This is a genomic window from Amycolatopsis acidicola, from assembly GCF_007713735.2.
GTDB lineage: Bacteria > Actinomycetota > Actinomycetes > Mycobacteriales > Pseudonocardiaceae > Amycolatopsis_E > Amycolatopsis_E acidicola.
The window spans coordinates 1-55787 of sequence record NZ_VMNW02000047.1 but is presented as its reverse complement, the minus strand read 5'-3'; the positions used below and the strand labels follow the sequence as shown (position 1 = coordinate 55787).

The window sequence follows — 55787 nt, the reverse complement described above, 5'->3', positions numbered from 1 at the left end:
TGGTGGCCTTGGGCTTGATCTTGTCGTTGTAGTTGTCCGAGGCGGCGTCCGCGCCCGAACCGGTCCACGTGCCGAACAGCGTGTTCAGCGCGGACCCGGTGTCCGAAATGGACTGATCAAGGGTGGTGGACCCGGTCTTCATGTGGTCGGCGTCGGCGAGGAAGTTCTCGAAGCTGATCCCGCGCTGCTCGTCGAACCGGGAGCGCACGTCCTTGTCGAGGTCGAGCGCGCGCGTGTTGCCGCGGCAGTCGTCCGGGATCTTCGCGAGCAGGGAACCGAAGGTCTCGAACACCTTCAGCGCGGGCGCGGCCGCGTCGAACAGCTCGTCGGAGGTCTTGGTGCCCCCGCCGCCCGACGCCGGCTCCTTCTGGTCCTCCAGCTTGTCCTTGCCGTCGTTGACGGCCTTCGTCTGCTGGTCCTCGTTGTAGCTGTCCTGGTCGCCGGCTTCCTTGGCGTCCTTGAGGGTGTCGGCGACGGAGCCGCCGGAGAACGGGTCGGAGTTGTAGGCGGAGGCGTACTTGTCGACCTCGTCCTGGTCGACGTCCTCGTCGGAGGCGCCGGTGCCGTACTGCCAGGCGCTGATCAGGTCGGTCTTCTTGTCGTGCGGGACGGCGGGGTCGTCGAGGACCTTCTTGACGTCGGCCCAGGTGGTGGTGTCGTCGGCCATTACTCGGTCCCCGCATCCGTGATCGCGGCGGACTGGTCGTCCTCGTTCTGGCCGTAGGCGGCACCACTGCTGCCGATGTTGGTGCCGTAGGTGTTCAGCGTGGTGCAGTACCCCTGCAGCGAATCCCACAGCGCCTTCATGCCCTTGGTGTAGGCGTCGGCGTGGGAGCCGTGGGCGCGCCCGAAGCCCTCCGCCTTGACCGGGGTGCTCGACAGATCGGGATTCTGGTCCGGCAGGTCTTCGGCCAGCCCGGTGATCTTCTTCGACGCGGTCTGCATCGCGTCGGTGCTCGCGGTGTACCCGCCGCTGCTCATGCTTCGAGGCCCCCTTGGTCGGTTCCTTCGGACACTTGTGAGACGTTCCTCGCCCGCCCCCGGTGCCGTTGCTAGTGCAACGGAGTTGATCAGGCGTCGCCGGGCGCGGGTCTCCGCGCCTCGGCCACGAGCTTCGCGACCGCGCCGACGTCGGTCAGCTGGTCACGCCGGTCGAGATCGAGGGAGATCTTGTAGTGCACCTCGAGCATCGCGAGCAGCCGGATCCGGCCCTTGGAGTCGATCCCGAGCTCCTCGAGCGGGGTGTCCTCGCCGATGGCCGCCGGGTCCAGGAAGAAGGTGTCGCTCACGATCTTGCGCACCTCGGCGATGTACTCAGGCACGGGCGTCACCATACTGCTCCTTCGCCGCCGCGCGGGCGATCTTGCCACTGGAAGTCCTCGGAAGTTCACCCGCCGTCACCAGGCGCACCGCGCGCAGGCTCACGTCGTGCGCCGCCGCGACGGCACGGAAGACCGCCCGCGTGACGTCTTTCCGCTCGGCGCTCGCGTCCCATTCCGCGGCCACCACGACACCTTCGCCGCGCGAATCGGCGATCCCGAACGCGGCGACCCTGTCGCGCCGGATCGCCGGGTGCGCCTGGGCGACGCTCGCCTCGATGTCCTGCGGGTAGTGGTTGCGGCCGTCGAGGACGATGAGGTCCTTGAGGCGGCCGGTGAGGTACAACTGGCCGCGGTGCCACACCCCGAGGTCGCCGGTGCGGAGCCAGCCGGGTATCCCGTCGAGCGTCGCGCCGAACGAATCGTTGCCGCGCCGCCAGTACCCGGTCGCGAGGTGCGGGCCGTGCACCCAGACTTCGCCGAGCAGGCCCTCGGGTTGCGACACTCCGTTGTGGACGACGCGCACGAGCTGCCCCACCGGCGTGCCGACGGAGACCAGCTCGTGGCCTCCCCCGGCCTCGACCGCGCGCCCTTCCGCGAGCGCCGCGCGATCGAACGCCGTGATGGTCGGACCCTCCGGCCCGGCGCTCGACACGTACACGGTGGCCTCGGCGAGCCCGTACGACGGGCGGTGCGCCCCCGCGCGGAACCCCAAGGGACCAAAGGCTTTCCGGAAGTTCTCGACCGTTCGCGGCCGGACCGGCTCGCTGCCGTTGAGCGCGACCCGCACCCCGGAGAGGTCCAGACCTTCGCGGGGCGCGGCCTCGACGGCGAGGTCGAAGGCGAAGTTGGGGGCGGCGGTGAAGACCTGCGGGTAGTCGGAGAGCTGCCGCAGCCAGCGCTCGGGCTTGCGCACGAATTCCGCGGGCGCCATGAACACGGAGCGGGCGCCGGCGTAGACGGGCAGGCACAGCAGCTGGATGAGACCCATGTCGTGGAAGAACGGGATCCAGCCCGCGCAGGTGGTGCGTTCGTCCACTTCGTACGCCAGCGAGGCCTGCCAGCAGCTGGCGGCCACCGCGCGATGCGGGATCACCGCGCCCGCGGGCTCGCGCGTGGAGCCCGACGTGTACTGCAGGTATGCCGGGCTTTCCGGCTCCACCGCGACGGGATCCGCGCCGGGGCCGGACAGTTCGTCGACGACCACCAGGTGCTCCGGCGCCCCGAACTCGCGCACCCGCTCCGCCGCGCGCGACGACGTGAGCCAGACGGACGCGGCGCAGTCGGCGAGCGCGCTCGTCAGGCGGACGCGGTGCGCGCGGCTCGCGGGGTCCATCAGCGGGACGGCGATCATGCCCGCCGCGAGTGCCCCGAAGAACGCGACCGGGTACGCCAGCTCCTGCCCGGCGACGATCGCGACCCGGTCGCCGGGGGCGGCGATCTCCCGCAGCCGCCCCGCCACGACGCGGACCTTCGCGACGAGCTCGGCCCAGGTGAGCGTGTGCTCGGCGGACGCGGGGAAATCCTGGTGCGTCAGCACCGGGCGATCGTCGTCCGCGCGGGCGAACAGCCGCTCGACGATCGACGTGCGCAGCACCTCGTCGGGGACGGTGTCGGGGTGGCGCATGAGGTCAACTTATCGGGGCGGCGGGGTGGCGGCACGAGGGCGTCGTCCTTTGCTTGTGCAACAAGGGAAATCGGCCGCTGCTTGGCAGTGGGGCGGCTTTTTTGGGGCGCGGATCCACAGGGAACTTTCAGGCTTTGCACGGGTGACTGTCAGACTCGGTGCGCACGCTCGGACGTGACCGGATTCTTCCCAGGAGCTCAAGTGCCCGAAAACGAACCCCCCTCCGGCGAGGCCGACCAGCCCACCGAGCAGTCGGCGGCGCATCAGCCGACGGAACAGACCCCCGCCCCGCAACCGGGCGCGGCGCCGGGCGAGGCGACTGGCGCGCCCCAGGTGGCTGCGGGGCAGCAGGCGGGCGCGGAGCAGGCGGGCGCAGCTCGGCAACCAGGCGCGGCTCCGCAGGCGGGCGGGGCGCAGCAGGCGGGCGCGGCACAGCAAGCGGGCGCGGAGCAGGCAGGCGGGCGCGGGGCCGGGTGAGGAAACCGCCGCGCATCAGGCGGATGCGGGGCAGCAGCCTGGCGGCGCACAACAGCCAGAAGCGGCGCAGCAGGCGGGCGGGGCTCAGCAACAGCAAGCCGCGGGACAGCAGGCAGGCGCGGCTCCGCAACCCGGAGCGGCTCAGCAGCAAGGCGCGCCGCAGGCGTTCTTTCAGCCGGGGGCGCCGGGCGGGTATTACCCGGCGCCCCCGGCCGATCCGGGGCGGGCGGGCCGCAGGCGGCGGGGGATCGTCGTGGCGGCTGTCGTGTTCGCCGCGTTCGTTGTCGGCGGGGCCGGTGGCTGGGCGATCGGGCACGCGACCGCGGACGGCAGGCCCGGCCAGCACCAGTTCCAGAACCGCGGCCCGGGCCCCAACGGCGGCGACGGCTACGGCCACCACCGGAGCGGCACCGGCCAGCGGCCGAACGGCTGAGACTCACGGGCCACGCTCGCTGAGCCCGAGCGGCCAGTCACCCGGCGATCAGCTACCCCCGACGGTCAGCTGTTCGCCGAAGTCCGGCAACGCCACTACAACGCCACTACTCAGCCGCGCGCATGTCCGCCCGCGCCGATATCGATCCCCGCCGCTACCGAGCCGCGCCGCCGCCCAGCCGCATGGATATCCAGCCGCGCAAAGCACCCGCGCCTGGGCAGCCTCGCTCAAAACGCCCGCGCCAAGGCAGCCACGCGCACGTCCGGCCCCGCGCTGATACCCGGCCAGAACCCGATATCCGCCCTCGCCGAGCAGGCAGCCGCGCGCCGATACCTACCCGCACCGGGCAGTCATCCGCGCCCGGGCAGTAAGCCGTGCGCCAAGCACCGCCCTGCACCGGGCAATCAGCCGCACCCGGGCAGACAGCCGCGCCGAAGCCCAGCCACGCAGGGCCGGGTCAGCAGCGCCGACAACCACGCAGCGCCCAGCCAATCACCCGCGCCGAAACCCAGCGGTCCCCGACAACCGCCTGCGCCCGACAACCGCCCGCGCCCGGGCGGATCAGCCGTGGCGGGCCGGTGGGATCTCGGCGGCCGTCGACGCCGTGGCGCCTACCGCCGTGGCCGCCACGGTCTCCGCGGGCGCACTACCGCGGTGCTGGCCACCGCGGTGCCGGCCGGACGGACGGCCGGTGTCGGCCGTGACCAACTCGGGTCCTCCCCATCTCCCTCTGTTCGACTCGTCATCGATGCGATGCTTCGCCATGGCGGTCTCCCCTCCGCGTTCGCGATGAAGCTCCTGGCATCGTGACAACACGCCGAAGCGGAAAACAACCCCGGATTACGCAGCGGTTCGTCGCTCTGTGTGAACTCGCCCGGAAAACCGGCGGAATCGCGGCTCCGATTGTGGCGCCAGGTCACAGCTTGGCCTGGGGCTGGACACCCGTATGGGTTACCCCCGAAGATGCAGCTCTCGTGATCTGGTTCACCGGGAACGGCACGTAAGGCGGCCGGCCCCGGAGAGTCCCGGTACTGCCAGCAGAGAGTACCGGGGAACGGAGGGAGCATGGCCGATGCGGAGCAGCAGCCGGCCGACGCGGCACTGATCGCCGCGATCCGCCGCGGCGACCAGCGCGCCACCGAGCTCCTCTTCGAGCGGCACGTCGCGTTCGCGCGCTCGGCCGCGAGCCGCTGGGCGGCCGACGCGGCCGAGCGCGACGACCTGGTGTCCGAGGGGTTCGCCCGCGTACTGGACGCCATCCGCCGCGGCGCCGGGCCGAGCGAGAACTTCCGCCCGTACCTGCTGGTCACGATGCGGAACCTGGCCAGCGCCTGGACAGTGCGCAGCCGCCGGATCGAGCTGCACGAAGAGCTCCCGGAACGCCCCGACGGGCCACAGGGGCTCGACGAACTCGCGGTGCGCCGCTGGGAATCCCGCACGGTGTGGTCGGCCTACAGCGAACTGCCCGAACGCTGGCGGACCGTCCTCTGGTACACCGAGATCGAAGGCATCCCGCCCGCGAAAGTGGCCCCCCTCATGGGAATCACGCCGCGCGCGGTGGCCGCGCTCGGGCTGCGCGCGCGGGAGGGGCTGCGTCAGGCGTACCTGCAGAACCAGGTCCCCGCCACCACGGCGCCGGCCTGCGCCGCGGCAAGGCGGCATCTGGGCGCGTGGCTGCGGAATGCGTTGCCACGCCGCAAATCCAGGCTCCTCGAACGGCATCTGCAGGACTGCGCGCACTGCCAGGAACTCACCACCTCTCTCAGCGGCGACAACGGCCGCCTGCGCAAGGTCACCGGCCTGCCCGCGGCCGCGGTGCTGGGCCAGGGCACACAGTTGGTGACGTCCGGCACCGGCGTCTCGAAGGTGGCGGCCTTCGCGATCGCGACCGCGCTGACGGTCGCGGCCCCCGCCGCCGTGCCGTTCACCGCCGCCGCTCCCCCGCCGAAGTCGACCACCACGGAGCCCTCCGCGCCGACCACCACCCCGGCGCCGACGCCGATCGCCGAATCAGTGCCCATCGCGCCGAAGACCACCGGAACGCCCGCTCCCGCACCGACTTCCGCCAAGCGGCCGACCCCGGTCAAGAAGGGCCAGACGAAGAACCCGCCGCCGAAGGGCCGCGGGAACTCGAACGGCAAGCACCTCGCGAAGGGCCACAACTGAGCCGCGGTATCCGCCCAACTGCTGCCTTTCGGCCCTAGCTCCCGCACGAGGACACGCGAAATGCTTGTGCACCAAGCTTTTCGCGGGCAACGCCGCCCGGGAACCGGGGGTGGACGGTGAGTTACGAACCTGGGGGCCACCGCCGCTCCCCCATCGTCGGGGACCTGAACCTCCCGCCCGGCGCCGACACCCCGGCCGACCCGCGCGAAAAAGTGCCGATGCTGGTCGAGCTCAACGTCAACTACCCGGGTGGCCTCGCGGCCGTGCGGCGCGAGTTCTACGCGCTGTGGGAAGGATTCGCCGAACAGGCCGACGGCTGGTGGCCGCCCGAGCGCGAACCGGCGAACCTCGTGGAGCCGCGCGTGCCGGACGGGCTCGCGCTGATCGCCCCGAAGCTCTACCAATGCGTACTGTCCCGTGAAGCACTGCGCGAGATGGTGCTCGCCGACCAGCGCCACGACGGGCGCCCGCCGACGATTTTCCGGGTGTGGCCCGATTATCCGCTGAGCCCGCAGATCGACCGGTCCGCGCCGACAGTGAAGGCCGACGCTGCCTGGCAGTCCTACGGCGCCCGCGGCAAGGGCATCGTCTGGGCCGTCATCGACACCGGGATCGACGCCACCCATCCGCATTTCTCCGCACTCGAACTGGCGCACGACAGCGCGGCCGCACCCGACGGCAAGACCAGCCGCCTGCACCGCGACTTCAGCTACTACGTCGACCCCGCCACGAACAGCCCCGCTCCCGGCGGCGCGGACGACCCCGCCCGCGCGCTGGTGGACGAGGCCGGGCACGGCACGCACGTCGCCGGGATCATCGCCGGATGCACCCCGGCCGGCGTGCACCCGCAGGTCGCCGAGTCGAACGACCCGGGCGACGGAGGCTACGTGCCGCGCGCGCATGTCAACGTCCTGTCCGGGATGGCGCCCGAGTGCGAACTGCTCAGCATCAAGGTCATGCGGCGCAAGGGCGGCGTGTGGGTCTCCTCCTCCAGCGCGGTCATCCGCGCGCTGACCTATCTGCGCACCGAGGTCAACATCGATCCGGGCGTGCCGCGCGTGCACGGGGTCAACATGAGCCTCGGCGTCGAATGGGAGCCAGGGCAGTACGCGGCCGGGCAGTCCCCGTTGTGCCAGGCGGTGAACCAGCTCGTCGCGGCCGGGGTGGTCGTGGTCGTCTCGGCGGGCAACAACGGGGCCAGCGCGCCCGGGGACAGCTCGACCACGTCGGCGGTGCTCGGCTCGATCACCGAACCGGCGCACGCCGAGGACTGCATCGCCGTCGGGTCCACGCATCGCGACGCGCCGCACGCGTTCGGCGTGACGTGGACCTCCGGCAAGGGGCCCACGCTCGACGGGCGGCGGAAACCGGACGTGGTCGCTCCCGGGGAGTGGATCTCCTCGGCGGCGACCGGCGAAATCCGCGCGCGGGCCGGGTTCGCCGTCCCGCCCGGCGGGCCGGACTGCGCGCCGACCTACGCGGAGCAGTCCGGCACCTCGATGGCCGCCCCGCACGTCTCCGGGGTCGTCGCGGCGTTCCTGTCCGCGCGGCCGGAGTTCATCGGCAGGCCGCGCCTGATCAAGGACCTGCTCACCGCGAGCGCCGTCGATCTCGGGCGCGAGCGGTACGCGCAGGGCGCCGGCCTCGTCGACCTGATGCGCATGCTCGCCGGCGTCTGACGGAAGGACATACAGCCATGGAACGCATGCCCAGCGGCGAACCGCGATGGGAGCTGAACTTCGACGAACGGGGCGGGATGTCCACTCCGGACAGAGACCGTTTCCTGGACGAGGTGGCCGCCGAAAACCCCGCCACGCTTTTCTTCTTCAGCCACGGATGGGGCACCGCGCACGACGCCGCCAAGAGCCTCTACGACGCGATGTTCCCGATGCTCCGCGACGCGGCCGTCGCCGCCGGATTGCCGAAACCGGGCTTCGCCGGGATCTTCTGGCCCTCGCTGTGGTTCCCTCCCACTCCGGCCGTCGCGCCCGCGATGGCCGGGGTGGCCAAACCGCAGTCCCGCACGGCCGAGGTTTCGGGAGCCGACATCGCCGCCTCGCTCGCGCCGGGGTTCAGCGACCCGGATCAGCAGAAGGCCTTGGCCGAGCTGGGCGAACTCCTCGACGCGCCAGGCGATCCCGCCGTGTCCACGGAAACCGAGGCGGAGCGGGAACGCGTCGTGGGCAGGATCCAGGAGCTGATCTCCTCGATCGCAGCTCCGGCCGGCGACGCCGAACCGGAGGACTCGGGTGAGCTTTCCTTGCTGCTGAACGAAAACCCGAAGGACGCCTTCCAGCGCACCGCGAAGGTGTTCGGCAGCGAGGGCGCCGGTGCCGGGGCTCAGGGCATCGGCGACTGGTTCGGCCGCGCCGTCAACGGGGCGAAGGACGCCGTGCGCGTGCTCTCCTACAACGTCATGAAGACGCGCGCCGGGGACATCGGCCGCACCGGGCTCGGCCCGTTGCTGGCGGACCTGCACACGCGGGCGCCGGCTGTGCGGGCGCAGCTGCTGGGGCACAGTTTCGGCGCGCGGCTGGTCTCGTTCGCGCTCGCCGGGGTCGGCGCCCCGGACCGGAGCCCGGTCACGTCGCTGCTGCTCATCCAGGGAGCGTTCTCGCACCTGTCCTTCGCCCCGGCACAGGGGAATCCGTTCGGCAGGCCGGGCGCGTTGAACGGCTTCGGTGACCGCGTGCACGGTCCCTTGCTGGCGACATTCAGCCCGTTCGACTGGGCCGTCGGCGTCTGGTACCCGAGGGCGTCGTTTCTCACCGGCGCGGGCCCGGAGGCCGAGGCGGACGGCCGGTGGGACGCGATGGGCAAGGACGGCTACCAGCACGTCGATCCGGCCGCGGACATCCGGATCCCGTTGGGGGCGTTCGACTTCCGGCCGGGGACCTACTACCGCGTCGACGCCGGGGACGTCATCAACAACGTGAAGGACAGCTCGTTCGGGGGCGCGCATTCGGACATCCGCAAGCCCGAGGTCGCCGCGCTGGCGGCCGCGGCGGCGCGGCCCGTGTGAGAGCAGCCTTCACGCGGGGGCGCAAGGGAAACCGGTGCAACGTTACGTTGCGCCGGTGGCCCTTACCCCGGCCCGCTGATCGTCATTACGTTCGTCGCAGACCCGGCGGGACGCGCCGGACCGGCGGACAGGGTGGTCGCAGTGGAGCGAGGCAGGGTGCTCGTGGTCGGCGGCGGGATCGGCGGGCTCTCCACCGCCATCGCGCTCGCGGACGCGGGGTTCGGCGTGCGTGTGGTGGAGCTGCGGGAAAACCTGCACTCTTCGGTGTACGGGGTGGGCATCATCCAGCCCGCGAACGCGCTGCGGGCGCTGGACGCGATCGGCTGCGCCGAGGCGTGTCTCGCGGCCGGCTACGCGACCACGGCGTGGGGCCGGATGCTCGACGTGGACGGCAACCCGGTCCGTGACATGCCCGGGGCCAGGATCCCCGGCTTCCCGCCGATGAACGGGCTGACCAGGCCGAGCCTGCACGGGATCCTCACCGACCGCGCCCTCGCTGCCGGCGTTTCCCTTTGCTACAACACAACTTTCACGGAACTCGACAACGGGCGCGACGGCGTCGGTGTGGTCTTCGACGACGGTACCGAGGACGTGTTCGACTTGGTGGTCGGCGCTGACGGCGTGCGCTCGCAGGTGCGCCGGTATGTGCTGCGGGAGGATCTGCGGCCGGTTTATCTCGGCCAGTCGGCGTTCCGCGTGAACATCCCGCGCGAGCCGGAGATCGACCGGATCATCCTGCAGCACGGCCCCGGGGGCATCGTCGGTTTCGTGCCGATCGGGCCGGAGCTGGCGTACCTGTTCTACAACACGACCTGGCCGGAAGGCCGTCGGCTCGGCCGGGATGAGCTGGCGGGTGAGCTGCGCCGCCACCTCGCCCCGTTCGGCGGCTTGACCGCGCGTGTGCGGGAGAACCTTGCCGACGACGCCGAGATCGTGTTCCGGCCGGAGGAATGGCTGATCGCCCCCGCGCCGTGGCACCGCGGCCGGATCGTGCTGATCGGGGACGCCGTGCACGCGATCACCCCGCACCTCGGCCAGGGCGCGGCGCAGGCCATCGAGGACGGCGTGGTCCTCGCGGACTGCCTGCGCCGCGCCACGGATCTGGACGAAGCGTTCACGGAATACACCGGACGCCGGTACGAGCGTTGCAAGCTCATCGTGGAATCCTCCAAGGCCATCGGCGAGTTCGAAATGGACCCCGCCGCCCACCCCCGGTTCGACCACGCCGGACTCACGCAACACGTGTTGCAGGAAATGGCACTCCCGGTTTGACGAATGGCACCCACTCCCCAACCGCCACCCGGCAACGAAAGCCGGGCACACCACCGATCGTGAACACTCGCCGCTCGGGGCGGTGGAGGGGTATCCCCCAGCTACCGACTGAATGTCCAGCTCGCCCGCGCCCCAGGCCCGACCACCAGCGTCGATGTCCCCAGCTGTTCCACGTGCCGCGAAACGGGGTGGTTGAGCGACATCTCCACCTGACGCAACCCGACCTCCGCCAAGGGCACCGCGTCGAAGCGGATCGTGGTGCCGCCGCGGGTCGCGACGACGCCGCCGGGCTGCGAGTGGACGGCGAAGCCCCCGGCGCGCAGCAGCGGCACCGTAGCGTCAAGATCCCGCGACGTGACCGCGATGCGGATCGCCGTCACGTCGCGCATCAGGTGGTCCTGGTACGCGTCGGCGAGGTACCGCTCGCGGCTGACGTCCCCGGGGTAGCTCGCGGGCTCGACGCCGGCGCGCGGGTCGGCGAGGTACTCGGGCCGGTATTCCATCGCCCACGCGCCGAAGGAGTCGTACGCGGCCGTGGTCAGGATGCCGTCGAACCACGGGACCGGCACCCCGTCGCCGAAGTCCCTGGTCTGCAGGAAGTCGATCGGCTCGGGCACGCCCAAACCGGGCAGGCGGTCGCGCACCGTGGCGAGGTCGCCCGCGTGCTCGGTGGACACCCCCAGCCCGGCCGAGCCGAGCGTGCCATCCTGGCCCGGCAGGTCGCCGACCCCGAACAACTCGAGGTAGGTCTCGCGGCCCAGCAGGTACCGGCCGGTCCAGACCTTGCCGTCCGCGCCGGTGGTGGTCCGGACCTGGAAGTTCGCGAACTCGCGCAGGTACGGGGAGTTCTCGATGGCGTCCGCGGTTTCGCGGTCCAGCACGCCGTAGGAGTGGTTGAAGAACAGGACTTGCGGCGCACCGGTTTCGGCCGCGGCCGCGGTGCCCGCCGTGGCGGCCGTCGTGAGGACCGCCGCCACGGCCAGGACCATTCGCAGGATCAAGCGTCTTCGCATGGAGGCGAGCCTAGAACGGGACACCGGGGAGGAAGACGGTTTTTCCGGCATTCCCCTCAGGAACCGTAGCGGGCGTAGCTTTCCGCGCCGACCCAGCGGCTGTAGGTCGGCGACTGCGGCCACCCTTCGGGCACGTCCTGCCACTCTTCCTGACGCCCGTACGGAAGCAGGTCGAGCAACGGGAAGGTGTGGCTCAGCTGCTCGCACCCACGGCCGTCGGTGTGCCACGTGCGGTACACGGTGTCCCCGTCGCGCAGGAAGACGTTCACCGCGAACCCGCCCCCGGGCGGTGCCCCGACGTCGGCGCCGAACGGGCTGCCGGACGTGGAGTACCAGTCCATCGCGTTGCCGACCTTCTTCTTGTACGCCAGCGCTTCCCCGATCTCGCCCTGGGTCACGACGACGAACCGGGCGTCGTAGGGCTCGAGGAACTCCAGCTTCCAGAACTGGGAGGTGAACCCCGTGCAGCCGGGGCACTGCCACTCGGCGCCCGGGTTCCACATGTGGTGGTAGGTGATCAGCTGGGAGCGCCCTGCGAAGACGTCGACGAGCCGGACCGGGCCGTCCGGGCCTTCCAGGGTGTAGTCCGGCAGCCGCACCATCGGCAGCCTCCGGCGTTCCGCGGCGATGGCGTCGAGCTCCCTCGTCGCGGCCTTCTCCCGCGCGCGCAGCTCGTCGAGCTGCTTGCGCCAGCTGATTTCGTCGGTGACCGGGGGCAGTGGTCTGGTGGTCACGCCGGCATCACTCCTCGCTCCGTGTAGGCCTCTCGTTATAGACCCGGGGAGCGACGAAAACTCATCGGTTCACTGCGCGGCGATGTAGCGCTCCTCGGGCAGGCTGAGCCGTTCGTCCACCGAATCCTTGAGCAGCCCGCGGTGAGCCAGCTCGGGCAGCACACCCTCACCGAACCAGTACGCCTCCTCCAGATGCGGGTACCCGCTGAGCACGAACTCCTCGATCCCCAGCGCGTGGTACTCCTCGATGACGTCGGCGACCTCGCTGTGGCTGCCGACCAGCGCGGTCCCGGCACCACCCCGCACCAGGCCGATTCCCGCCCAGAGCCCGGGGTGGATCTCCAGCCCGCGCACGCCGCGATCGAGCCCGCCGCCGTGCAGCGCGACCATCCGCCGTTGCCCGTCGGACTCGCTGGCGGCCAGCTGCGCCTGCGCCTTCGCCACCTGCTTCGGGCTGAGCGCGTCGAGCAGCTTGGCCGCTTCGCCCCATGCCTCGGCCGAGGTGTCCCGGGTGATCGTGTGCAGCCGGATACCGAAGCGGACCTGCCTGCCTTCACGCTCGGCCAGCTCACGCACACGGCCGATCTTCTCCGCGACCTGCTTCGGCGGCTCGCCCCAGGTCAGGTAGACGTCGGCGTGCCGTGCCGCGACCGGGAGCGCGGCGGCCGACGAACCCCCGAAGTACAAGGGCGGCAAGGGATCCGGCTTGGCGAGCACCGTGGCGCCCGAGACGGACAGGTGCTCGCCGGTGAAGTCGAACGGCTCGCCGCTCCACACGCCGCGGACGATGGACAGGAACTCGTCGGTCCGGGCGTAGCGCTGGTCGTGGTCGTGCCAGTCGCCGAACCGGCGCTGCTCCACCGAGTCCCCGCCGGTGACGATGTTCAGCAGCAGCCGCCCCTCGGAGATCCGCTGGTAGGTGGCGGCCATCTGCGCGGCCAGCGTCGGCGAGATCACCCCGGGCCGGAAGGCGACGAGGTACTTCAGGCGCCGCGTCTCGCGGATCAGCGCGGCGGTGACCAGCCACGCGTCCTCGCACCAGGTTCCGGTCGGGGTGAGCACGCCCTCGAAGCCGAGCTTTTCGGCGGCGCGCGCGACCTGCGCGAGGTAGTCGATGTCGGCCTCGCGTTTCGCCGCGGGTCCTTGGGACCGGTTGGCGTGGAAGCGTTCGACGATGGTGCGCCCGTCGCCGGACGTCGGCAGGAACCAGTGCGGTGTGACGGTCATGGTGTCCTCATCCCCTCGCGGCGGTCAGGTCGGCGGCGTACCGGTTGTCCACGAACTTCGCGAAATCGACCTTGCCCGGCAGCACTTTCTCGTCGCTGAACGCGTCGGCGAGCTCCTGCTCCGAGGCGATCACCTGGTCGTCCAGCGACACCGGCAGATCCGGACCGTTGGCCACGGCCGCCTGCGTCACCTGCGGGGACAGCCCCGTGTCGGCCGCCCACGCCTGTGCCCACTGGTCGTGGTGCGTGTCCGCCCAGCGCTCCGCCTTCGCGATCCGCACCACGTAGTCCTTGATCGCGGCGTTCTTCCCGGCGTCGGAGAGCGCGGAGTTCCCGGCCACTTCGAAGGTGTAGCCGTTGGCGGTGCCTTCGCCGGTGGCGATGGGCTTCGCCCCGGCTTCGAGCTCGGCCTGCGCGGTGTAGGGGTCCCACACCGCCCACGCGTCGATCTGGTGCTGGGTGAACGCGCTGTAGGCGTCGGCTGGCTGCAGGTACGAGAGTTTGACGTCCTTTGTGGACAGCCCGATCTTGCGCAGGTTCAGCAGGACCTGGCCGTGCGCCGAGCTTCCCTTCGCCACGCCGATGGTCTTGCCCTTGAGGTCGGCCACCGAGCGCAGCGGGGAATCGTGCGGCACCAGCAGCGCGTCCCCGGCGACACCGCCGTGCGCGGCGCTGACGAGGGAGATCTTCGCGTTGGCCGCGGCGGAGAAGATCGGTGGCGTGTTGCCGACCCCGCCGATGTCGATCGCGCCCGCCGACGCGGCCTCCAGCAGGGGCGGGCCCGAGGTGAACGTGGACCATTCGATCTTGTAGGGCGTGTCGTCCAGCAGGCCGGCCGCCTTGAGCAGGGCGTGCGAACCGCCCTTCTGGTCGCCCACCTTCAGCGTCACCTTCGCCAGGTCGGCCGCGCTCACCGGCCCCGGCACCGAGGCGCCGGTGCCGCCGCCCGCCCCGCCGCCGCACGCGGTCAGGCCGAGCGAGAGCACGGCGAGGGCCGTGAAAGCCTTACGTAGTCGCATATTCGCTTACTCCCAGGTCGGCCAGCACGTCGGTGCGGACTTCGAGATGGTCGGACAGCGCCCGCGGACGGGGGCGCCGCAGTACGTGCTCGGAAACGATCCGGCCGTTCCCCAGCACGAGCACGCGGTCGGCCAGCAGCAGCGCCTCATCCACGTCGTGGGTCACCAGCAGCACGCCCGGCCGGTGCCCGGACCACAGGTCCTCGACGAGCCGGTGCATCGCCAGCCGGGTCAGCGCGTCGAGCGCGCCGAAGGGTTCGTCGAGCAACAGCAGATCCGGCTCGCGCACGAGCGCGCGGGCCAGCGAAACCCGTTGCGCTTCACCGCCGGAGAGGGTGCGGGGCCAGGCGTCCGCGTGCCCTTCGAGGTGGACTTCGGAAAGCGCTTTCTCCGCGAGCGCCCGGTCGCGCCCCCTACCGAGTTTGCCCCTCCCGTCGACGACTTGGCCCCTCCCGTCGACGTGTTGGCCCGTCCCGTCGACGTGTTGGCCCCTCCCGTCGACGTGTTGGCCCCGCCCGTTCACGGGTCGGCCGCCGCCGTCCGCTTCGGTTCCCGCTACCGTGTCTTGGCCCCGCGCGGCGCCAACTCGCGCGCCCGAGGCGCCAACACGCGCGCCGGAAGGGCCAACACGCGCGCCGGAGGCGCCAACACGCTGGTCGTGGAGGCCGAGGACGACGTTGCGCCAGACCCGCCGCCACGGCAGCAGGCGCGGTTGCTGGAACGCCACCGACACCGTGCCGTCCACGCTCGCCTCGCCCTCGACGGCCGGGTCGAGGCCGGCGAGGATCCGCAGCAGCGTGGACTTGCCCGAGCCGCTCCGGCCCAGCAGGGCCACGAACTCGCCGCGCCCGATTTCGAGGTCCAAAGAGGACAGCACGGCGCGGTCGCCGAATCGCTTGTCCAGCCCGCGGACCCGCGCGATCAGTTCCCCCGCCACCGCAACGCCCTCCGTTCGAGCAGCCGGACCAGCGCGTCGGTCGCGAGACCGAGCGCCGCGTACACGACAAGGCCGACGACGATCACGTCGGTGCGCAGGAAGTCCCGCGCGTTGTTGATGAGGTAGCCCAGGCCCGCGTCGGCGTTGACCGTTTCGCCGACGATCAGCGCGAGCCAGGCGACGCCGAGCGACTGCCGCAGGCCGACGAGGGTCTGCGGGACCGCGGCGGGCAGCACCACGTGCACGAGCCGTTCCCAGCGGGTGAACCCGAGCGCGGCCGCCGCCTCCACGAGGTCCTCGTCGACGTTGCGGATCCCCGAATAGATGTTGAGGTACAAGGGGAACAGCACACCGAGCGCGACCAGCACGATCTTCGGTTCCTCGCCGATCCCGAACCACAGGATGAACAACGGGATCAGCCCGAAGAAAGGCAGCGTGCGCAGCATCTGCACGGGCGGGTCGATGAGCACCCCGCCCCAGCGCGACAAGCCGGCCACCACGCCCAGCACCAGCGCGATCCCGCCGCCCAGCAGGAAACCCAGCGCGACGCGCACGATCGAAACGGCGAACGCCTCACCCAGTTCGCCCGACTGCGCGGTCTCGACGCCCGCCTGCAGCACGGTCCACGGGGAGCTCAGCTTGTCCGGCGGCAGCAGGCCCGTGGAACTGGCCACCTGCCAGAGAACCAGCAGCGCGACCGGGCTGATCCACCGGCGCAGATCGGGCAGGCGGCGCCGGCGTGGTTCCCGTGGCCGCGCACCTGCGGCTTCCTCCGGGCGCGCCACGACGCCCGGCGCGGACAGCGACACTGTTTTCTCCCACGGTCGTCCAACGGCTTCGACCGCAGATGCAACCGCGCGCTTCCCGGAGGGTCAACGCCGTCCCGGATGGCGGACGCCCCCTTGCCAGAACGGCGCGGGGATGCCACTGACCACTGTGGACGGTCAGCCGAGCCCGGCCGCGGTGGCCCTGATCTCCTCGAGGGTTTCGCGCGCGAGCTCACCGTATTTCGGCTCGCCGGGGGCGTCGAGCCAGCGCCGGAACGCCATCCCGAAGGCGAGGGCGCCGAGCTCCGCGGCCACGCTGGCGGCCGGGTCCGGGACGCCGCGCTCGCGCAGGGCGTCGCCCATCGTGTCGGTCAGGATGACGCGCTTGAACATCTCGCGCTCGCGCAGGCTCGCGTTGGCGGCCACGATTTCTTGCCGCCGTGCGGCCAGGCCGCGGCGCTCGGGCTGGAACGCCGCCTCGCTGGCTTCGAGCGCGGCGGTGATCGCCTGCAATGGCGTGGCGGACTCGGGCGCCACGGCGATCGACCGGGCGAAGAGCTGCACGAGCAGTTCCTGCCCGTAGAACAGCACTTCCCGTTTGTCGGTGAAGTACCGGAAGAACGTGCGTTTGGTCAGCCCGGCGCGCTCGGCTATCCCGGCCACCGTCGTGTTGTCGTATCCGTGCTCGGCGAAGAGCTCGAGCGCGGCCCGCTCGAGCCGCTCGCGCGCGTTCGGCTCCCACCGGCTCATCCCCCCAGTCTAGTGATGGCACCCGGTGTCGTCACCTGCTATCGTGATGACACCAGGTGCCATCAGGCTCTGGAGCTCTCCACGGGAGGATTTCTCATGCGTGTCTTGATCACCGGCGCCTCCGGGCACCTGGGTTCGGCGATCGTCCCCGGGCTGGTCTCGGCCGGGCACGAGGTCATCGGCCTGGTCCGGTCGGACTCCTCGGCGGGGAAGGTGACCGCGCTCGGCGCCACCGCCCGCCGCGGCGACCTGCACGACCCGGACGGGCTGCGCGAGGCGGCCACCGGCGTCGACGGCGTGATCCACCTGGCTTTCAACCACGAAGCCATGACCACCGGCGACTACGAGGGCGCGGTCGCCACCGACCTCGCCGCGGTGCGGGCTCTCGCCGACGGCCTCGGCGAGGGTGAAGGCAAGTCCTTCGTCGGCACCTCGGGCACGATGATGCTGCTCAGCGCGGGCCTGGACCGCCCCGGCACGGAGGACGACGTGGTCGCGTCCGGCCCGCGGATCGACGCGGAGAACCTCGTCGCCGGGCTGGCGGAGCGGGGCATCCGGTCGTCGGTCGTGCGGCTGCCGCCGGTGGTGCACAGCGACCTCGACAAGCACGGGTTCGTCCCGTCGCTCATCCGGATAGCCCGCGAGCAGGGCGTTTCGGCGTACGTCGGTGACGGCGCCAACCGCTGGCCCGCCGGGCACACGCTGGACGCGGCGCGCGTCTACCAGCTCGCGCTCGAGAAGGCGCCTGCCGGTTCGCGGCTGCACCCCGTCGGGGACGAGGGCATCCCGCTCAAGCAGATCGCGGAGATCATCGGCCAGCGCCTCGACCTTCCGGTGAAGAGCATCCCGGCCGAGGAAGCCGCGGCCCACTTCGGTTTCCTCGGCGGAGCCGTCCTGGCCGACAACCCGGTGACGACCGCGCGCACGCGCGAAGTCCTGGGCTGGGAGCCGACGCACCCCGGGTTGTTGGAGGACCTCGCGCAGGCGCACTACTTCGAGAACTGAGGAAACTGTCGTACCCCGCGTCTAGCTTGGCGGGCGTGAATCGCACCGATCGCCTGTACGCCCTCGTCGAGGAGCTGCGCGCCGTCGCGCCCCGCCCGCGCAGCGCGCGCTGGCTCGCGGAGCGGTTCGAAGTGAGCCTGCGCACGGTGGAGCGGGACATCTCGGCGCTGCAGCAGTCGGGCGTGCCGGTGTACGCCGAGCCGGGGCGCAGGGGCGGGTACTGCCTCGACAAGGCCCGCACGCTCCCGCCGGTCAACCTGACGCCGGGCGAAGCGGTGGCGATGGCGGTCGCGCTGCGGCGGATGTCGGGCACGCCGTTCCAGGCGAAGGCGGGTTCGGCGCTGCGCAAGCTGATCGCGGCGATGCAGGCGGACGACGCCGAGGCGGCACGCGAGCTGGCCGGGCGCGTCCACCTGCTGACGGACGTGCCCGGGCGAGTGCCGATGTCCCGAGCGATAGCGAGCGCCGTCACCGCCGGGCGGGTGCTGCGCATCGGGTACGCCGATCGCGAAGGTGCCGTCACCACAAGGGAAATCGAGCCGCTGGGCTACATCGGCAAGGAGGAGCACTGGTATCTCGTGGCCTGGTGCCGGCTGCGGGACGCCGTACGGGTCTTCCGCACCGACCGGATCCACGCGGTCTCGGTGAAAGCCGAGGTCCCGCCCGCGCGGCCGTTCCGGGCGGAGGACCTCGACATCCCCTACGGCGTCGTCACCCAGCTTTCGCTCAGCTGACCGGCGTCCGGAACACGGAGAAGTGGTTGCCGGCGGGGTCGAGCAGATGCGCGAAGGTCACCCCGGCCGGGTTCGTGTGCGGGGCGCGCTGCACCTTGCCGCCCGCCTCTTCGACACGGCGGCAGGTGGCCTCCACATCTTCGACGAGCACGCCGAAAACCGCGTAGCCGGCCATTTCCCCCTTGGTGTCGAACAGGCCGCCGGAGAGGCTGCCGGTGCTGAAGATCTGATACGCCGAGTCGGTGCTCTTGGTGTCGTCGTGCGCCACCTGCCAGCCGAAGACATCGCCGTAGAACCGCTCGGCCTCGGCCGGGTTGTCGGTGGCGACCTCGAACCAGGCGATCGCGTTCAATGCGGGCATTTTTCCTCCTGTGGACGCCGGGTCCTTCCCGGCTGTCACCACTGTGGCGGGTGCCCGCGACAACCCCCTGTCGGTGTTTTCAGCGCGGAGCCAGCAATTTCGGAGTGACCGCGACCACGCCGAAAGCGAGCGCGGGAGCGAGCGCCCCGGCGGCGAAGCCCCAGCTGCCGGACGACGTGTACAGCGGCACCCACAGCGCGGGGGCGAGCGCGCCGCCGAAGAACTGCAGCGACAAGGCGAGTGACGAGGCGCCGCCCCGGTTGCCCGGCGCGCTCGTCACGGCGAGCGAGTTGACCGTGGACCGCAACCCCGTGACGGCGATCCCGGCGAGCACGATTCCCAGCGCCAGCAAGGCGATCGTGCCCGAGAACGCGGCCACGAGCACGCCCGTGACCAGCAGCGCGTTCATCGCCAGGCCGACCGTGCGGGCGCCCGCGCGGTCCAGCAGCCGGCCGAGCACGCCCGCGCACACGAGGCCCGCGACACCGAACCCGGCGCCCACCAGACCGCGCTCCGCCGGGCCGAGGCCGAACACCTGCTGCGCCCGTAAGGTGCTCAATACGGTCAGCCCCACCGCGGCGAGATAGCACGTGAAGGACACGACGCACGCCACGGCCAGCCGCGCCGACAGCAACGCCCGCCACGACGCGCGCCCCGTCGCCCGCCGCGCGGAGGAAGCCTCGTCGGGCGGCAGCGCGGCGAGCACGAGCGCCACCACGGCCGGGAAAACGAACGCCAGCCGCCAGTGCACCGCCGACGAAAGCCCGCTCACCAACGGGCTGAACGCCTGTCCGGCGGCCTGCATCGCGGCGAACCAGCCCAGCGCGCGGCCCAGCCGCTCCCCCGGCACCAGGTCGCCGATCGCCGCCACCAGCAGCGGCGTGGTGAAGGCGTTCGTCGCGCCCTGCAAAGCTCGGCCTGCCAGGAACCACGGCAGGTCAGGGGAAAACGCGCACCAGGCGCTCGCGAACACGAACACCAGCAAGGAGATCCGCATCGTGCGGCGGCGGCCCCAGCGTTCGGCCAGCGTGCCGGAGAACAGCATCAGCCCGGCGAACGGCAGCATGTACGCGGTGACGGCGCCGGCCGCCGCGGTTTCGGTGCCGTGCAGCCCGGCCGCGACTTCGTGGATCATCGGGGTGACCATCGTGCTGCCGTACGGGCCGAGGAACCCGCCGACGTAGAGCGGCCACACCCGCGCGCGTGCGGGTGTGGCCGTGGTGCCCGTGGTCACGCTCAGGTCGTGACGAGGTTGCTGACGAGCTGGCCGTACCGCGAATCGTCCTCGATCAGCTTCCAGCCGACCATCCAGTCGTAGGTGCGCTGGAACTCCGCCTCCGGGTACGGTTCCTGCTTCACGAACCGGAAACGCCCGAGCGGGAAGTCCTCCGGGCGCAGCTCGCCCAGCTCCGGCGGCACCTCGGCGATCAGGTGGTGCAGATACGGGCGCGGGTCTTCGTTCAGCTTCGCGACCGCGCGGTCCACGGCGCGGCCGATCGCGTCGTAGGTCTCGGCGTCGAGGTCGGGGCTGGCCACCTCGGAGCCGATGTAGAACGCCTCGGAAAGCACCTTGTAGCCCTGCTTCTCGGCCAGGGTGATCCACGGCTCCATCAGCGCGGCAGCCTGGATCTTCCCGTCCCGCAACGCTTCGTAGCGCTGCTGCGGGCCGCCGAGGTGCACCACCTTGATCTCCTCGCGCGGCAGGAAACCCTCCAGCATCTGCAGCGCGACGTAGTGCGAGCCGTGGTGGAAGTTGACCGCGACCTCCTTGTTCGCCAGATCCGACGGGTGCACCTCGGGCGCGTCGGGGCGGACGAGGATGGCCTGGCTGCCGACGGTGGCGCGTTTGCTCACCACGCGCCCGCCGACGGTGCTGTCGTGCGAACGGCGGATCTGGCCCCACTCGCAGGCGCGGTAGAGAGTGGCCTCGCCGCTCTCGAAGTGGGATTTGGTGGAGCCGAACGCGCTCAGCAGCTCGTGGTTGTCGAGGTACGTGACGGACGCGTACTCCTTCGGCACGAAGCTGACGTCGAGACCTTCGTCGGCGAAGTAGCCTTCGTCCTTCGCGACCAGCTGCGGCAGCGAGAACACCAGCGACAGCGTCTCCATGGTGACCGAAGTGGGCATGACACACCTTTCCTCTGTGCGGTAAGGGAAAACTCAGACCAGATCGGCGACGATCCGCCGGTGCACGTCGAACAGCGCGGGGTCCTCCGGCGACCGCGGCCGCGGAAGGTCCACTGTGTACTCCTGGCTGAGCACGGCCGGGCGGCCCGAAAGCACCACGACGCGGTCGGCCAGCAGCGCGGCCTCGGCGGGGTTGTGCGTGACCAGCAGGCCGGTGAGCGGGCGCTGCAGCCACAAGTCCTGCAGCAGCAGGCGCAACCGGCGGCCGGTGATCTCGTCGAGCGCGCTGAAGGGCTCGTCCAGCAACATCAGCGCGGGCTGCACGGCGAAAGCCCGCGCGACGGCGACGCGTTGGCGCTGCCCGCCCGAGAGCACGGACGGGAACTTGCCCGCGTACTCCAGCAATCCGACCGCGTCGAGGATCTCGTCGACGCCACCGGTGGGCAGCCCGGCCGCCTCGACGGCCAGCTCGACGTTCTTGCGCACCGGCACCCAGTCCAGCAGGCGAGGCTGCTGGAACACCATGCCCAGCCTGTCCGCGCTGTTCACGGAAACCGTTCCCGTATCGGGTTTTTCCAGCCCGGCCACGAGATGCAGCAACGTCGTCTTCCCGGTTCCGGAGGCGCCGACCACGGCCACCAGCTCGCCCGGCTCGACCCGCAGCGAGAAGCCGTCGAACACGGTTTCGGCCGCGCCGGTGCCGGTGAACCGCTTGCCGATCCGGTCCAGGATCACCGCGCTCATACCGAACTCGCCTTCCGCCAGCGGGTGAAATACCGTTCGAGCCCTTGCAGCACCCCGTATTCGAGGATCGCCATCACCACACCGAACAGCAGCGTCCAGGCGAGCACCCCGGCCACGTTCTGCGCGCCGAACTCGTTGTTGAGCTGGTAGCCGACGCCGCTGGACATGCCGAACACCTCGACCAGCACGATCACCTTCCACGACAGGGAAAGCCCGATCCGCGCGCCGGAGAACAACGCGGGCTGGACGGCGGGCAGCCACAGGTACCGCAGCCGCCGCCCGAGCGGGAACCGGTACACGTGCGTCATTTCGATCAGGTCGCCTGAGATCGACGTGATGCCCTGGTAGATGTTGAGCGTCAGCGCTGGCGCGGCGGACAGCGCGACGGCGATCACCGGGTTCGCCAGCCCCACGCCGAACCAGATCACGCACAGCAGTGCCCACACCAGGCTCGGCACGGTGAGCCCGAGCAGCACGGCGGGCTCGAAGAACCGGCGCACCACCGGGTTGCGGCCCATACCGATGCCGACCACGAGCGAAACCGCGAAGCCCAGGGCGAACCCGAGCGCCACCCGCAGCAGCGTCACGCCCAGCTCGGGCAGGAACAGTCCACTTGAGACGGTGTCTCCGACTGCTTTGGCGATCTCGCCGAGGTCCGGCACGAGGAGGTTGTCGAGGCTGGTGGCCATCAGCTGCCAGCCCGCCGCGAGCAGCACGAGGAACAACGCGGGCGGCCACGCGGCGCGCACCCGGTTCCGGGCGGGCGGCGACGCCTTTTCCCCTGCGGCGAGGGTTTCCGGTGGTGCTTCGGTGTGCACGCTCATGACGTCAGCTTCGTGTAGACGGGGGTGGCCGGGGCGGCTTTCAGGAGCCCGTACTTCACCGCGGCCTGGATCTGGGTGTCCATGCTCGCCGCGGCCGACTGGCCCCAGTCGACCGGGTAGATGTCCTTGAGCCGCTCGGGAAGCAGCGCTATCGCCGCCTTTTCGGTGGCCGGGACGCCGTAGTAGTCGGCGAGCTCGGCGAGCACCTGGGGGCGTTCGTGGATCTTCTGGTGCACGTCCAGGCGGAGCTTGGCGAGCGCGTCGGCGATCTGGGAGTGGTCGCGCACCCAGTCCGCCCTGGCGCCCTGTCCGTTGAGCAGCAACGGTTCCGTGCGCCCGGTGCCCTGCTGCCACAGCTGGTCGATGGTCGCGAGCTGCCGCGCGCCCTTGGCGACCAGGCGGGTCGCGTTGGGCTCGATGGTGACGATGCCCTCGACGTCGCCGCGGTCGAACAGCGCCAGCCCGGCGAGCACCGCGCCCTGGTGGATCTCGTAGTCCTGCTCGAAGTCGATCCCGTTGACCGCGGCGGCGAGCTGGGCGGAGCGGTAGGCGTCGCTGTTGTTGGGCGGCGCCGCGATGCGCTTGCCGCGCAGGTCCGCGGTCGTGCGGTACGGGCTGTTCTCCGGCACCAGCCAGCGGACGTGGTTGTTGAGGCTGGTGCTGAACACCGTGAGCCCCGCGCCCGCGTCGTTCGCCACCACCGCGCCGATCGGGCCCATGCTGGCGGTGTCCAGCGCGCCGGAGAGGAGCTTGTTCTGCACGTCGCCGGGTCCGGTACCGGCCACATAGGACAGTTGCAGCCCGCCGAGCAGGTTCTGCTGCTCGGCGATCGGCCGCACCACCGCGCCCGCGGTGCCCTTCTGGGTGTCCTCGACCTTGGCCTGTTTCCCGCCGGCCGCGCCGCTCGAACCGCAAGCGGCGAGCAGCGCGCCCAGTCCGGCCACGCCGCCGAGCAGCACCGCGCGGCGGCCGAGCACCGTTTCCTCCAGCGACACCGTCCTCCTCCTTTCCTCGGGGAACCGCTCAGCGCGTGGCGAGCAGGTTTTCGTAACTGTTGCGGCCGTCGGTGAGCCGCCAGGACTTCATCCACGAGTAGCTCTCCGCGAAGCGCTTCTCGCTGAACGGACTCACCGCCGTGTAGCGGTAGTAGTCCGGGCTCAGCTCGTCCTCGGCGAGCGCGCCTTCGGTGTCGGCGACGATGTGGGAGCGGAAAGCGGCGGGGTCCGCGTTGATCAATTCGACGGCTTCGTTGACCACGCGGATGAACATCGCGCGGCGCTCGTCGTCGAGGTTCGGCGCGATCACCTCGGAGCCGCGGTAGAAGTAGCTGCCGATGATGTGCGCGCCCTGCTTGCGGGCCAGGCTGATCCACGGCTCCATCAGCATCACCGCGCGGGCCTCGCCGGAGCGGGCGCGGGCGATGCGCACGGCCGGGGAGCCGATGTGCTCGAGTTCGATCTCCGGCCGGGGCAGCGTGCCCTCCAGCAGGTGCAGCGCGGTGTAGTGCGAGCCGGTGAACTCGTTGACGCCGACCGGGATCCCGGCCAGGTCATGGGGTTCGTTCAGCTCCGGGTCGAAGGTGACCAGCGCCTGCGCGACCACGGCCGGGCGCAGGTAGGCGATCCGGCCGCCGCGCCGGTTTCGTTCCAGGCGGTCGATTCCGCCCCATTCGCACAGGTTGTAGACGTCGGCGGACTCGGACTCATAGAGCGATTCCTTGAGCCGGGCCAGCGGATCACGTTCGGTGCCGACGCGGGCCCGCGCGCTGTCTCCCTCGGCGAAGCGCACCGAAAGCCCGGCCCGCTCGAACAGCCCCCGGTCGATCGCGACGATCTCGGGCAGGTCGAACAGCGGCAGGTTGGGGGCGATCACGACCTCGTTCGGGCGCACGGCACCGGCCACGGATCTCTCCTTCGCTCAAGGGATTCCCGCACGCATTTCCGGGGCGGGCAAGGCCACCGTAAGCAGGATCCCCACCCCCGTCAACAGGGTCTTTGCGTAATACGGCATTCATTCCCACATCGCGGTAGCGGTTGACACGGCCCACGAAAACGGCCACGGTTCGCGAAAACCGTGGCCGCGGGAAGCGGGGTGGCGGGGTGTGTTGTCGAGGTGCGGCGGTGCCGCGCGGAGCGCTCCGGTCGAGCGCGGCGGGGCCGGGGATTCGAAGCGGCGCCACCCGCACGGGCCACTCCGGTCGAGCGCGGCGGGGCCGGGGATTCGAAGCGGCGCCACTCCAGTCGAGGCAGCCGCCAAAAACAGGGCCTCTACAGCGCGCCGAAGGCGATCGAGACGGGCAGGTCCTGCAACAGGATCGCCGCGGACCGCACGGCTTCGCCGAGTTCGTCCACCCGGTCGTCGCCCATCCGCGAGACCGGGCCGGTGATCTCGACCGCGATCCGCGGCCGGGTCTCGTCGCCCAGCACGGGCGCGGCGATGGTGCGCAACCCGGGCTGCGCCGGGTCGTCGAACACGCAGAATCCGCGGAACTGGATGGTCAGCAGCTCGGAGCTCAGCTCGTCGGCGCGCTCGCCCTCGACCCCGGCCTGCGCGACCACCTCGGCCACCGGTTCGTCGGCCAGCGCGAGCATCGCCAGGCCCAGCCCGGACGACAGCAACGGCACCTGCGCACCGGCCGCGCCGGTGAACCGCAGCGCGCTGGAGGACTGGACTGCCAGCAGCACCAACACATTCGCGCCCCGGCGAAGGCCCGCGCTGGCCGTCTCGCCCGTGCGCTCGGCCAGGTCCGCGAGCACGTCGCCCACCTCCGGCAGCCCGGCCGAGGCCAGCGACTGGCGCCCCAGCCGCAGCAGCAGCGGGCCGGGCACGAACCTGTCCCCGGTGGCGTCGCGGCACAGCAGGTTCCCCGAGCACAGGGTCCGGATCAGCCGGTGCGCCGTACTCACCGTGAGCTCGGTGCGCTTCGCCAGCTCGGTGAGGGTGAGCCCGGAACCGCTGCTGACCACCGCGTCGAGCAGCGCGGCGGCACGCGCCACCGACTGCACCTCGGAGCCGCGCTCGCGGGCGGACGTCGTTCGGGGAACTGTCACGGGATCAGGCATACCAAAACGACGGCCGGAAGCGAAACCCGACCGTCCACACGCTACTTCCGCTCCCCCAGCTCGGCGGCCTGGCGCTCGCGGGCCGCGCGCTCGAAGTCCGTGTCGCCGTGGGCGTGCCGTCCTTCGCGGTAGAGACGCTCGATCGTCGCGAACGTGTGATGCGCGGCGAGGTCCGCCAGCTCCGGCGCCCCCTCCCGGAGGATCGTGCGGAAGTGGTGCTCCCCCAACGGCCCCAGCGTGTCGTAGATCCGCAGGAACAGCTCCCGCGCTTCCGGCCGGGGCCAGCCGGGCGGGAGCAGCGCGGCGGGAAGATCCGGGTCCAGATCGGGAAAACGCCGCCACTCCGCGCCGATGGTCGCACGCACCACCAGCGCCTCGGCGGGCCCGACGCGGCCGCGCGCCGCCCGGTCGGCGAGCTTGCGATGGCGCTGGAGGAACGAGCGGTATTCCCCCGCCAGCGCCTCGATGTCGAACGCGCGCAGCAGCAGCCCGTCCTCGGGCCCGCCCGGCGCCTCCTCCGCGCGCAGCACGCTGCCGCGCACGCCCAGCTCCTCCAGCACGTCCAGCACCGGCTTGACCTGGTCGTGCGGGGAAACCCAGACGCCGTCGTACAACGGGCCGAACCGCAGCACGCGCAGCCTGGTGCGCAAGGACGACCGCGCGCCGCGCGCGCCCTCCGGCACCGAGAAGGCCACCACCGTCCACCGGCCGTCCCAGTCCGGCGCCGATTCACCGAAGGCCAGCATCCGGTAGCTGCGGTCGACGATCACTTCCGCGGTGCGCTGCGGGATGCCGTACGCCGTGGTGCGCCCTTCGCGGCTCGCCGTGACGAGCTTGCGCGCCGCGAGCCGCCGGAGGGCCGCCCGCGCGCTCTCCTCGGTGATGCCGAACTCGGCGAGCAGCCGCACCAGCACCTTCGACGGGATGTGCTCGTCACGCCAGAACCAGTAGTCGCCGAGCAGGCCGGTCAGCAGCCGCTGGGGCTCGGGCCCCTTGCGCAACCGCGGCATCGACACGTCAGGCACGCCCATCCTGCCCATGCTAGCCGACTCTCCGCCGGCCGCCCGGCGCGCCTTGCGTCGGGTTTCGCAGCCCGTCGAGCCAGTCCGTCATCGCCTCGGTCAGCCCGTCTCCGGAGCGCGCGTCCACGTTGTCCGCGTGCAGTTCCAGCACCGGGATCCCGGCCGCCCGCAACGCACGGGTGGTGAAGTACCCGCCGCGCGCGTCGTCCGAGACGAGGTGCACGACGCCGTCCACGCCGTGGTGCCGCGCCTCTTTGACGTACCACTCTGCCGACCACGGCGGCGTGTAGAGCTGGTCGGAGAACGCGGCGAACCGGGCGGCGAGTGCGCGCAGCGGGTCGCCGCCGTAGCGCAGGTACCCGTCGGCCGCGATCGCGAGGTACATCGACCACACGAACACCGCGCCGTGCGAACGCTGGAAGCGTTGGTAGAACTCGAGATCGAACCACAACCCGCGGCCGACCCACATCAGCCGCAGCTGTTCGTCCTCGCACACCGCCACCCCGCCGGCAACACGCTCGGCCACTTCGTCGTGGAACGCCCGGGCCGCGTCGCGCGCCCATTCGGTGCCGCGATGCCATTGCGGCACCATGACGCCCGGGATGCCATCGGTCACCGCGATCGGGCAGGGCCGCGCGGCGGCGATCAGGTCGCGGGTACGCCGGTTCCACTCCTGCTGTTCGTTGACCAGCGCCAGCACCTCCCGGAACCGGGTTTCGGAGAACACCCGGCCCGTGGTGGTTTCGAGGTAGCGGATGAGCCCGGTCAGCTCGCCGGTCATCAGGTCGAGCCGGTCGCCGCCGATCGCCTCCTCCCACCGGTGCGGCATCAGCTCCCACCAGCGTTCCGGCACCTCGTTCTCGGCCGCGCTCTCCAGCGGGTAGTAGGTGACGCCGGGCTGGGCGTCCCACACGTCGAAGATCTTGCGCGAGGCGTCGCCCGTGGTTTCCCCGAGCACGATGGCCGGCTTGGGCAGGCCGCCCCAAGGCGCCTGCGTGGGGTCGTCCTCGAACGCCGACGCGAGCGAAGTGGCGCTGTATTGCTCGCTGTAGTCCGGATATCCGCGCTCGCGCAGCAACCCGAGGTAGCGCTGGGTCTGCCGTTTCGCCGCGACGATCGAAGCCCACCACTGGTTCACCACGTACGGGATGCCCATCGCGCGGAAGATCTCCTGCGGCGCGTCGGCGTTGACCAGCGCCAGCGGGGCCCCGGCCGCGACCTCTTCCCGCATCCGCGCGAACCATTCGCGCTGGTACCGGGTGGCGGCCGTGGCGGAAGCCAGCCGATCGGTCATGCGTACGCTCCCGTCACGATCTCGGTAAGCGCTTGCCCGGTCAACCCGCCGTACGGCTGGCGCTCGGCCAGCACGGCAGGCAGGTCCGTGGCCGCGCGCTGTTCGGGGAAATCCCACGGCGGCGCGTCGTCATGCTCCCGCGCGTAGGAGATGAGCACCTCCGCGCCGCATTCCCGGGCGGCCGCGGCGGTGTACGCGGCGCGCTGCCGCACGGAGGAACGCGGCGCGGTCGGGCCGTTGTACTGGTAGCGCTCGGCGAGGGCCAGTTCGGTCGGCGCCGCGCACGTCCGCGCGAACCGCGGGCCCCAGTCGTGGTCCTCCCCCACCACGAGGAAACCGTTGTCCTCCAAGCGTTCGTAGACGCCCGGATGGTCGTGCGAACTCCCCGTCAAGAACGCCCGCACACCCTCGCGCGCTTCGCCTGGTGCCAATCCCTCCACCAGCTTGGTCGCGTGCTCGACCGGAAGGGCGGTGGTCGCGGCGACCACGCCGAGCCGTTCGCTGCCGCACGAGAAGGACGCCTCGCCGAGCGCCCGCCGCAGCCGGTCGTGAGCGGTGATCGCTTCGGCGAGAGTGTCGTCGTCGATCGTGCGCCATTGCCCCAGCCAAGCCCGGAACTTCGCGACTTTCGCGTGCACGTAACGCGTCGTGGTGTGGTGCGGCAGATGCAGCACGTCCACGAGGTACACGGGTGGCAGCTCCAGCTCCACCCGTTTCAGCTCGCGCAGCGCGTAGAACAACCGCAGCGAAGCCTCACAATCCCGCGAGACGACGATCGCTTCCAGTTCGCCGTACCGCCCGGACAGGAGTCCATTGAGGACAGACCGGGCGACGGGATCGACGCCGCGCCCCAGGTACGGCTCATCGACCTCGGCCGGATTTCCGAACAGCCGCAAGGGAAGCAGGCCCGCGGCCGTGATCAGCTCCACCGGCACGTCCGCCCCGACGCAGCCCACCACCGGCCGCCCGGCCGAATGCGCGGCACCCACCCTGTCCGCGGCCACCGCGAGCAGCTCCGACAGCGCCGTCATCAGATCACCGACTCCGCCACCAGCTCCGCGAGGTCTTGTTCGCTGTAGCCCAGCAGTTCGCGGTACACGTGTTCGTTGTGCTCACCGAGCGCGGGCGCGGGCCGGTCGAGCGATACGCGGGCGGCGGAGAACCGGATCGGCACCCCGGTGCCCGCCAGGTCGGCCACCGCCCCGTGGGCCGGGTGGCGCAGCGGCACCACCTCCTCGCGCTCCCGGACCAGGGGATCGCGCACCGCCTCGCGCGGCTCGCGGACCTCCGCCGCGGGCACGCCTTCCGCCGTGAACGCGGCCAGGATCTCCGCCAGCGGGCGCTCCCGGCACCACTCGCGGATCAAGCCGTGCAGTTCGTCCGCCGAGCGAACGCGCTGGTCACGGGTGCGGTACCGGTCGTCGTCCGCCAGATCCGGGCGGCCGATGGCCCGCAGCACGCCGTGGGCGAAGGTATCCGTCGGGGCGCACAACGCGACGAAACCGTCGGCGGCGGGCAGGATCCCGAACGGCGCGAGCCGCGGGACCATCGAGCCCGTCCGCTGCGGCAACCCCACCGCGTCGAAGGCGTCGAACGGCTCGCACGCCACCAGCGAAGTCAGCGCGCCGAGCATCGACACGTCCACGTGCTGGCCCTCGCCGGTGTGCTCGGCCTGCAACAGCGCGGAAACCGTGCCCACCACGGCGAACAGCGGCGCCAGCAGGTCGCCGATCGGCAGCCCGAACCGCACCGGTCCCTCGTCCGGCTCGCCCGCGGTCATCATCACCCCGCTCAGCGCCTGGATGATCGAGTCCATCGCCTTGCCCGAGCCCGGCCCGCCCTGCGCGCCGAACCCGCTGATCGACGTGTACACCAGGCGCGGGTTGATCTCCCGCACCTCGTCGTAGGAAATGCCCAGCCGGCGGGTGACGCCCGGGCTGTAGTTCTCCACCAGCACGTCGGCGTCGCGCACCAGATCCGTGAACACCTTGCGGGAGCGGGGGTTCTTGAGATCGAGGGTGACGCTGAGTTTGTTCCGGCCGCGCAGCAGCATCGACACCGACAGGTCGTCCTCGTGCCTGCGCGCGAGGTTCAGCCCGTCGCGGCCGAGGTACGGCGCGTTGTTGCGGGAGGAATCCCCGCCGGTGGCGGGGTTTTCCACCTTGATGACGGTGGCCCCGAGCCCGGCGAGCAGCAGGGTCGCGTACGGCCCGGCGAGCGCCGTGGTCAGGTCGATGACGGTACGGCCGGCCAGTGGCTGGTCGGTCATGAAGCCCCCTCGGTCAGGTCGATGAGCGTTTCGGCGCCCCGGTTTTCGAACCGCGCGTTCAGCCGGGCCGCCCGCGTGATCTCCTCGATGTAGCCGCTGACTTCCGCGCCTTCCGGGCTGCCGCCGACCGGCGCGGGACGGCCTTCGCCGTCGATCCAGCACGGCACGAACCCGGCTACGCGCAGGCCGTTTTCGTCGAAGCGGCAGAAGGCGACGGCGGTGTTGCGGCTCTCGGGGTGGAACGGGAAGAACGGCATGTGCGGGATCGGCGTGAACCCGTAGAGCTTCGTGCGCCGCTCCGCCCATGCCTTCAGCTCCTCGGCCCCGGTGCCCTCGCCCGGGGTGAGCGCGTGGGTGACGGTCACGAAGTTGCCGAGTCCGTGGAAGATCGGGCGTCCTTTGTGGACCTCGATGCCGCGCATGATGTGCGGATGGTGGGAGAACACGGCGTGCGCGCCCGCGTCGACGGCCGCCCGCGCGACCGGGCTTTCGTACATCGCGACCACCTTCGGCGTGTGCCCGACTCCCTTGTGGAGTGACACGAGCACGATGTCGCAATCCTCGCGCAGCTTCCGCACGTCTTCGGCCATCGCGTCGAGGCTGTCCGGGTCCGCGAACGTGTAGACCTTGGGCGGGCCGCCGGGGCTCGCGTGGTCCAGCTCGTAGTGCGTGAGCACGTGCACGTACGCGCAGCCCGGTTTCCTCGACGTGGCCCAGGATTCCCGGGGGCCGACGCAGTTGTACGACAGCACGCCGATCCGCAGCCCGCCACGTTCCACGATCGCGGGCCGCCGGGCCTCGGCGAGGTTCGCTCCCGCCCCGGCCGTGACCAGCCCGGCGGCGCGAGAATGCGCGATGGTGTCGGCGATTCCCTCGTCCCCGGCGTCGCAGATGTGGTTGCCCGCCAAGGTGACCACACCGAACCCGGCGTCCGCGACGGCCTTGAGCGCGGCCGGGTCCGCCGGGGGCGCGGGCACGTCGGTGCTCTGGGAGGTGGTGGTGTGCGAATGCGGGACCTCGATGTGCCCGATCGCGAGGTCCATCCCGCGCAGCAGCGGCGCCGCGGGCGCGAGGAAGGACGCCGGGTCCGGTTCGTCGAGGATGAGGTCGCCGACGGCGCCGATGGTGATCACGAGACGCTCTCCTGTTCCGCCCGGTGCCTCGACAGGAACCCGCGCAACCGCTCGCTGCGCGGGTTGCCGAACAGCTCGGCCGGGCTGCCTTCTTCGACGATCCGCCCGGACTCCATGAAGACGCACCGGTCCGCCACGTCGCGGGCGAACGCCATCTCGTGCGTGACGACGACCATCGTGGTGCCCGTGGCGGCCAGATCCCGCAGCACGGCCAGCACCTCGTCGACCAGCTCCGGGTCGAGCGCGCTGGTCGGCTCGTCGAACAGCATGATCCGAGGCCGGGCCAGCACCGCGCGGGCGATCGCGACGCGCTGCTGCTGCCCACCGGAAAGCTGCCGGGGGTAGTGTCCCGCCCGGTCGGCCAGGCCGATCCGCTCCAACAGCTCCGTGGCTTCACGCTCCACTGTGGACCTGTCACGCCGATGCACGCGGATCGCCGCGTCGGTCACGTTGCGCAGCACGGTGAACTGCGGGAACAGGTTGAACTGCTGGAACACCATGCTCATCCGACGCCGCTGCAGCGCGATCTTCCGCTCGCTCAGCGACCGCAGCCCACGCCCGGAACGCCGGTACCCCAGCAGTTCCCCGTCCAGATACAGCGCTCCGCCGTCGATGGGCTCCAGCTGGTGGGCGCACCGCACCAGCGTCGACTTGCCCGATCCGGACGGCCCGATCACCACCACGGTCTCGCCCTCGTGGACGTCGAGGCTCACACCGTCGAGCGCCCGCACCTGCCCGAACTCCTTGCGCACCTCGCGGATGCTCAGCACCGGGGCGTTCACCGGCTCCTCCTCTGCGCGACGTGCCCGCGCGAGAACCGCCGCTCCAGCCTGCGCTGCCCCGCCGTGGCCGCGGTGACCACGACGAGATACCAGAAGCAGGCGACCAGGAGCATCGGCACGATCTCGTAGTTGCGGTTGTAGATCACCTGCACCGCGTGCAGCAGGTCGGACATCGCGATCACCGACACCAGCGCGGTTCCCTTGAGCACGTTGACGAACTGGCTGCCCGCCGGCGGGATGATCACGCGCATCGCCTGCGGCAGCACGATCCGGAACAGCGTCTGCCCCGGCGGGTAGCCCATCGCCCGCGCGGCGTCCCGCTGGCCGGGGTCGACCGCGCCCATCCCGGCGCGGAAGATCTCGGCCAGGTAGGCCGATTCGACCAGGGACAGCCCGATCACCGCGGCGGTCAGCGGGGTGATCACCGTGTTCGCGTCCCAGCTGCCGAACACCGGCCCGAACGGGATGCCGAGCGACAGCTTCGGCAGCAGGTAGGCCAGGTTGAACCAGAAGATCAGCTGCACCAGCGGCGGGATGCCGCGGAACAGCCCGACCCACGCGGTGGCCACCCAGCGCGCCGGCCCGAACCCGCTCAGCTGCGCGGCCGCGACGAGCCCGCCGACGACCGAGCCGAGGACCATTGCCGCGACGGCCAGCACCACCGTGGTGAGCAGCCCGGACATCACGGACTTCTCGAACAGGTACTTGCCCACCACGTCCCACTGGAAGCGGTGGTTGCCGACCAGGAACACGGCCAGCTGCGCCAGCAACACCAGCAGTACCACCGAGAACACCCAGCGCCACGGCCGGAATCGCGAACGCGCCGAGGCGACGTCGTCCCGCGGCCCTGCCACGGCTGCGACTTCCTCCATTGTGGACACCGCGCTCACCCCGCCGACGCGACGTTGTAGAGCGGCTGCGGGACCGTGACGTCGTCCAGGCCCCACTGCTTCATGATCCGGGCGTACGTGCCGTCGCGGAACAACTCCTCGTAGGCCTTCTCCAGCACCGGCCCGAGGTTGCCCGGCTTCGGCACGTACAGCGCCAGATTGTCCTTGGTGGCGCCCTGTTCCTCGGTCTGCGTCACGTACCGGTACACGCCCTTCTGCTGGTTGGTGACGTCGATCGCGGCGGCCTGCGTCATGCCCGCGGCGTCGGCGCGGCCGGACTTCGTGGCCAGCAGGGTGGCGTTCGTGTCGTCGAGGCCGATCGACTGCGCCGCCGGGCGCCCGGTCTTCTCGCAGAACGCAGAGAGCTTCTTCAGCTGCTCTTCGACGACGCTCGCGGTGACGACCGCGACGCGTTTGCCGCACAGGTCCTCGGGTTTGCCGATCCCCGCCGTGGAATCCGACGGGACCACGTAGGAGGTCCGCGTGGTCATCCAGGTGATGGTGTCGAACTGCTGCTGGCGTTCGGCGGTGGCCTTCACCGGGCCGTTGAACGCGTCGTAACGCCCGGACAACATGCCCTGCAGCGCCGCGGAGAGGTTGCTGACGATGGTGGTTTCCGTGCGCACGCCCAGGATCTGGCCGAGCGCCTGCTGGAAGTCGTGGTCGATCCCGGTGACCGTGGTGCCGTCCGCGCCCACGGTGCGGTACGGCGGATGGGAGTCGCCGGCGAACCGGATCAGCCCGGCGTCCTTGACCGCCTGCGGCAGCTGGTCGTGCAGGGACTGCACGGTGGTGAGACTGGGCGCGGCGGCCGTGGTGGTCGCGCCGTCGTCCACCGTGCAGCCGGCGACGGCGAGCGCGGCCCCGAGTACCACGGCGATGGTGCTTCGACGCCCTTGACGAAGTGGGGAACCCATAGCGGTTTTCTTCCTACGCGTGGCCGGTGAACGGCACAGGGAACGGGGAACCAGCGAAGGGATTGACAACTGATTTCGAGCCGATCGTTGCACGATGTGTCGCACGTTTCAATCCTCCGGCCCGCCCTTGACTCGGCCCTGGGAGCGCTGCTACTCCTATCTCAGGATTCCTGATAGACAAGGTGTGGATGATGAGTGCTGAACCGTGGGGCGAAACCGTCCTGGTCTCCTTCGACGAGGGCATCGCCTGGGTCACGCTGAACCGGCCGGACAAGCGCAACGCGATGAACCCGCGGCTCAACGACGAGATGGTCCGCGTGCTCGACCACCTCGAGGGCGACGAGCGGTGCCGGGTGCTGGTGCTGACCGGGGCCGGGGAGTCGTTCTCCGCGGGCATGGACCTCAAGGAGTACTTCCGCGAGGTGGACGCCGTCGGCAGCACGGCGCTGCAGATCAAGGTGCGACGGGCGAGCGCGGAATGGCAGTGGAAGCGGCTGGCGAACTGGAGCAAGCCGACCGTCGCGATGGTCAACGGCTGGTGCTTCGGCGGCGCGTTCACCCCGCTCGTGGCGTGCGACCTGGCCTTCGCCGACGAGGAGGCTCGGTTCGGGCTCTCCGAGGTGAACTGGGGCATCCCGCCGGGCGGCGTGGTCAGCCGGGCACTGGCCGCGACGGTGCCGCAGCGCGACGCGCTCTTCCACATCATGACCGGCGAACCGTTCGACGGCCGGGAGGCCGCGCGGATGCGGCTGGTGAACGAAGCGGTGCCCGCGGCGCGGCTGCGGGAGCGCACGCGTGAGGTGGCGCTGAAGCTGGCGTCGATGAACCAGGTCGTGCTGCACGCGGCGAAAGCGGGTTACAAGATCGCGCGGGAAATGCCGTGGGAGCAGGCTGAGGACTACTTGTACGCCAAGCTCGACCAGTCGCAGTTCGCCGACCAGGCCGGCTCGCGCGCGAAGGGGCTTTCGCAGTTCCTCGACGACAAGTCGTACCGGCCCGGGCTCAGCGCTTTCGACCCCCATGCGTAACCAGGGCCTCGGGTCGTGGCCCGCGCGGCGCGCCAGGATGACCCCGGATGCGGTCGCCGTCCAGCACGGCGACCGCACCCTCACCTACGCCGAACTGCACCGCCGCGTCACCCGGCTCGCGCACGGCCTCGGCGCGTCGGGCGTGCGCACCGGGGACAGGGTCGCGTATCTGGGCCCCAACCATCCGGTGTACCTGGAGGTGCTGTTCGCCTGCGGGCTGCTCGGGGCGGTGTTCGTGCCGGTGAACTCGCGGCTCGCACCGTCCGAAGTGGACTATGTGCTGCGGGATTCCGGGGCGGCGTTGTTGATCCACACCTCCGCGCACGCCGCGCACGAGAGTGTCCGGAGTGTGGAGGTCGGCCCGGAGTACGAGGAACTCCTTGCGGGCCAAGGCGAAGCGCCCGATCTTCCGGTGTCCCTCGACGACGTCTGCCTGATCATGTACACCTCGGGCAGTACGGGGAAACCCAAGGGCGCCATGCTCACCCACGGCAACCTGACGTGGAACAGCGTGAACGTGATCGTGGAGACGGATTTGTCGGGCGCCGAGCGCGCGCTCGTGGCCGCTCCCCTGTTCCACACCGCGGCGCTGGGGATGATCTGCCTGCCGACGCTGCTCAAGGGCGGCCGGGTGCTGCTGCATTCGTCGTTCGACCCGGCTGCCGTGCTGGCGGACATCGAACGGGAACGGGTCACGCTCATGTTCGGCGTACCCACGATGTACGACGCGCTGGCGGCGCAGCCGGGTTGGGATACGGCGGACCTGTCGAGCGTCCGCACGCTCCTCTGCGGCGGCGCGCCCGTGCCGACGACCACCATCCGCCGGTATCTGGAGCGAGGCCTGAGTTTCGTGCAGGGTTACGGGATGACCGAGACTTCGCCGGGCGCGCTCGTGCTCGATCCCGCGCACGTCACGTCGAAGATCGGCTCGGCCGGGGTGCCGTCGTTCTTCACCGACGTCCGCGTCGTGTCCGAGTCGGGCTCGCCCGTGCCGCCGGGCGAGCGCGGGGAGATCGTGGTCAGCGGCCCCAACGTGCTGCGCGGCTACTGGGGACGTCCGGAGGCGACGGCGGAAGTCCTGCGGGACGGGTGGTTCCACTCCGGCGATGTCGCGACCGTCGACGAGGACGGGTATGTGTACGTCGTGGACCGGCTCAAGGATGTGATCATCTCCGGCGGCGAGAACATCTACCCGGCCGAGGTGGAGAACGAGATCCACGCCTACCCGGGCGTCGAATCGTGCGCCGTGATCGGCGTCCCGGACCCCAAGTGGGGCGAAGTCGGGAAAGCGATCGTGATGGCGAAGGACGTCGCGGCGGACGACTTGCTGGCCCACCTGCGGCAGCGCCTGGCGGGCTACAAGGTGCCGAAGTCAGTGGAGTTCGTCGAGGAACTCCCCCGGACCGGATCGGGCAAAATCCAGAAAACCGAACTCCGCGCCCGCTACAGGTGACCCGGCAACGGGACGCGAGCCACACCAGGCACCAACCGCCACCCGGCAACGCGACGCCCCCGCACCAACCGCCACCCGGCAACGAAAGCCGGGAACACCCACCGACCACACCCCTCCACCGCCCCGATCCCCAGCCTGCTCTTGCGATCTTGGCGCTGGGTCAAGGCATCTTTCCCGCCTTGACGCGGCGGCAAGATCGCGAACACTCACAGATCGGGGCGGTGGAGGGGTCCACACAGCGCGGCCACGCGCGTCCGTTGCTGCCCCAACGCAACCACGCACCCAACGCAACCCAGCCCCCCTCAAGACAAGGGCTCATCCTCCTGCAGCGAAACCACAGCGGTAGCCAGCGCCTCGAGCGCCTGCCGCGGTTTGCTCTGGATCTCCGGGAAGCGTTCGAAGGCCGCGATTTCCAGCTGCGACAGCGTCCGCGACAGCACCACCGGCCCGTGTTCGCCGGGGTACTTCACGAGCATGATCGACCCGGCGCGGACGCAGGCCTGCGGAACTTCCTGAAGCGAGGCCAGCAGCCTGCCCACGGCCTCGGCCGAGCGGACGTCCACTTCGGCCTGCTGGCGGTCGAGGGTCGCCACCTCCAGCGCCCGCTCGACCTTGACCAGCCGGGTGGTCAGCTCCTCCGAAGTGACCGCCTTCCGGACGCCCGCCTTCGCACGCCGCCACCACGAACCGCGCTCCAGCTCTTCCCATTCCGGGCGCTCGTAACCGAGTAGCGCGGCGAGATCGTCCAAAGCGGACAGTACGCCGCGCGCGGCCACGAAGTCCTCGGTGTCGAGGTAGGCATCGACATCCGCGGCGCCTTCGAGGATCTCGTCCGGCTCTTCCTCTTCGCGGACCGGCGGCCGTTCGAGGAGTGGACGGTCGGCATGCGCGACCGGCCGCGGCGCGAGACTCCCGGCGAAACGGCGGCCGGTGGCCGTCAGCACGGACGACACGAACGCCAGCCCGAGCACGGAACCCAGGCCCAGCAAGGTAAACCGCACCGCCGCGGGCGGCACGAACGCGGCCGCGAGGAACAGCGCCACGAGCACCACGGCCCAGCCGAACGCACGGCCGGGCCGGTAGCCGTAGCCGGTCATCGCGCGCTGCGCCCAACTCCACAGCCGCACACCGAAGCTCACCCACGAATTGAGCGACAGCTCGCGGTAACGCCGGGACTGCTTCGCGAACAGCACCAGACCGGCTTCCCGTTCGAGGCCCTCGCGGGACAGCACCCCGGCCAGCTGGTCGTAGGATTCGGGCCAGTAGCCGGTCGGATTCGTGCCCAGGCGGTGGATCCGCTCCCGGATCCGGCTCCGGTCGTGCAGGTCTTCGTCCGGCAGGGTCTCGTACCGGAAGTCCTCCAGCGCGACGCCCCGGGGGTTGGCCCACAGCACCGGGCTGTCGACGAACGCGCGGCATTGAGCGCCCCGGAGCAGGGTCCGCCCTTCCGCCGTGGCCCCGAACACGAGCCGCATCTCGTCCGCGCGCACGCCGCGCGCGTCGAGCACGACCTCGTGCCGGGACAGGGAACCGAGCTCGGCCCCGTCGAACTCGACGCGTCCCGCGACCGAGGCTTGCGACACGTCGACCCCGCCGTCGGCGCGGAACGGGTGGTAGGCATCGGCGGCGCACCGGACGTCACCGCCCACGCGCGCGCCGCTGAGGTCCACGGAAAAGCTTGTCCTGCCACGGAATTCCGGGTCGGACACGGCGGTGCCGCGCAGATCCACGGAACCGGCGACGGTCGTCGCGGGAAACCGCAGGCTGCCCTGCACGGTCGCGTCCCGCAGGACCAGGTTCCCGCCGATCGACGCCCGCCGCGCCGAAACCGCGTCCCGGCCCGGGTGGGTCAAAGCCACCCGGGACAGCTCGACATCGCCCCGCGCCACCACGGCCGTCATCCGCAGTTCGCCGGACGGGACCCGCAGCGACGTCGCGTCGAGGCGGCCGATCTCCGCGCCGTCCAACCGGATCGCACAGTCGTGGGACGGCTCGACGCTGCCCCGCGGGAACTCCACGAGGGCGCCCGCGAACCGGACCGAGCCACCGACGCGGGCGTCCGCCAGGCGCACGGTGCCGGTGACCTCCGACCCGTCCGACACCTCGAAGTCACCGTCGACCTGGATCCGGTCCGCCGTCAGCGCGGGCCAAGGGTCCACATCCGGGCTGGCGGGATTCCAGGGGCCGTCCGCGATCGCTGCCCGCTGCGGGCTCGCCAGCACAGCGGAGTGGAGGAGCACGTCACCGCCCACCTTCGCGCCGGACAGCGCGAGTATCCCGCGTGTGGTGAACCGTTCGCGGCCAGGACCCGAGCCGGACGTCCCGCCCAGCAGACTGCCCCCGACCCGTAACGCCGTGCCTTCCAGCGCGAATCCACCCGGATTCACCAGCTGTGCGCCGGAAAAGTCCGCGTCTCCCTCGATCCGCGCGCCGCGTAGCCGGAGTTCATGGTTGAGCCGCAGCCGCCGTGCGAACAACGCACCGCCGATCCGGATCCGGTCCGCCCGGACCACACCGCGCTCGACCCGGGTGGCATCGAGCCAGACCGAGCCCTCCACCGCCGCGTCGCGGAGATCCACCTCCTCCACTTCGCACCGGCTCAAGCGGAGATCGCCACGAACGCGCAGGTTGCTCGCCCGCAAGCCGGGCAGGTAGCACCTGTGGAACTCGAGCCCGGGCAGCCGCGCGCCCCGCACATCCGGCGGAAGCTCGAACCGGCACCGCTCGAACCTCACCGCCACGGCGGGCTGGATCGTGCGCAGGTCCAGGACGCCCTCGACAAGGACGTCTTCGATGGTCTCGCCCGCGGCGATCCGGGCCGCCAGCTCGGGCGCCGTCCGCACGTATCCTGGCGTCCCGGCCAGCTCCGGACTGATCTCCCCCGGCCCGTCGGCCATCGGCGACTCCTTCCCCCAGCACCGGCGCGTGTGCCCATGATGACACCCCGCGTCCGGCCGGCGGAAACACCCGCCCTCGTCAGCAGAACGAGTGGAACACCGCCGCCGCGAGGGCCGTCCGCTCCAGCATTCCGGCGATGCTGATGTGCTCGTGCCGCGCGTGGGCACCGTCGCCGACAGCGCCGAAGCCGTCGAGTACCGGGAAACCCAGCGCTGCCACGAAGTTCCCGTCGCTGGCTCCGCCGACGGAGCATTCCTCCAGCGTGACGCCGAGCCGCTCGGCGAGGCCACGGGCGCGCTCGTAAAGCTCACCGATCGCGGGCGAACGCTCCATCACCGGCCGGTTCCACCCGCCCTCGACGGTGACCTTCGCGCGCGGGTCACGAGCCCTGATGTCCGCGATCGCCGCGTCGATGCGGGCCGCTTCTTCCGCTGTGCGCACCCGCACGTCGACCTCGCCCCAGGCCGAGCCGGCGATCACGTTCTGGCGCGTGCCGCCCGCGACCACGCCGACGTTGACCGTCGTCCCCGCGTCCACATCGGTGAGCCCGTGCAGCGCCAGCACCGTGCGCGCCAGCTCGTCGACCGCGCTCGCGCCCTTCGCGTAGTCCAGCCCGGCGTGCGATTCGACGCCGGTCGCCTCGATCCGGAACAGGCCGACGCCCTTGCGCGCCGTCTTCACCGCCCCGTCCGCGCTCGCCTCGAACACCAGCGTCGCGCGCGTGCCGGCCGCCGCTTCCTCGATCACCGGCCGGGACGCGAGGCTGCCGATCTCCTCGTCCCCGTTCAGCACCAACCGCAACGCGGGCCTCGGCAGGCCCAGGTCCTCCAGCGCACGCAACGCCCACACGGCCTGCACCAGCCCGGACTTCATGTCGAACACGCCCGGCCCGGTCACCTTGTCACCGTCCACAGTGAACGGCCATTCCGCGAGAGTTCCCCTTGGCCACACGGTGTCGTAGTGGCACAGCACGAGCACCGGTTCGCCTTCGCCCGCGTAGTCGTAGACGCGGATGTCGCCGTGGACGCCGCCGTCGACATGGCGTACGGAAGTGGCCGCGCCGAGCCGTTCGTTCAGCCATCCGTCCAACCAGGACAGTCCGGCCGCGAGGCTTTCCTTGTCGTCACTGGGAGTTTCGATCCCCACGTAGGTACCGAGGTCGGCCAGCATCTCCTCACGCCGGATGCCGACCCAGTCGCGCAGGGCCCGGATGTCGCTCACAGGTTCTTCTCCAGTTCGACGAGGTGGTTCTCCGACATGGCCGCCGCGCCCGTTTCCACCGCGCGCAGCCTGTCCAGCATCGCACTCAGCAGCGGCACCGGGACGTTCCGCCCGGCGGCCTCGGCGAGCACGGGACGGTAGTGGTGGTGCACCTCGACCGGCCGGTGCCGCACCGCGATGTCGCGCCAGATCCCGCTGCGGTCCTTGGGCATCGTGCGCAGCCACGCGGTGAGCCGGTCGGTCGCCTGCTCGCGCCCCGGCGCCCCCGGCAGGTACGCGGCGGGGTCGAACTGGTCGAACGGCTCCAGCCGCCGCCCGCCCGCGACCGCGAACACCTCGGCGGTGATCGCGTGCATCAGCGGGCGGTGGCGGTCGATCAGGTCCGCCATCGGGGCGTCGGCGAGCGCCGTCGTGGTGAGCATCGCGCCGAAGCCGAGTTTCGACCACAGGTAGCCCTCGACGTTGTCGGTCGCCTTCGCCGGGCCCCACGACTGCAGGTCCGCCACCACTTCCTCGACCCGCGGGGTGATCCGCCCGTCCGGTTCGCCGACGACGAGGGCGCCCTGCCCGCCGTCGCGGATCACGCCCGGCTCGACGACGTCGGCGAAGAGGTTCACGAACGCGCCCACGGTCCGCTCCGCGCCGACCTTGTCGGCGATGAGCTTTTCGTTGAGCCCGTTCTGCATCGACACGACGAACCCGTCCGGCGCGAGCTTCGGCGCCAGCCAGGGAAGCAGCGCCTCCGTCGCCTGCGCCTTCACGGCCAGGAGCACACGCCCGAACCTGTCCGGCGCGGCATCGGGCGTTGTCGCCTGCACTGCCACGCTGGCCTCCCCGTCCGGTCCGCGCACCACCAGGCCGTGGGCGCGGATCGCCGCGACGTGGGCCTCGTCGGCGTCGACGATCTGCACGGAGTGTCCGGCGCGGGCGAGGTGGAACGCGAGCGTGCCCCCGATCGCGCCGCCGCCGACGACGGTGTACGCACGGCCTGTCATGAAGCAGCCCTTTCGGCCGGAGTTCCGTTCTGCACGTCCGTGTGCCCGGACCAATGCAGCGGCAGGGAAGGCGCGCCGGCCGTCGAACCGCCGTCGACGCGCAGCACGGCGCCGGTGATCCAGCCCGCCTGCTCACCGGCGAGCCAGAACGCGGCCTCCGCGATGTCCGCGGGCAAACCCCGGCGCCCCAAGGGATTCACCGAAACAGCCGCGGCGTAGTCCTCGGTGACCGGGTTCGCGGCACTGTCCACCGTGACGAAGCCGGGGCTGACGGCGTTCACGCGGACACCCCGCTCCCCCAGCTCGACCGCGCACGCCTTGGTCAGCATTTCCAGCGCCGCCTTGGAAGTCGCGTAATGCGAGGCACCGGGCCTCGCCCTGGTGGCCGCGCCCGAGGAAATGTTCACTACCGAACCCTGCCGCCCCTGCCGTCCAAACGCGACAGTGGTGAGCATCGCCGCGCGCACGTTGACGTCCTGCACCCTGTCCCACGCCTGCGCCGTCATCTCCAGCAGCGGCGTCGCCGGGTAGATCCCGGCCGCGTTGACCAGCACGTCGAGCGGGCCCGCCTGAGCGACCAGCCCTTCGGCGAACGACGCGTCGGCGAGGTCGCCCGGGATTTCGGCGACCCCCACGCCGTACTCGGCGCGCAAGGCCGCCGCCGTGCCCGCGAGTTCGCCGGCGCGGTAGTCCGACAGCGTCAGCCTGTCCCCCGCCGCGGCGAACCGCCCCGCGATCGCGGCCGCGATTCCCCCGGCCGCGCCGGTCACCAGCACGTGGCGCACTAGAGCTCCTTCCCCTTCGTTTCGGGCATCGTGAGGTAGACGGCGACCCCGATCAGCGCGGCGATCGCGACGTACGCCCACACCAGGTTCCCGAGGTGCCGCGCGTTCATCCACGTCGTCACGTACGGCGCCGTGCCGCCGAAGATCGCCACGGCCAGCGCGTACGGCAGCCCGATGCCGGTGGTGCGGACCTCGGGCGGGAACTGCTCGGCCATGATCACCGCGCAGTTCGCGGAGTAGCCGACGATGAACACCAGCCCGATGATCTCGATGACCAGCACCGACCAGAAACTGTTGCCCAGGAAGTGGAACGCGGGCCAGGCGAAGATCAGGAACCCGGCCGCGAAGGCCGTCATCGTCGGCTTGCGGCCGATCCGGTCGGACAGCAGCCCGCCGAACGGCAGCAGCACCAGGAACACCACCATCGCGATGGTGTTGGCCAGCAACGCTTCGCTGAGCGGGATGCCGGTGGCCAGGTGCGCGTAGGTCGGCATGTAGGTGACCCACACGTAGTAGATCAGCGTGCCCGCGATGGTCACGCCCGCCACGCGCAGCGCGGCGCCGGGGTGATCGCGGAACATCGCGACCAGCGGGTTCCGCTTCGGGCCGCGCTCGATCGACGTGAACGCCTCGGTTTCGTGCACCGAACGCCGGAGCCACAGCCCGACCAGGCCGAGCAGCCCGGCGACCCCGAACGCGAGCCGCCAGCCCCAGCCGTGCAGCGCCGCGTCGTCCAAAGTGGAGTTCAGGATGGTACCGAGCAGCGAGGCGATCAGGGCGCCCGCGCCGACCGAAACCTGCTGCCACGAACCGGCGAAGGCCCGGCGGCCGCGCGCGGCGGATTCGATGAGGAACGCCGACGAGGAACCGAATTCGCCGCCCGCCGAGAACCCCTGCACGAGCCGCGCGAGGAGCAGCACGATCGGCGCCAGCACGCCGATCCGCCCGTACGTCGGGCACACCGCGATGACCAGCGAGGCGCCGGCCATCAGCGAGATCGTGAGCGTGAGCCCCTTCTTCCTGCCGCGCCGGTCGCTGTACGCGCCGAGCACCGCGCCGCCGATGGGGCGCATGACGAACCCGACCGCGAACACGGCCAAAGTGGACAGCAGCGCCGCGGTTTCGTTGCCCTTGGCGAAGAACTGGCCCGCGAACACGGGCGCGAACGTGGCGTAGACCGCCCAGTCGACCCATTCGACGGTGTTGCCGATCGCGCCGGCGACGATGGCCTTGCGCTGGTCGGGGCGGAGCCGGTGGGCGGCCACCGGGACGGCTTCGGTGGTCATGGCGCCTCCTGGAGGACGTGGTCGACGATCTGGGCGTGCGTGGCGAACCAGACGCCTTCGTGGCCCGCGATGTGCTCGAGCAGCTCGGTCAGCACGGCGATCCGCGAACGGTGGCCGATGATGTGCGGGTGCATGGTGAGCTGGAAAATGCCGCCCTCGACGTACGCGGCGTCGAACTCGTCGCGCCAGATACCGAGCACACCGCGCGGCGGGGTGTAGGGCCGCAGCGACGCGAACCTGTCCATCATGAAATACGGGGCGTCGTCACCGATCCACTCGACGGGCAGCTCGACCACGCCGGTGGGCTCACCGTCGGCGAGCAGCTCGTAGCAGTCGTCGTCGGCCATCAGCGAGGAGTCGTAGCGCAGGCCCAGCTCCCGCGTGATCCGCAGCGTGTGCGCGGAGAAATCCCACGACGGCGTGCGGATCCCCACCGGGCGGACCCCGGCGAGGCGCTCCAGCGTGTCGGCCGCGCGCAGCGCAAGCTCACGCTCGTTTTCCGCGGGCAGCCGGGTGTTGCGCTCGTGGATCCAGCCGTGCAGCGCGACTTCGTGCCCGGCGTCCACATAGGACTTGACCTCGCCGTGGTGCAGCAGCGCGGAAACGGCGGGCATGAAGAATGACGCGGGTGCCTCATACCGGGCGAGGAGGCGCAGGATGCGCGGCACACCGACCCGCGCGCCGTACTCGCCCTGCGCGAGTTTGCCGGGCAGCACCTCGCCGTCGCGCAGCGCCGGCGTCTCGTGGTCGGAGTCGAAAGAGAGTGCCACGGCCACTTTCGCGCCACCGGGCCACGACGCCGGCCGTAGCGGGCGGCCCGCCCGGACGCGGTCGACGTGCCCGCGCCACGTCGGCTCGTCCCACTGCCACGGTTCCTGCTCGCTCACGCGTCCTCCAGTTCCTGCCGGGCCGCCGGGGTCGGGACCCAGGCGCGTTTGAGGGTGTCCACCTGCAGCGTCACCTCCGCGTCCCGCAGCCCGGGCAGCGCACCGACCACGTCGGTGGTGTGCCGGTACAGCTCGCCGTAGTGCCGCAGCACGATCTGGCCGACGAGGTTGAACCGGCCGGTGGTGGCGGAGAGGTACTTCGTGCCGGGATGACTCGCCAGCCGCTGGCCCGCATTGTCCAATTCGGACGGAAGGACGGAGAGCCACAGCATGAACTCCAGCGCGTACCCGAACAGCGCGAGTTCGGCGAGGGTACGGAACCGCAGGCAGCCGCGGCGCACGAGCGAATCCACCCGGCGTGCCACGGTGGTTTCGCTCGAACCGACCTGGCGGGAGACCTCCTTGAACGACATCCGGCCGTCCTCGCCGAGCGCCGCGCTGATCGCCAGGTCCAGCTCGTCGAGCTTCTCCGGCGGGCTTTCCCAGTGCTGTTCCTCGAACGGGCGCGCGTCGGCGCCGCGCAGCTCGGCCGTCGCCGTGCGCTCCAGTTCGCCGGAATCCCAGTCATGGTTGGAGATGAACGTGCGCATCACCGTGAAGCTTTCGGACTCCGTCAGCCCCTTCGCGCCCGGCAGCTCGTCCAGCCGCGCCACGTCCTGATACGACGGCAGCACGAACTCGGCCACGCAGTCGGCGCTGCCCGCGAGCACGCTCGCGTAGCGCGTGTCGGGGCGGGCCGCGATGGCGCGCGCGACCTCGCCCGCGGTGCCCGGCGCGCACCGGAACCGCACGACGACGGGCACGCCGAGCCCGCAGCGGAGCACGTCGAGCACGCCGATGACGCGCACCTGCCCCGACTCGGTCAGCTGCCCGACGCGGCGGAGCACCGTGGACTCGCTCGTACCGACGTGCCGCGCTATCGCACCCCAGGAGGCGCGGCCGTTGAGCTGGAGCGCGGCGGCAATCCGCCGGTCCAGGTCCGCCCCTCTGACGTCATCCTGCATGGCCTGATTGTTGATGCAGGATTCCTGCGCGTCAAGCGTCAGCAGTGAATTAATCCACCAGAAACACGGGTGACTCGAGATGGAAGCGCTCGGCGAAGCGGGCGGTGAACAGGTCACGCCCTTTTCGCTCGATGACGGTCTCCCGGTCAACTACGCGGGCCGTGCCGCCGGGCGCGGCGAGCTGCCCGGCCCCACCGGTCGTGCCGAGCGGCAGGAGGATGCGCCGTTCGGTCGCGGAGGTGTAGACCGCGTCCGGGCTGCGGCCTTCGAGCCGCGCCCGGAGATTTTCGACGACGACCCCGGCCTGCGTCTGCGCCCAGGTGGCCATCTTCGGGTCCGCAAGGTCGACGATGTCCCCGAGCGCGTACACGTTCTCGTGGCCGGCGACGTTGAGGCTGTCGGTCACCGGGACCAGTCCGGACGAGGGCAGGTCGACCAGCCGCCCGTCCGCGAGACAGCCGGTGTTGACCCGGGATCCGAAGCTGCGGAACCAGATGTCGGCACCGATCTCCTCGCCGCCTTCGGTCTCGACGGCGAACGCGCCGGACTGTCCTTCGGGGACAGGAGGGAGACTCGTCAAGCCAGCGCCGAGCCGCAGCTCGATGTCCAGTTCGCTGAGCTGCCGCCGCACCTCCTGGCCGACTTCGGGCAGGAAGCCCCGCAGGATCTCGTCGTTCTTCTCGACGACGGTCACCCGCTTACCCGGCCAGACCTCGCGGATCTCTCCGGCGAGTTCGAGGCCGACGGGGCCGGCGCCGAGGATGAGCACGCGATCGGCGAGGCCGAGCTGGTCATGGGTTTCACGCAGATCGCTCAGCGCCGCATCCACAGTGGAATCCATCCGGCGGGGCCGGGCCGGGTACGCGTAGCTGGAGCCGGTCGCGAGGACGACGAAGTCCGCGTCCACGCGCCCTCCCCCACCGAGCGTCACGCCGGTCGCGTCCACTGACACAGCCCGATCCCGCACCACACGACCGCGCCGCAACAGGGTCTCGTAAGGGAAGAACGCATTGTGCGCCCAGTCCGGCCGAGTCAGCGCGCGCAACGAGGCCGCGACGTTGACGAAAGCCTCCCGCGGATCCACCAGAACCACGTCGGCGACCGGATCGAGGGCCTCCGCCACCAGCGTTCCGCCGTAGCCGCCCCCGACGACCACTACCCCACCAGGCATTCCCCGCTCCGATCACCGTCCGTGCCATCAGGAGTTGACGCGTCAACTCTACGGCGCGTGGAGTTGATGCGTCAACTCCACGCGGCTAGCATTCCGTCATGGCCGACACGCTCAGCGCCGAAGAGTGGGAATTCTGGGACGCCTGGATGCGCGCGCAGCGCCTGCTCACCCGGGAACTCGACCGCAGCCTGCAAGACCACTGCGGCATCTCGAAGGCCGAGTTCAGCGTGCTGGTGACCCTGTCGAGGGCGCCCGGCCACGAGATGCGCGTCGGCGAGCTCACCGAGTCGCTCGACTGGGAGAAAAGCCGCGTCTCGCACATGCTCACCCGCATGGAAAACCGCGGCTTCGTGGCGCGGACGGAGTTCGGCGCCACGGGCCGGCGCACCGCGGTCGGCCTGACCACCAAAGGCAGCCGGGCCGCGCGGAGCGCCATCCGCCACCACGCGGGCAACATCCGCCGTTACGTCCTCGACCCGATCACGCCGGAGCAGACCGCGACCATCCGGGCCTGGAGCGAGCAGCTGATCAACCGCATCGACCCAAACGGCGACGGCTAGCTGCGCACAGCCACGCAGAACACTTGGGAAACACTCCCTAGCCGCGCTCTTCCGGCGGGAGCAGCGCCGGGAACCAGATGTCGCTGAGTACCTCGGCCGCTTCGTCGGCGGAGGAGTCGATCGTGCCCTGGACGGCCCAGCGGGTGAAGAACCGTTCGAGCTGGCTGACCAGCAGCTCGATCCGCAGATGCGCCTCGTCGCGGCGGTGCGCGCCCCAGCGCTTCAGGTAGTGCGGCATCGCCGCGGGAAGCTCCGCGACCGCGCGTTTGGCGACATCCTTGAACTCCGGCTCCAGCGCGAGCGCCTCGTCCCAGGCCGGGAGGATCTCCTGGTTCGCCTCGAACCACGCGACCGCCCGCCGCATCCACGCGGTGAACTCCTCGCGCGAACCGGAGTCCAGCACCGCGTCGAGATCCGCGTACACCGCGACCGCCCGCTGCGCCACGGTTTCCGCCCCGACCTTCTGCAGGATCTCCGGTTTGCCGGTGAAGTGCAGGTACACCGTGGCACGGCTGCATCCGGCCGCGGTGGCGATGTCGTCGATCGTGACGCCGGCGTACCCGCGCTCGACGAACAGGGCTCTCGCGCATTCCAGCAGGTCGAGGCGCGTCTGCTGTTTCTGGCGTTCCCGCAGGCTCATGACGGACAGCCTACTCACTGGACACACCGTCAGCGAACGTGCCACAGTGGCTCCCGGCACCGCAGCCCGCTCCAGGAGGCGCATGTGAGTTCACTGCCGAAGGTCTGCATCATCGGCGCCGGGTGTTCCGGGTTCACCACGGCGAAACGGCTGAAGGACCACGGAATCCCGTACGACTGCTTCGAGGAGTCGGACGACATCGGCGGAAACTGGTACTTCGGCAACCCGAACGGCCGCTCCGCCTGCTACGAGTCGCTGCACATCGACACCTCGACCACCCGGCTGCAGTTCGAGGAGTTCCCGGCCGCGCCGGACTGGCCGCATTTCCCGCACCATTCGCTGATCCACCGGTACTTCCGGGACTACGTCGAGCATTTCGGGCTGCGGGACTCGATCACCTTCACCACCCGGGTCGAGCACGCGGCCAGGAAACCCGACGGCAGCTGGCAAGTCTCACTGTCCACAGGGGAGAAGCGCGACTACGACGCGCTCGTGGTGGCGAACGGGCACCACTGGAACCCGCGCTGGCCCGAATATCCCGGCGAGTTCGCCGGAAAAATGCTGCACAGTCACGAATACCGCAGCCCGTTCGACCCGGTCGACATGCGCGGCAAGCGGATCGTGGTGGTGGGTCTGGGGAACTCGGCGCTGGACATCGCTTCCGAGCTGTCGCATCGCTCGATCGCCGAGCACGTCTGGGTTTCCGCGCGCCGCGGCGTGTGGGTGCTCTCGAAGTACCGCGGCGGCCAGCCCGCCGACAAGATGATGATGCCGCCGTGGATGCCCAAGAAGCTCGGGCTGGCGCTGTCCCGGCGCGCGATCAAGAAGATCCTCGGCAACATGGAGGACTACGGGCTGCCGAAACCGGACCACGAGCCGCTATCGGCGCATCCCTCGGTCAGCATCGACTTCCTCGCCAAGGCGGGTTCGGGCGATCTCACGTGCGTCCCGGAAATCGCGCGGCTGGACGGGGACGCGGTGGTGTGCACCGACGGGCGGCGCATCGAGGCCGACGTGATCGTGTGCGCCACCGGGTACCGGATGTCGTTCCCGTTCTTCGACGATCCGGAACTGCTGCCCGACGCCGAGCACCGATTGCCGTTGTTCAAGCGGATCGTGAAACCGGGGATCGGCAATCTGTATTACGCGGGCCTGGCGCAGGCTTCGCCGACGATCGTCAATCTCGCGGAGCAGCAGAGCAAACTCATCGCCCGGCATCTGGCCGGGAAGTACGAACTGCCGAGCGTGCCGGAAATGGAAGCGGCCATCAAGCGCGACGAAGAAAAGCATCTCGGCCAGTACTACAACGCGCCGCGGCACACGATTCAGGTGGATTTCGCGCGCTACGTCAAGGATCTGCGCAAGGAGATCGAGTCCGGCGGGAAACGGGCCGCGGCGGCGGTGCGGTGAGCGTCGCGCAGGGCTTCTGCGACGCGCGATTCTCGCCGGTCTGGGAACTGCTGGAAAGCAGGCTGGCGGACGGGCGCGAAGAGGGCGCGTCGGTGTGCGTGATCCGCGACGGCGCCACGGTGGTGGATCTGTGGGGTGGCTGGCCCCGGGACAGCCTGGTCACCACCTGGTCGCTGACCAAGACGATGGTCGCGCTGGTGGCGCTGGCCCTCATCGACCGCGGAGTGCTCGACCCGGACGCGCCGGTCGCGAAGTACTGGCCAGGGTTCCCCGGTGACGTGCTCGTACGGCACGTTCTCGGGCACACCTCCGGCCTCTGCGGCTGGGACGAAACCGTTGCGCTGGAAGACATCTACGACACCGAGCGAGCGGCGGCGCTGCTCGCCGCGCAACAGCCGTGGTGGCGGCCGGGCGACGGTTCCGGGTACCAGGCGGTCAGCCACGGGCACCTCGTCGGGGAGCTCGTGCGCCGGACCACCGGCCGTTCGCTGGGCACGGTGCTGCGCGAGGAGTTCGCCGGGCCCGCCGGAGCGGACTACTGGCTCGGCGCCCCCGAGGCCGTCGATTCCCGTGTCGTGCCTATGGTTCCGCCGTCCTCGGCCGGCCCGGTTCCGAGCGATCGCGTCGCCGTGCGCACGCTGACCAACCCGCTCATCCCGCCCTCGGTCACGACCACCCGCCCGTTCCTCGCCGCGGAGCTGGGTGGACTGAACGGGCAGGGCAACGCCCGATCAGTCGCGCGGCTGCAGTCGATCCTGTCGCACGAGGGCGCGCTCGGCGGTAAGCAATACCTTTCGCCGCAGGCGATCGAGCGCGTCTTCGAAGTCCAGTCCGATGGCGTGGACCGGGTGCTCGGCGCGCACGTGCGCTTCGGGCTCGGGTTCGCCTTGCCCAGCCCGGCTTTCCCGGCGATCCCGCGGGGCCGGGTCTGCTGGTGGACCGGGTTCGGCGGCTCGCTCGTGGTCAACGACCTCGACCGGCGGCTGACCTTCGCCTACGTGATGAACCGGATGGAGCCCGGCCTCGTCGGTGCCCCCAACGCGACGGCCTACGCGGAGGCGGTCTACTCCTGCGTCCGATGACTTTCCCGGCGCGGGCGGGTCAACACCGAGCATGACGACCACACACGTCCTCGAGACCGCCGACGTCGATCTCGCCTATGACGTCCGCGGGCCGCTGCCTGCCGCGGAACCCCCGCTCGTGATGATCGGCCAGCCGATGGGCGCCTCCGGCTTCACCGCGCTCGCCTCGTATTTCCCCGACCGCACGGTCGTCACCTACGACCCGCGCGGGATCGGCCGGACCGTCCGCAGGGACGGCCGCACGGACGCCGTGCCCGAGACGCAGGCCGCCGACGTGCACGCGCTGATCGAGGCGCTCGGCGCCGGGCCGGTGGACCTGTTCGCCAGCAGCGGCGGGGCGGTGACCGCGCTGGCACTGGTGGCCGCCTACCCCGACGACGTGCGCACGCTCGTCGCGCACGAGCCGCCGTTGATCACCGTGCTGCCCGACGCCGCGGCCGCCGAACGCGCCGCCGCCGGGTTCCGCGAGGCGTACCAGGCGCAGGGAGCCAACGCCGGGATGGCGGCGTTCATCGCGATGACGTCGTGGCCGGGCGAGTTCACCGACGAGTATTTCGCCCGCCCTGCACCGGATCCGGCCCAGTTCGGCATGCCCACCGAGGACGACGGCTCGCGCGACGACCCGTTGCTGTCGGACCGGGCCCTGGCTGTCACCGCCTACCGGCCGGACGTGGCGGCGCTGACCAAGGCCGGCACGCGAGTGGTGATCGGCGTGGGCGAGGAGACCGGGACCACGTTCACCGGACGCACCTCGGCGGCGATCGCGGAACTCCTCGGCCAGGAACCGGCCGTTTTCCCAGGCGGCCACGGCGGATTCGCCGCGGCGGAGGGCCCCTATCCGGGAGTCCCGGAGGCGTTCTCGCGGAAGCTGCGCGAGGTGCTCGGCTAGCGCCGTTTCCGGCCGGCCGCCGAGCGGGGCGGCTGCGCGCGCATGTGGTCGCGGACCCGGGTCATGATGTCGCCGAGGACGCGGACATCCTTGCCGGACAAGGGTTCGAACAGCTGGCCCCGGGTGACCTCGACGTGCCCGGGCAGCACCTTGGCCACCCGCTCGCGGCCGGCGTCGGTGATCTCGACGACGGTGGAACGCTGGTCGCCGGGGCCAGCCCCGCGAGTGACCAGCCCGGCCTTCTCCAGCAGCCCCGCCTGGTGCGTCAGGCCGCTGCGGCTGTAGACCACGCCGTCGGCCAGCTCGGTCATCGTCAGCGGGCCGTCCGCGCCGGCGAGCCGCATGAGCAGCTGGAACTGCACGTAGCTCAGCTCGCCCTCGGCACGCAGCTGCTGTTCGACCGCGTGGTGGAGCAGGCTCGCGGACTCCATCAGCACGAAGTACGCCCGCAGCTGCTCGGGCGCCAGATCATCGGCCATCAGACCAGTCTAAGTGCTTCGAACTTGAAGCACGCACCGAGCGCGCTTGCTTCGATGTCGAAGTAGTTCTACGCTGATGTTACTTCGACATCGAAGCAAACGGAGGAAGACATGAAGGCAGTGCGCTACCACGACTACGGCGGCAGCGAAGTCCTGAACCACGAAGAGGCCGCGCGCCCGGTGCCCGGCGCGGGCCAGGTGCTGGTGCGCGTCGCCGGCACCTCCTTCAACCCAATCGACGCGGCGATCCGCGGCGGGGCGATGCGGGAGGTCTTCCCGGTGGAGTTCCCGCACGTGCCGGGCCTCGACGTGGCCGGGACGGTGGCCGAACTGGGCCCCGGCGTCACGAACCGGGCGGTGGGCGACGCGGTGATCGCCTTCCTGCCGCCGGGCACGGACGGCGCCGCGGCGGAGTACGCGCTCGTCCCGGCCGAGGCGCTCGCGGACGCGCCTCGCACGGTCGACCTGGCCGACGCGGCGGCGCTGCCCGCCGTCGGGCTCACGGCATGGCAGTCCTTGTTCGAACTGGCGGAAGTCCAGGCGGGACAACGGGTTCTGATCAACGGCGCGGGTGGCGGCGTCGGCGGTTACGCCGTCCAACTCGCGAAGGGAGCCGGGGCCGTGGTGACCGCGACAGTGAGCGAGCGCGGCGCGGACCGGGTGCGCGGCTTCGGGGCCGACGAGATCATCGACTACCGCGCCACACCCGTCACGAAGATCGCGGGTTCCTTCGATGTGGTGGTGAACCTCGCGCCGACGTCCCCTGAGGACACCGCGGCCCTCGTGGACCTCGTGGCGGACGGGGGCGTGTTCGTCAGCTCGACGACGCCGGGCCCGGAACACCCCGGCCGGGAGGTGCGCGTGACCCACGTGTACGTCCGCCCGGAAGCGGAGCAGCTGGCCCGCCTAGCCGAACAGGTCGACGCCGGGAAGCTGCGGATCGACGTGGCTCAGCGACGGCCGCTGGCCGACCTCGCGGCCGTGCACGACGAAGCCGCGAGCGGCACGCTCGCGGGCAAGACCGTGCTGATTCCTTGATCCACAGTGGACGGTGCGCTCACTCCGCGGCGGGCGCACCCTCCCCCGAGCCGGTGTCGAACCAGCCGCTGTCCTGTCCGGACTCCCCGGTTTTCCCTTTCCCGGACACGGAAATCGTGGCCATCGCCTGCTCGTGCAGCTCCGCGATGGCCGTCAGGGCCTCCTGCGCCTGCTCGGCCAGCCACGCGTCCTGACCGGCTTCTTGCACGTCGTTTTCGGTTGCCATCCCGGTCCTCCCCTGACCCAGCGGATAACAGATACGGCAAGGTACCAGATACAAAGCCGTATCCCGTACTCCCCCGCGCGTGGGGTAATCTGGCCAGGTGACACCCGCGGCCGGTGACCGTCCCGATGGACGGGCAGCACGCTGGGCGGGCCAGCGGCAGCGCCGCCGCGAGGAGTTCGTGGAAGCAGCCATCCGGGCGATCGCGGAACACGGCCCGGAAGCCTCCACCGAGCACATCGCAGAGGCCGCCGGAGTCGCTCGCACCCGGCTGTACAAGCATTTCACGGACGCCACGGACCTGCGCCGGGCGGTCGCGGAGCGCGCCGTCCGGCAGGTGAACACCGAGCTGGCGGCGCTGCTGCACCTCGAGGGCACGCCGATGGAGATGATCACCGGCACCATCGGGATGCACACCGAATGGCTGTCCGAGCACCGCCACCTCTACCACTACCTCAGCCGGCACTCCCCGGCGGGCCGTGAGGGCATCGAGGACGTCAAGACCACCATCGCGCGGCGGCTGACCACCCTGTTCGAGTCCTATCTGGACGGTTTCGGGCTCGGCTCGCAGGCCGCCGAGCCGATCGCCTTCGGCCTGGTCGGGCTCGTCGAATCCAGTACCGCGCAATGGCTGGAGAACGACCGCGGCCTCGGCCACGCGCAGTTCACCGCGCTGCTCGCCCGCTGGGTCTGGGGAATCCTCGACGACACCCTGCGCCAGGGCGGGATCACGGTCGACCCGCACCGCCCGCTGCCCGCGCCCTGAAAGCGCTTTCAGGCGGTGTGCTGATAAGCCGGGTAGGTCAGGTAACCGCGGTCCCCGCCCTGATAGTAGGTGTCCTCCTCGACCGGGGCGAGCGGGAGCCCGGCGCGCAGCCGTTCCACCAGATCGGGATTGGCGAGGAACGCCCGGCCGAAGCTGATCAATTCGGCGCCGAGCCCGAGCCAGTGGTCGGCCTCGGCGCGGCCGGCCTGCTTGGGCCCCATGGGAAGGACGGGGTTCACGATCAGCGTGCCCGGCCACGCGCGCCGCAACCCGAGCAGCACCTCTTCGTCCGCGGTGGCTTCGAGATGGACGTACGCCAGCTCCAACCGCGACAGTTCGCTCAGCAGCGCGGCATAGAGCTCCGGCACGTCGGTTTCCTCGACGCCCCAGAAGGTTCCGCCCGGGGACAACCGGATCCCGGTGCGCTCGCCACCGACCGCCGCGACGGTCGCGGACACGGCCTCGACGGCGAACCGGATCCGGTGGGCGACCGGGCCGCCGTAGCGGTCGGTGCGCAGGTTCGCGTTCGACGAAAGGAACTGGGAGATCAGGTATCCGTTGGCGCCGTGCAGTTCCACGCCGTCGAATCCGGCGTCGACGGCGCGGCGGGCCGCGTCCGCGTAGGACTGAGCGTGGTCCGGCACTTCCGAGGTCTCCAGCGCACGCGGCACCGGGGTGGGCCGCGGCCCGGACGGGGTGAACACGTCGCCGACCGCGGGCACCGCGGACGGGCCGACCGGCTGGAAGCCGGTCGTGTCGGGATGGGACACGCGCCCGCCGTGCATGAGCTGCGCGAAGATCCGGCCGCCGTTGGCATGCACCGCCTCGGTCACCGGTCGCCAGGATTCCTGCTGCTCGGCCGTGTGCAGGCCGGGCGTGCCCGGGTTCGACTGGCCGACCAGGCTGGGCTGCACGCCTTCGGAGATGATCAGCCCGGCCGTCGCTCGCTGCGCGTAGTAGGTCGCCATCGACGGGGTCGCGAGCCCGCCCGCGGCCGCGCGCACGCGGGTCATCGGGGCCATCACCACGCGGTTGGGCAGGGTCAGGCCGCCGAGCCGGTGGCGGTCGAAAAGCGTTGTCACGTCAGGACTCCTTCGCGGTGTTCGGGGGTATGGGGCTACACTAAAACCTCACGTCGATGTCAGGGGCAAAGGTCTGTGCCGGGGCTCACAGGCGAGGAGGGGCGGATGCGGATCGGGGAACTTTCGGCGCGGGCCGGGGTGAGCGTGCGCGCGCTGCGGTACTACGAGGAGCAGCGGCTGCTCACCAGCACGCGCAGTGCCAGCGGTCAGCGGCACTACACCGAGGCGGAGGTCGAGCGCGTCCGGTTCATCCAGCGGATGTACGCGGCGGGGCTTTCCAGCCGCACGATCGCGGAGCTGCTGCCGTGCGTGGATTCGCCCAGCGAGCGCAATTCCGACGCCGCGCTCGAGCGGATGGCCGAGGAGCGCGAGAAACTCACCGCGCACATCGAAGACCTCATCCGCACGCGGGACGCGCTGGACCAGCTGATAGCCACCGCCAACGCGCACCGGGAAACGCTGCTGCGCCGGGCGGGCTGATCCGGCTACCGTGGGATTCGTGCTGCATCACGTGCAAGTCTCCTGTCCCCCGGGCGCCGAAGACCGGGTGCGCGAGTTCTACGCGGGCACGCTCGGCTGGGCCGAGCTGCCGAAACCGCCGATCCTCGCCGCGCGCGGCGGCTGCTGGTTCCGGGTGCCCGGCGTGGGCGGCCCGGACAGCGAACTGCACGTCGGGGTCGAGGAGGACTTCCGCCCCGCGCGCAAGGCACACCCCGCGTTCGTGGCCGACGTGGACGCCGTGGCCGAGGCACTCACGCGGGACGGGCATCCCGTGCACTGGGCCGACCCGGCGGAGATCCCTGGCAGGCGACGCTTCCACACCAGCGACTCGGTCGGCAACAGGCTGGAGTTTTTGGCGGGGTGATGAGTGGCGGTTGTGGTGCGGCGGGTTGCGTTTGGGGGAGCTGGTTGCGTTGCGGCAGCAACGGACGGCTGGGGATCGGGGCGGTGGAGGGGTGTGGGC

At 70.9% G+C, this 55787-nt stretch carries 57 protein-coding genes (1 of these 57 running past the window's edge); 18 read left to right on the top strand and 39 right to left on the bottom strand.

What is annotated here, in order from left to right:
- From FPZ12_RS27105 to FPZ12_RS27090, 4 genes are all read right to left on the bottom strand, one after another.
- Positions 1-667 carry the beginning of a WXG100 family type VII secretion target gene (locus FPZ12_RS27105; RefSeq protein ID WP_144760807.1) on the bottom strand. Its footprint begins 2393 nt before the window's first position, so only the first 667 of its 3060 coding nucleotides appear in the window; it begins with the start codon at positions 665-667; its stop codon lies off the left edge, out of view.
- Positions 667-981: a hypothetical protein gene (locus tag FPZ12_RS27100; protein ID WP_144760810.1), complete on the bottom strand. Its 315-nt coding sequence runs from the start codon at positions 979-981 to the stop codon at positions 667-669. The genes FPZ12_RS27105 and FPZ12_RS27100 overlap by 1 nt, the downstream gene beginning before the upstream one ends.
- Positions 982-1070: 89 nt before the next feature.
- Entirely contained in the window at positions 1071-1322 is a 252-nt protein-coding gene (locus FPZ12_RS27095; protein ID WP_243770049.1) for an acyl carrier protein, read from the bottom strand.
- Positions 1315-2946 (bottom strand): fatty acyl-AMP ligase, encoded by a 1632-nt coding sequence (locus FPZ12_RS27090; RefSeq protein ID WP_144760815.1) that lies wholly within the window; start codon positions 2944-2946, stop codon positions 1315-1317. The genes FPZ12_RS27095 and FPZ12_RS27090 overlap by 8 nt, the downstream gene beginning before the upstream one ends.
- Before the next feature lie 201 nt (positions 2947-3147).
- Between FPZ12_RS27090 and FPZ12_RS45735 the strand changes: the two genes are divergently transcribed.
- From FPZ12_RS45735 to FPZ12_RS27060, 6 genes are all read left to right on the top strand, one after another.
- Positions 3148-3423: a hypothetical protein gene (locus FPZ12_RS45735; protein WP_166462924.1), complete on the top strand. Its 276-nt coding sequence runs from the start codon at positions 3148-3150 to the stop codon at positions 3421-3423.
- 253 nt (positions 3424-3676) lie between these two features.
- Positions 3677-3856: a hypothetical protein gene (locus FPZ12_RS27080; RefSeq protein WP_144760615.1), complete on the top strand. Its 180-nt coding sequence runs from the start codon at positions 3677-3679 to the stop codon at positions 3854-3856.
- A gap of 1065 nt (positions 3857-4921) precedes the next feature.
- Positions 4922-6022: a sigma-70 family RNA polymerase sigma factor gene (locus FPZ12_RS46090; protein ID WP_208026024.1), complete on the top strand. Its 1101-nt coding sequence runs from the start codon at positions 4922-4924 to the stop codon at positions 6020-6022.
- Between the two features lie 116 nt (positions 6023-6138).
- A complete protein-coding gene (locus FPZ12_RS27070; protein ID WP_208026023.1) occupies positions 6139-7701 on the top strand; it encodes a S8 family serine peptidase in 1563 nt (520 codons plus the stop codon).
- Between the two features lie 17 nt (positions 7702-7718).
- Complete coding sequence (locus FPZ12_RS27065; RefSeq protein ID WP_144760618.1) at positions 7719-9044, top strand: hypothetical protein; 1326 nt, start codon at positions 7719-7721, stop codon at positions 9042-9044.
- Between the two features lie 141 nt (positions 9045-9185).
- Positions 9186-10316, top strand: coding sequence for an FAD-dependent monooxygenase (locus FPZ12_RS27060; protein WP_166462923.1), 1131 nt, complete (start codon positions 9186-9188; stop codon positions 10314-10316).
- A 101-nt stretch (positions 10317-10417) separates the two neighbouring features.
- On the opposite strand, the gene FPZ12_RS27055 is transcribed toward FPZ12_RS27060, so the two are convergent.
- The 7 genes from FPZ12_RS27055 to FPZ12_RS27025 form a co-directional block, all read right to left on the bottom strand.
- Positions 10418-11329: a DUF5829 family protein gene (locus FPZ12_RS27055; RefSeq protein WP_208026022.1), complete on the bottom strand. Its 912-nt coding sequence runs from the start codon at positions 11327-11329 to the stop codon at positions 10418-10420.
- A gap of 56 nt (positions 11330-11385) precedes the next feature.
- Complete coding sequence (locus FPZ12_RS27050; protein ID WP_144760624.1) at positions 11386-12063, bottom strand: DUF899 domain-containing protein; 678 nt, start codon at positions 12061-12063, stop codon at positions 11386-11388.
- 69 nt (positions 12064-12132) lie between these two features.
- Positions 12133-13290 carry an LLM class flavin-dependent oxidoreductase gene (locus FPZ12_RS27045; protein ID WP_144760627.1) on the bottom strand — a complete coding sequence of 386 codons (1158 nt, stop codon included), beginning with the start codon at positions 13288-13290 and terminating at the stop codon, positions 12133-12135.
- 7 nt (positions 13291-13297) lie between these two features.
- A complete protein-coding gene (locus tag FPZ12_RS27040; protein ID WP_144760630.1) occupies positions 13298-14308 on the bottom strand; it encodes an ABC transporter substrate-binding protein in 1011 nt (336 codons plus the stop codon).
- Positions 14295-15185: an ABC transporter ATP-binding protein gene (locus FPZ12_RS27035; protein ID WP_279537835.1), complete on the bottom strand. Its 891-nt coding sequence runs from the start codon at positions 15183-15185 to the stop codon at positions 14295-14297. Before FPZ12_RS27035 ends, FPZ12_RS27040 begins: the two co-directional genes overlap by 14 nt.
- A 44-nt stretch (positions 15186-15229) precedes the next feature.
- Positions 15230-16054, bottom strand: a complete 825-nt coding sequence (locus tag FPZ12_RS27030) for an ABC transporter permease (RefSeq protein WP_144757701.1) — start codon at positions 16052-16054, stop codon at positions 15230-15232.
- Between the two features lie 135 nt (positions 16055-16189).
- Positions 16190-16762 (bottom strand): TetR/AcrR family transcriptional regulator, encoded by a 573-nt coding sequence (locus FPZ12_RS27025; protein ID WP_144757700.1) that lies wholly within the window; start codon positions 16760-16762, stop codon positions 16190-16192.
- Between the two features lie 96 nt (positions 16763-16858).
- On the opposite strand from FPZ12_RS27025, the gene FPZ12_RS27020 reads away from it, so the two are divergent.
- Both FPZ12_RS27020 and FPZ12_RS27015 read left to right on the top strand, forming a co-directional pair.
- Positions 16859-17767, top strand: a complete 909-nt coding sequence (locus tag FPZ12_RS27020; RefSeq protein ID WP_144757699.1) for an SDR family oxidoreductase — start codon at positions 16859-16861, stop codon at positions 17765-17767.
- Between the two features lie 35 nt (positions 17768-17802).
- Complete coding sequence (locus FPZ12_RS27015) at positions 17803-18501, top strand: helix-turn-helix transcriptional regulator (RefSeq protein ID WP_243770048.1); 699 nt, start codon at positions 17803-17805, stop codon at positions 18499-18501.
- Here the strand turns inward: FPZ12_RS27015 and FPZ12_RS27010 are convergent.
- The 16 genes from FPZ12_RS27010 to FPZ12_RS26935 all read right to left on the bottom strand — a co-directional run bounded on the left by FPZ12_RS27010 (position 18494) and on the right by FPZ12_RS26935 (position 33926).
- Positions 18494-18862, bottom strand: a complete 369-nt coding sequence (locus tag FPZ12_RS27010; protein WP_144757697.1) for a VOC family protein — start codon at positions 18860-18862, stop codon at positions 18494-18496. The genes FPZ12_RS27015 and FPZ12_RS27010 overlap by 8 nt on opposite strands.
- Before the next feature lie 79 nt (positions 18863-18941).
- The gene (locus FPZ12_RS27005; protein WP_243770047.1) at positions 18942-20096 is read right to left on the bottom strand and encodes an MFS transporter; all 1155 of its coding nucleotides are present in this window, start codon (positions 20094-20096) and stop codon (positions 18942-18944) included.
- A gap of 2 nt (positions 20097-20098) precedes the next feature.
- Positions 20099-20989, bottom strand: a complete 891-nt coding sequence (locus FPZ12_RS27000; protein ID WP_144757696.1) for an ABC transporter substrate-binding protein — start codon at positions 20987-20989, stop codon at positions 20099-20101.
- Positions 20990-21022: 33 nt separating this feature from the next.
- On the bottom strand, positions 21023-21733 hold the full coding sequence (locus FPZ12_RS26995) for an ABC transporter ATP-binding protein (protein WP_144757695.1): 711 nt from the start codon (positions 21731-21733) through the stop codon (positions 21023-21025).
- Positions 21730-22557 (bottom strand): ABC transporter permease, encoded by an 828-nt coding sequence (locus tag FPZ12_RS26990; protein WP_208026021.1) that lies wholly within the window; start codon positions 22555-22557, stop codon positions 21730-21732. Before FPZ12_RS26990 ends, FPZ12_RS26995 begins: the two co-directional genes overlap by 4 nt.
- Complete coding sequence (locus FPZ12_RS26985; RefSeq protein WP_144757694.1) at positions 22554-23552, bottom strand: ABC transporter substrate-binding protein; 999 nt, start codon at positions 23550-23552, stop codon at positions 22554-22556. Before FPZ12_RS26985 ends, FPZ12_RS26990 begins: the two co-directional genes overlap by 4 nt.
- A 28-nt stretch (positions 23553-23580) precedes the next feature.
- A complete protein-coding gene (locus FPZ12_RS26980) occupies positions 23581-24459 on the bottom strand; it encodes an ABC transporter substrate-binding protein (protein ID WP_243770046.1) in 879 nt (292 codons plus the stop codon).
- A gap of 365 nt (positions 24460-24824) precedes the next feature.
- Positions 24825-25607, bottom strand: coding sequence for an IclR family transcriptional regulator (locus FPZ12_RS26975; RefSeq protein WP_166462922.1), 783 nt, complete (start codon positions 25605-25607; stop codon positions 24825-24827).
- A 53-nt stretch (positions 25608-25660) separates the two neighbouring features.
- Complete coding sequence (locus FPZ12_RS26970; protein ID WP_144757692.1) at positions 25661-26650, bottom strand: PaaX family transcriptional regulator; 990 nt, start codon at positions 26648-26650, stop codon at positions 25661-25663.
- 10 nt (positions 26651-26660) lie between these two features.
- Entirely contained in the window at positions 26661-27935 is a 1275-nt protein-coding gene (locus FPZ12_RS26965; RefSeq protein WP_144757691.1) for a 2-hydroxyacyl-CoA dehydratase family protein, read from the bottom strand.
- Positions 27932-28966 carry a 2-hydroxyacyl-CoA dehydratase family protein gene (locus FPZ12_RS26960; RefSeq protein ID WP_144757690.1) on the bottom strand — a complete coding sequence of 345 codons (1035 nt, stop codon included), beginning with the start codon at positions 28964-28966 and terminating at the stop codon, positions 27932-27934. The genes FPZ12_RS26965 and FPZ12_RS26960 overlap by 4 nt, the downstream gene beginning before the upstream one ends.
- Positions 28966-30204 (bottom strand): CaiB/BaiF CoA transferase family protein, encoded by a 1239-nt coding sequence (locus FPZ12_RS26955; protein ID WP_144757689.1) that lies wholly within the window; start codon positions 30202-30204, stop codon positions 28966-28968. The genes FPZ12_RS26960 and FPZ12_RS26955 overlap by 1 nt, the downstream gene beginning before the upstream one ends.
- The gene (locus tag FPZ12_RS26950; RefSeq protein ID WP_144757688.1) at positions 30201-31337 is read right to left on the bottom strand and encodes a CapA family protein; all 1137 of its coding nucleotides are present in this window, start codon (positions 31335-31337) and stop codon (positions 30201-30203) included. Before FPZ12_RS26950 ends, FPZ12_RS26955 begins: the two co-directional genes overlap by 4 nt.
- On the bottom strand, positions 31334-32119 hold the full coding sequence (locus tag FPZ12_RS26945) for an amino acid ABC transporter ATP-binding protein (protein WP_144757687.1): 786 nt from the start codon (positions 32117-32119) through the stop codon (positions 31334-31336). Before FPZ12_RS26945 ends, FPZ12_RS26950 begins: the two co-directional genes overlap by 4 nt.
- Positions 32116-32991, bottom strand: a complete 876-nt coding sequence (locus tag FPZ12_RS26940) for an amino acid ABC transporter permease (RefSeq protein ID WP_144757686.1) — start codon at positions 32989-32991, stop codon at positions 32116-32118. Before FPZ12_RS26940 ends, FPZ12_RS26945 begins: the two co-directional genes overlap by 4 nt.
- Positions 32992-33005: 14 nt before the next feature.
- Complete coding sequence (locus tag FPZ12_RS26935) at positions 33006-33926, bottom strand: transporter substrate-binding domain-containing protein (RefSeq protein WP_144757685.1); 921 nt, start codon at positions 33924-33926, stop codon at positions 33006-33008.
- 191 nt (positions 33927-34117) lie between these two features.
- Between FPZ12_RS26935 and FPZ12_RS26930 the strand changes: the two genes are divergently transcribed.
- On the top strand, positions 34118-34954 hold the full coding sequence (locus tag FPZ12_RS26930; RefSeq protein WP_166462921.1) for a p-hydroxycinnamoyl CoA hydratase/lyase: 837 nt from the start codon (positions 34118-34120) through the stop codon (positions 34952-34954).
- Positions 34947-36407, top strand: coding sequence for an acyl-CoA synthetase (locus FPZ12_RS26925; RefSeq protein ID WP_144757683.1), 1461 nt, complete (start codon positions 34947-34949; stop codon positions 36405-36407). Before FPZ12_RS26930 ends, FPZ12_RS26925 begins: the two co-directional genes overlap by 8 nt.
- Positions 36408-36709: 302 nt before the next feature.
- On the opposite strand, the gene FPZ12_RS26920 is transcribed toward FPZ12_RS26925, so the two are convergent.
- From FPZ12_RS26920 to FPZ12_RS26890, 8 genes are all read right to left on the bottom strand, one after another.
- Positions 36710-39304 carry an oxidoreductase gene (locus FPZ12_RS26920; RefSeq protein ID WP_144757999.1) on the bottom strand — a complete coding sequence of 865 codons (2595 nt, stop codon included), beginning with the start codon at positions 39302-39304 and terminating at the stop codon, positions 36710-36712.
- Between the two features lie 79 nt (positions 39305-39383).
- A complete protein-coding gene (locus FPZ12_RS46085; RefSeq protein ID WP_243770045.1) occupies positions 39384-40526 on the bottom strand; it encodes a M20 family metallopeptidase in 1143 nt (380 codons plus the stop codon).
- Positions 40523-41521 (bottom strand): ketopantoate reductase family protein, encoded by a 999-nt coding sequence (locus FPZ12_RS46080; protein WP_208026020.1) that lies wholly within the window; start codon positions 41519-41521, stop codon positions 40523-40525. Before FPZ12_RS46080 ends, FPZ12_RS46085 begins: the two co-directional genes overlap by 4 nt.
- Positions 41518-42306, bottom strand: a complete 789-nt coding sequence (locus FPZ12_RS26910; protein WP_144758000.1) for an SDR family NAD(P)-dependent oxidoreductase — start codon at positions 42304-42306, stop codon at positions 41518-41520. Before FPZ12_RS26910 ends, FPZ12_RS46080 begins: the two co-directional genes overlap by 4 nt.
- Positions 42306-43592: an MFS transporter gene (locus FPZ12_RS26905; RefSeq protein WP_144758001.1), complete on the bottom strand. Its 1287-nt coding sequence runs from the start codon at positions 43590-43592 to the stop codon at positions 42306-42308. The genes FPZ12_RS26910 and FPZ12_RS26905 overlap by 1 nt, the downstream gene beginning before the upstream one ends.
- A complete protein-coding gene (locus FPZ12_RS26900; protein WP_144758002.1) occupies positions 43589-44479 on the bottom strand; it encodes a polysaccharide deacetylase family protein in 891 nt (296 codons plus the stop codon). The genes FPZ12_RS26905 and FPZ12_RS26900 overlap by 4 nt, the downstream gene beginning before the upstream one ends.
- The gene (locus FPZ12_RS26895; protein ID WP_144758003.1) at positions 44476-45483 is read right to left on the bottom strand and encodes an Lrp/AsnC family transcriptional regulator; all 1008 of its coding nucleotides are present in this window, start codon (positions 45481-45483) and stop codon (positions 44476-44478) included. Before FPZ12_RS26895 ends, FPZ12_RS26900 begins: the two co-directional genes overlap by 4 nt.
- A 49-nt stretch (positions 45484-45532) precedes the next feature.
- Positions 45533-46654: an FAD-dependent oxidoreductase gene (locus FPZ12_RS26890; RefSeq protein WP_144758004.1), complete on the bottom strand. Its 1122-nt coding sequence runs from the start codon at positions 46652-46654 to the stop codon at positions 45533-45535.
- Between the two features lie 98 nt (positions 46655-46752).
- Between FPZ12_RS26890 and FPZ12_RS26885 the strand changes: the two genes are divergently transcribed.
- Entirely contained in the window at positions 46753-47214 is a 462-nt protein-coding gene (locus tag FPZ12_RS26885; RefSeq protein WP_144758005.1) for a MarR family winged helix-turn-helix transcriptional regulator, read from the top strand.
- A gap of 37 nt (positions 47215-47251) precedes the next feature.
- Here FPZ12_RS26885 and FPZ12_RS26880 read toward each other — a convergent pair whose 3' ends face one another.
- The gene (locus FPZ12_RS26880; RefSeq protein WP_144758006.1) at positions 47252-47854 is read right to left on the bottom strand and encodes a TetR/AcrR family transcriptional regulator; all 603 of its coding nucleotides are present in this window, start codon (positions 47852-47854) and stop codon (positions 47252-47254) included.
- Positions 47855-47938: 84 nt separating this feature from the next.
- On the opposite strand from FPZ12_RS26880, the gene FPZ12_RS26875 reads away from it, so the two are divergent.
- Genes FPZ12_RS26875 through FPZ12_RS26865 form a run of 3 tightly spaced genes read left to right on the top strand, consistent with a single transcriptional unit; the run spans position 47939 to position 51235 of the window.
- A complete protein-coding gene (locus FPZ12_RS26875; RefSeq protein ID WP_144758007.1) occupies positions 47939-49264 on the top strand; it encodes a flavin-containing monooxygenase in 1326 nt (441 codons plus the stop codon).
- A complete protein-coding gene (locus FPZ12_RS26870) occupies positions 49261-50346 on the top strand; it encodes a serine hydrolase domain-containing protein (RefSeq protein ID WP_144758008.1) in 1086 nt (361 codons plus the stop codon). The genes FPZ12_RS26875 and FPZ12_RS26870 overlap by 4 nt, the downstream gene beginning before the upstream one ends.
- Positions 50347-50377: 31 nt before the next feature.
- The gene (locus FPZ12_RS26865) at positions 50378-51235 is read left to right on the top strand and encodes an alpha/beta fold hydrolase (RefSeq protein WP_144758009.1); all 858 of its coding nucleotides are present in this window, start codon (positions 50378-50380) and stop codon (positions 51233-51235) included.
- Here FPZ12_RS26865 and FPZ12_RS26860 read toward each other — a convergent pair.
- Positions 51232-51714: a MarR family winged helix-turn-helix transcriptional regulator gene (locus tag FPZ12_RS26860; RefSeq protein WP_144758010.1), complete on the bottom strand. Its 483-nt coding sequence runs from the start codon at positions 51712-51714 to the stop codon at positions 51232-51234. The genes FPZ12_RS26865 and FPZ12_RS26860 overlap by 4 nt on opposite strands.
- A 111-nt stretch (positions 51715-51825) precedes the next feature.
- On the opposite strand from FPZ12_RS26860, the gene FPZ12_RS26855 reads away from it, so the two are divergent.
- On the top strand, positions 51826-52752 hold the full coding sequence (locus FPZ12_RS26855; protein WP_144758011.1) for an NADP-dependent oxidoreductase: 927 nt from the start codon (positions 51826-51828) through the stop codon (positions 52750-52752).
- Positions 52753-52771: 19 nt separating this feature from the next.
- On the opposite strand, the gene FPZ12_RS26850 is transcribed toward FPZ12_RS26855, so the two are convergent.
- A complete protein-coding gene (locus FPZ12_RS26850) occupies positions 52772-52978 on the bottom strand; it encodes a hypothetical protein (RefSeq protein ID WP_144758012.1) in 207 nt (68 codons plus the stop codon).
- Between the two features lie 97 nt (positions 52979-53075).
- Here FPZ12_RS26850 and FPZ12_RS26845 point away from each other — a divergent pair, with 97 nt between their 5' ends.
- Entirely contained in the window at positions 53076-53741 is a 666-nt protein-coding gene (locus FPZ12_RS26845; protein ID WP_144758013.1) for a TetR/AcrR family transcriptional regulator, read from the top strand.
- Positions 53742-53749: 8 nt separating this feature from the next.
- Here FPZ12_RS26845 and FPZ12_RS26840 read toward each other — a convergent pair whose 3' ends face one another.
- Positions 53750-54823 carry an alkene reductase gene (locus FPZ12_RS26840; protein ID WP_144758014.1) on the bottom strand — a complete coding sequence of 358 codons (1074 nt, stop codon included), beginning with the start codon at positions 54821-54823 and terminating at the stop codon, positions 53750-53752.
- Positions 54824-54928: 105 nt separating this feature from the next.
- On the opposite strand from FPZ12_RS26840, the gene FPZ12_RS26835 reads away from it, so the two are divergent.
- Positions 54929-55303 carry a MerR family transcriptional regulator gene (locus FPZ12_RS26835; protein WP_144758015.1) on the top strand — a complete coding sequence of 125 codons (375 nt, stop codon included), beginning with the start codon at positions 54929-54931 and terminating at the stop codon, positions 55301-55303.
- Between the two features lie 19 nt (positions 55304-55322).
- Positions 55323-55688 (top strand): VOC family protein, encoded by a 366-nt coding sequence (locus tag FPZ12_RS26830; RefSeq protein ID WP_144758016.1) that lies wholly within the window; start codon positions 55323-55325, stop codon positions 55686-55688.
- Positions 55689-55787 lie beyond the last annotated feature (99 nt).

What these genes read in the sequence shown, in the direction of transcription:
- FPZ12_RS26865 (WP_144758009.1), top strand. Translation starts at nt 50,378, where the DNA reads ATGACGACCACACACGTCCTCGAGACCGCCGACGTCGATCTCGCCTAT.
- FPZ12_RS26920 (WP_144757999.1), bottom strand. Translation starts at nt 39,304, where the DNA reads ATGGCCGACGGGCCGGGGGAGATCAGTCCGGAGCTGGCCGGGACGCCA.
- FPZ12_RS26860 (WP_144758010.1), bottom strand. Translation starts at nt 51,714, where the DNA reads ATGGCCGATGATCTGGCGCCCGAGCAGCTGCGGGCGTACTTCGTGCTG.
- FPZ12_RS26935 (WP_144757685.1), bottom strand. Translation starts at nt 33,926, where the DNA reads ATGGGTTCCCCACTTCGTCAAGGGCGTCGAAGCACCATCGCCGTGGTA.
- FPZ12_RS27000 (WP_144757696.1), bottom strand. Translation starts at nt 20,989, where the DNA reads ATGCCCACTTCGGTCACCATGGAGACGCTGTCGCTGGTGTTCTCGCTG.
- FPZ12_RS26835 (WP_144758015.1), top strand. Translation starts at nt 54,929, where the DNA reads ATGCGGATCGGGGAACTTTCGGCGCGGGCCGGGGTGAGCGTGCGCGCG.
- FPZ12_RS27020 (WP_144757699.1), top strand. Translation starts at nt 16,859, where the DNA reads ATGCGTGTCTTGATCACCGGCGCCTCCGGGCACCTGGGTTCGGCGATC.
- FPZ12_RS27010 (WP_144757697.1), bottom strand. Translation starts at nt 18,862, where the DNA reads ATGCCCGCATTGAACGCGATCGCCTGGTTCGAGGTCGCCACCGACAAC.
- FPZ12_RS26940 (WP_144757686.1), bottom strand. Translation starts at nt 32,991, where the DNA reads ATGGAGGAAGTCGCAGCCGTGGCAGGGCCGCGGGACGACGTCGCCTCG.
- FPZ12_RS27090 (WP_144760815.1), bottom strand. Translation starts at nt 2,946, where the DNA reads ATGCGCCACCCCGACACCGTCCCCGACGAGGTGCTGCGCACGTCGATC.
- FPZ12_RS26905 (WP_144758001.1), bottom strand. Translation starts at nt 43,592, where the DNA reads ATGACCACCGAAGCCGTCCCGGTGGCCGCCCACCGGCTCCGCCCCGAC.
- FPZ12_RS26995 (WP_144757695.1), bottom strand. Translation starts at nt 21,733, where the DNA reads ATGAGCGCGGTGATCCTGGACCGGATCGGCAAGCGGTTCACCGGCACC.
- FPZ12_RS26930 (WP_166462921.1), top strand. Translation starts at nt 34,118, where the DNA reads ATGAGTGCTGAACCGTGGGGCGAAACCGTCCTGGTCTCCTTCGACGAG.
- FPZ12_RS27100 (WP_144760810.1), bottom strand. Translation starts at nt 981, where the DNA reads ATGAGCAGCGGCGGGTACACCGCGAGCACCGACGCGATGCAGACCGCG.
- FPZ12_RS27055 (WP_208026022.1), bottom strand. Translation starts at nt 11,329, where the DNA reads ATGCGAAGACGCTTGATCCTGCGAATGGTCCTGGCCGTGGCGGCGGTC.
- FPZ12_RS26965 (WP_144757691.1), bottom strand. Translation starts at nt 27,935, where the DNA reads ATGACCGATCGGCTGGCTTCCGCCACGGCCGCCACCCGGTACCAGCGC.
- FPZ12_RS27025 (WP_144757700.1), bottom strand. Translation starts at nt 16,762, where the DNA reads ATGAGCCGGTGGGAGCCGAACGCGCGCGAGCGGCTCGAGCGGGCCGCG.
- FPZ12_RS27065 (WP_144760618.1), top strand. Translation starts at nt 7,719, where the DNA reads ATGGAACGCATGCCCAGCGGCGAACCGCGATGGGAGCTGAACTTCGAC.
- FPZ12_RS26960 (WP_144757690.1), bottom strand. Translation starts at nt 28,966, where the DNA reads ATGACGGCGCTGTCGGAGCTGCTCGCGGTGGCCGCGGACAGGGTGGGT.
- FPZ12_RS27045 (WP_144760627.1), bottom strand. Translation starts at nt 13,290, where the DNA reads ATGACCGTCACACCGCACTGGTTCCTGCCGACGTCCGGCGACGGGCGC.
- FPZ12_RS26970 (WP_144757692.1), bottom strand. Translation starts at nt 26,650, where the DNA reads ATGGGCGTGCCTGACGTGTCGATGCCGCGGTTGCGCAAGGGGCCCGAG.
- FPZ12_RS26880 (WP_144758006.1), bottom strand. Translation starts at nt 47,854, where the DNA reads ATGAGCCTGCGGGAACGCCAGAAACAGCAGACGCGCCTCGACCTGCTG.
- FPZ12_RS26890 (WP_144758004.1), bottom strand. Translation starts at nt 46,654, where the DNA reads ATGCCTGGTGGGGTAGTGGTCGTCGGGGGCGGCTACGGCGGAACGCTG.
- FPZ12_RS26850 (WP_144758012.1), bottom strand. Translation starts at nt 52,978, where the DNA reads ATGGCAACCGAAAACGACGTGCAAGAAGCCGGTCAGGACGCGTGGCTG.
- FPZ12_RS26925 (WP_144757683.1), top strand. Translation starts at nt 34,947, where the DNA reads ATGCGTAACCAGGGCCTCGGGTCGTGGCCCGCGCGGCGCGCCAGGATG.
- FPZ12_RS26855 (WP_144758011.1), top strand. Translation starts at nt 51,826, where the DNA reads ATGAAGGCAGTGCGCTACCACGACTACGGCGGCAGCGAAGTCCTGAAC.
- FPZ12_RS26955 (WP_144757689.1), bottom strand. Translation starts at nt 30,204, where the DNA reads ATGACCGACCAGCCACTGGCCGGCCGTACCGTCATCGACCTGACCACG.
- FPZ12_RS26895 (WP_144758003.1), bottom strand. Translation starts at nt 45,483, where the DNA reads ATGCAGGATGACGTCAGAGGGGCGGACCTGGACCGGCGGATTGCCGCC.
- FPZ12_RS46090 (WP_208026024.1), top strand. Translation starts at nt 4,922, where the DNA reads ATGGCCGATGCGGAGCAGCAGCCGGCCGACGCGGCACTGATCGCCGCG.
- FPZ12_RS26885 (WP_144758005.1), top strand. Translation starts at nt 46,753, where the DNA reads ATGGCCGACACGCTCAGCGCCGAAGAGTGGGAATTCTGGGACGCCTGG.
- FPZ12_RS27040 (WP_144760630.1), bottom strand. Translation starts at nt 14,308, where the DNA reads ATGCGACTACGTAAGGCTTTCACGGCCCTCGCCGTGCTCTCGCTCGGC.
- FPZ12_RS46080 (WP_208026020.1), bottom strand. Translation starts at nt 41,521, where the DNA reads ATGACAGGCCGTGCGTACACCGTCGTCGGCGGCGGCGCGATCGGGGGC.
- FPZ12_RS26990 (WP_208026021.1), bottom strand. Translation starts at nt 22,557, where the DNA reads ATGAGCGTGCACACCGAAGCACCACCGGAAACCCTCGCCGCAGGGGAA.